Annotated in this window: 48 protein-coding genes and 1 tRNA gene (2 of these 49 running past the window's edge); 29 read left to right on the top strand and 20 right to left on the bottom strand. The window is 66.5% G+C overall.

The features are described 5' to 3' along the window. Together gcvPA and DJ029_RS12485 are read right to left on the bottom strand one after the other, a co-directional pair. Positions 1-1,076 carry the 5' portion of an aminomethyl-transferring glycine dehydrogenase subunit GcvPA gene (gcvPA, locus tag DJ029_RS12490; RefSeq protein ID WP_198671142.1) on the bottom strand. It extends 331 nt beyond the left edge of the window, so 1,076 of the gene's 1,407 nt are visible here — the first part of the coding sequence; it begins with the start codon at positions 1,074-1,076; the stop codon falls past the left edge of the window. An 88-nt stretch (positions 1,077-1,164) separates the two neighbouring features. Then, complete coding sequence (locus DJ029_RS12485; RefSeq protein ID WP_232823074.1) at positions 1,165-2,277, bottom strand: ATP-NAD kinase family protein; 1,113 nt, start codon at positions 2,275-2,277, stop codon at positions 1,165-1,167. A gap of 72 nt (positions 2,278-2,349) precedes the next feature. Between DJ029_RS12485 and DJ029_RS12480 the strand changes: the two genes are divergently transcribed. The 8 genes from DJ029_RS12480 to DJ029_RS12445 all read left to right on the top strand — a co-directional run bounded on the left by DJ029_RS12480 (position 2,350) and on the right by DJ029_RS12445 (position 12,191). Then, on the top strand, positions 2,350-3,822 hold the full coding sequence (locus DJ029_RS12480) for an aldo/keto reductase (protein WP_112322798.1): 1,473 nt from the start codon (positions 2,350-2,352) through the stop codon (positions 3,820-3,822). 219 nt (positions 3,823-4,041) lie between these two features. Continuing rightward, complete coding sequence (locus DJ029_RS12475; protein WP_157966361.1) at positions 4,042-4,851, top strand: transporter substrate-binding domain-containing protein; 810 nt, start codon at positions 4,042-4,044, stop codon at positions 4,849-4,851. Between the two features lie 58 nt (positions 4,852-4,909). After that, positions 4,910-5,587 (top strand): amino acid ABC transporter permease, encoded by a 678-nt coding sequence (locus tag DJ029_RS12470; protein WP_112322796.1) that lies wholly within the window; start codon positions 4,910-4,912, stop codon positions 5,585-5,587. Positions 5,588-5,595: 8 nt separating this feature from the next. Beyond that, positions 5,596-6,300 (top strand): amino acid ABC transporter permease, encoded by a 705-nt coding sequence (locus tag DJ029_RS12465; protein ID WP_112322982.1) that lies wholly within the window; start codon positions 5,596-5,598, stop codon positions 6,298-6,300. Continuing rightward, positions 6,251-6,988 carry an amino acid ABC transporter ATP-binding protein gene (locus tag DJ029_RS12460; RefSeq protein WP_112322795.1) on the top strand — a complete coding sequence of 246 codons (738 nt, stop codon included), beginning with the start codon at positions 6,251-6,253 and terminating at the stop codon, positions 6,986-6,988. The genes DJ029_RS12465 and DJ029_RS12460 overlap by 50 nt, the downstream gene beginning before the upstream one ends. Positions 6,989-7,012: 24 nt before the next feature. Continuing rightward, positions 7,013-7,705, top strand: a complete 693-nt coding sequence (locus tag DJ029_RS12455; RefSeq protein ID WP_112322794.1) for a glutathione S-transferase family protein — start codon at positions 7,013-7,015, stop codon at positions 7,703-7,705. A 110-nt stretch (positions 7,706-7,815) separates the two neighbouring features. Beyond that, positions 7,816-9,015: an efflux RND transporter periplasmic adaptor subunit gene (locus tag DJ029_RS12450; RefSeq protein ID WP_157966360.1), complete on the top strand. Its 1,200-nt coding sequence runs from the start codon at positions 7,816-7,818 to the stop codon at positions 9,013-9,015. Positions 9,016-9,020: 5 nt separating this feature from the next. Then, the gene (locus DJ029_RS12445; protein WP_112322792.1) at positions 9,021-12,191 is read left to right on the top strand and encodes an efflux RND transporter permease subunit; all 3,171 of its coding nucleotides are present in this window, start codon (positions 9,021-9,023) and stop codon (positions 12,189-12,191) included. 67 nt (positions 12,192-12,258) lie between these two features. On the opposite strand, the gene DJ029_RS12440 is transcribed toward DJ029_RS12445, so the two are convergent. The 4 genes from DJ029_RS12440 to DJ029_RS12425 all read right to left on the bottom strand — a co-directional run bounded on the left by DJ029_RS12440 (position 12,259) and on the right by DJ029_RS12425 (position 17,894). Beyond that, on the bottom strand, positions 12,259-13,140 hold the full coding sequence (locus tag DJ029_RS12440; RefSeq protein ID WP_112322791.1) for a LysM peptidoglycan-binding domain-containing protein: 882 nt from the start codon (positions 13,138-13,140) through the stop codon (positions 12,259-12,261). 4 nt (positions 13,141-13,144) lie between these two features. Further along, entirely contained in the window at positions 13,145-13,807 is a 663-nt protein-coding gene (locus DJ029_RS12435) for a rhodanese-like domain-containing protein (RefSeq protein ID WP_232823065.1), read from the bottom strand. Between the two features lie 159 nt (positions 13,808-13,966). Next, positions 13,967-16,315: a YbcC family protein gene (locus DJ029_RS12430; RefSeq protein ID WP_112322789.1), complete on the bottom strand. Its 2,349-nt coding sequence runs from the start codon at positions 16,313-16,315 to the stop codon at positions 13,967-13,969. 16 nt (positions 16,316-16,331) lie between these two features. Further along, positions 16,332-17,894 (bottom strand): proton-conducting transporter transmembrane domain-containing protein, encoded by a 1,563-nt coding sequence (locus DJ029_RS12425; protein WP_112322788.1) that lies wholly within the window; start codon positions 17,892-17,894, stop codon positions 16,332-16,334. Between the two features lie 112 nt (positions 17,895-18,006). On the opposite strand from DJ029_RS12425, the gene DJ029_RS12420 reads away from it, so the two are divergent. Next, positions 18,007-18,927 carry a LysR family transcriptional regulator gene (locus DJ029_RS12420; RefSeq protein ID WP_112322787.1) on the top strand — a complete coding sequence of 307 codons (921 nt, stop codon included), beginning with the start codon at positions 18,007-18,009 and terminating at the stop codon, positions 18,925-18,927. Positions 18,928-18,996: 69 nt separating this feature from the next. Here the strand turns inward: DJ029_RS12420 and DJ029_RS12415 are convergent, their stop codons facing one another. Next, positions 18,997-19,806 carry an enoyl-CoA hydratase gene (locus tag DJ029_RS12415; RefSeq protein WP_112322786.1) on the bottom strand — a complete coding sequence of 270 codons (810 nt, stop codon included), beginning with the start codon at positions 19,804-19,806 and terminating at the stop codon, positions 18,997-18,999. 426 nt (positions 19,807-20,232) lie between these two features. Here DJ029_RS12415 and DJ029_RS12410 point away from each other — a divergent pair, with 426 nt between their 5' ends. From DJ029_RS12410 to DJ029_RS12390, 5 genes are all read left to right on the top strand, one after another. Then, a complete protein-coding gene (locus DJ029_RS12410; RefSeq protein ID WP_157966359.1) occupies positions 20,233-21,486 on the top strand; it encodes an MFS transporter in 1,254 nt (417 codons plus the stop codon). 355 nt (positions 21,487-21,841) lie between these two features. Beyond that, positions 21,842-23,080 (top strand): NAD(P)/FAD-dependent oxidoreductase, encoded by a 1,239-nt coding sequence (locus DJ029_RS12405; protein ID WP_112322784.1) that lies wholly within the window; start codon positions 21,842-21,844, stop codon positions 23,078-23,080. Positions 23,081-23,214: 134 nt separating this feature from the next. Beyond that, positions 23,215-23,796 (top strand): VOC family protein, encoded by a 582-nt coding sequence (locus DJ029_RS12400; protein WP_112322783.1) that lies wholly within the window; start codon positions 23,215-23,217, stop codon positions 23,794-23,796. A 220-nt stretch (positions 23,797-24,016) separates the two neighbouring features. Next, positions 24,017-24,093: transfer RNA gene (locus tag DJ029_RS12395), tRNA-Arg, on the top strand. 603 nt (positions 24,094-24,696) lie between these two features. After that, positions 24,697-26,244: an autotransporter outer membrane beta-barrel domain-containing protein gene (locus DJ029_RS12390; RefSeq protein ID WP_112322782.1), complete on the top strand. Its 1,548-nt coding sequence runs from the start codon at positions 24,697-24,699 to the stop codon at positions 26,242-26,244. 147 nt (positions 26,245-26,391) lie between these two features. Here DJ029_RS12390 and DJ029_RS12385 read toward each other — a convergent pair whose 3' ends face one another. Continuing rightward, complete coding sequence (locus DJ029_RS12385) at positions 26,392-27,318, bottom strand: alpha/beta fold hydrolase (RefSeq protein WP_112322781.1); 927 nt, start codon at positions 27,316-27,318, stop codon at positions 26,392-26,394. Between the two features lie 307 nt (positions 27,319-27,625). Beyond that, the gene (locus DJ029_RS12380) at positions 27,626-28,222 is read right to left on the bottom strand and encodes a LysE family translocator (protein WP_157966358.1); all 597 of its coding nucleotides are present in this window, start codon (positions 28,220-28,222) and stop codon (positions 27,626-27,628) included. A gap of 91 nt (positions 28,223-28,313) precedes the next feature. On the opposite strand from DJ029_RS12380, the gene DJ029_RS12375 reads away from it, so the two are divergent. Beyond that, positions 28,314-29,195, top strand: coding sequence for a LysR family transcriptional regulator (locus tag DJ029_RS12375; protein ID WP_112322779.1), 882 nt, complete (start codon positions 28,314-28,316; stop codon positions 29,193-29,195). A 94-nt stretch (positions 29,196-29,289) separates the two neighbouring features. Here DJ029_RS12375 and DJ029_RS12370 read toward each other — a convergent pair whose 3' ends face one another. Next, on the bottom strand, positions 29,290-30,090 hold the full coding sequence (locus DJ029_RS12370) for an alpha/beta fold hydrolase (RefSeq protein WP_112322778.1): 801 nt from the start codon (positions 30,088-30,090) through the stop codon (positions 29,290-29,292). 1 nt (position 30,091) lies between these two features. Next, positions 30,092-30,802 carry an alpha/beta fold hydrolase gene (locus DJ029_RS12365; protein ID WP_112322777.1) on the bottom strand — a complete coding sequence of 237 codons (711 nt, stop codon included), beginning with the start codon at positions 30,800-30,802 and terminating at the stop codon, positions 30,092-30,094. 89 nt (positions 30,803-30,891) lie between these two features. On the opposite strand from DJ029_RS12365, the gene DJ029_RS12360 reads away from it, so the two are divergent. The 8 genes from DJ029_RS12360 (at position 30,892) to DJ029_RS12325 (ending at position 39,381) form a co-directional block, all read left to right on the top strand. Further along, positions 30,892-31,791 (top strand): alpha/beta hydrolase, encoded by a 900-nt coding sequence (locus DJ029_RS12360; protein WP_112322776.1) that lies wholly within the window; start codon positions 30,892-30,894, stop codon positions 31,789-31,791. A 116-nt stretch (positions 31,792-31,907) separates the two neighbouring features. Next, positions 31,908-33,401 (top strand): carotenoid oxygenase family protein, encoded by a 1,494-nt coding sequence (locus DJ029_RS12355; protein WP_112322775.1) that lies wholly within the window; start codon positions 31,908-31,910, stop codon positions 33,399-33,401. A 63-nt stretch (positions 33,402-33,464) separates the two neighbouring features. Further along, on the top strand, positions 33,465-34,904 hold the full coding sequence (locus tag DJ029_RS12350; RefSeq protein WP_232823064.1) for an aldehyde dehydrogenase family protein: 1,440 nt from the start codon (positions 33,465-33,467) through the stop codon (positions 34,902-34,904). Positions 34,905-34,928: 24 nt separating this feature from the next. After that, positions 34,929-35,696 (top strand): SDR family NAD(P)-dependent oxidoreductase, encoded by a 768-nt coding sequence (locus DJ029_RS12345; RefSeq protein WP_112322774.1) that lies wholly within the window; start codon positions 34,929-34,931, stop codon positions 35,694-35,696. Between the two features lie 64 nt (positions 35,697-35,760). Next, positions 35,761-36,723 carry a Bug family tripartite tricarboxylate transporter substrate binding protein gene (locus tag DJ029_RS12340; protein WP_112322773.1) on the top strand — a complete coding sequence of 321 codons (963 nt, stop codon included), beginning with the start codon at positions 35,761-35,763 and terminating at the stop codon, positions 36,721-36,723. 66 nt (positions 36,724-36,789) lie between these two features. Further along, positions 36,790-37,239, top strand: coding sequence for a tripartite tricarboxylate transporter TctB family protein (locus tag DJ029_RS12335; RefSeq protein ID WP_112322772.1), 450 nt, complete (start codon positions 36,790-36,792; stop codon positions 37,237-37,239). A gap of 7 nt (positions 37,240-37,246) precedes the next feature. Beyond that, positions 37,247-38,761, top strand: a complete 1,515-nt coding sequence (locus DJ029_RS12330) for a tripartite tricarboxylate transporter permease (RefSeq protein ID WP_112322771.1) — start codon at positions 37,247-37,249, stop codon at positions 38,759-38,761. A 14-nt stretch (positions 38,762-38,775) separates the two neighbouring features. Next, entirely contained in the window at positions 38,776-39,381 is a 606-nt protein-coding gene (locus tag DJ029_RS12325; RefSeq protein ID WP_112322770.1) for a PadR family transcriptional regulator, read from the top strand. Between the two features lie 116 nt (positions 39,382-39,497). On the opposite strand, the gene DJ029_RS12320 is transcribed toward DJ029_RS12325, so the two are convergent. From DJ029_RS12320 to DJ029_RS12295, 6 genes are all read right to left on the bottom strand, one after another. Then, positions 39,498-39,908: an ester cyclase gene (locus DJ029_RS12320; protein ID WP_112322769.1), complete on the bottom strand. Its 411-nt coding sequence runs from the start codon at positions 39,906-39,908 to the stop codon at positions 39,498-39,500. A 184-nt stretch (positions 39,909-40,092) separates the two neighbouring features. After that, entirely contained in the window at positions 40,093-40,713 is a 621-nt protein-coding gene (locus DJ029_RS12315) for a hypothetical protein (protein WP_157966357.1), read from the bottom strand. Between the two features lie 307 nt (positions 40,714-41,020). Further along, entirely contained in the window at positions 41,021-41,590 is a 570-nt protein-coding gene (locus tag DJ029_RS12310; protein ID WP_112322767.1) for a PqiC family protein, read from the bottom strand. 3 nt (positions 41,591-41,593) lie between these two features. Next, positions 41,594-44,257, bottom strand: coding sequence for a PqiB family protein (locus tag DJ029_RS12305; RefSeq protein WP_112322766.1), 2,664 nt, complete (start codon positions 44,255-44,257; stop codon positions 41,594-41,596). Further along, positions 44,254-44,910, bottom strand: a complete 657-nt coding sequence (locus DJ029_RS12300) for a paraquat-inducible protein A (protein WP_198671141.1) — start codon at positions 44,908-44,910, stop codon at positions 44,254-44,256. The genes DJ029_RS12305 and DJ029_RS12300 overlap by 4 nt, the downstream gene beginning before the upstream one ends. Beyond that, positions 44,877-45,521: a paraquat-inducible protein A gene (locus tag DJ029_RS12295; protein ID WP_112322765.1), complete on the bottom strand. Its 645-nt coding sequence runs from the start codon at positions 45,519-45,521 to the stop codon at positions 44,877-44,879. The genes DJ029_RS12300 and DJ029_RS12295 overlap by 34 nt, the downstream gene beginning before the upstream one ends. Positions 45,522-45,673: 152 nt before the next feature. Between DJ029_RS12295 and DJ029_RS12290 the strand changes: the two genes are divergently transcribed. Next, complete coding sequence (locus DJ029_RS12290; protein WP_112322764.1) at positions 45,674-46,558, top strand: TIM barrel protein; 885 nt, start codon at positions 45,674-45,676, stop codon at positions 46,556-46,558. Continuing rightward, the gene (locus tag DJ029_RS12285) at positions 46,555-46,764 is read left to right on the top strand and encodes a DUF3329 domain-containing protein (protein ID WP_112322763.1); all 210 of its coding nucleotides are present in this window, start codon (positions 46,555-46,557) and stop codon (positions 46,762-46,764) included. The genes DJ029_RS12290 and DJ029_RS12285 overlap by 4 nt, the downstream gene beginning before the upstream one ends. A gap of 13 nt (positions 46,765-46,777) precedes the next feature. Here the strand turns inward: DJ029_RS12285 and DJ029_RS12280 are convergent, their stop codons facing one another. Further along, positions 46,778-48,232 (bottom strand): Tad domain-containing protein, encoded by a 1,455-nt coding sequence (locus tag DJ029_RS12280; RefSeq protein ID WP_112322762.1) that lies wholly within the window; start codon positions 48,230-48,232, stop codon positions 46,778-46,780. A gap of 266 nt (positions 48,233-48,498) precedes the next feature. Continuing rightward, positions 48,499-51,966, bottom strand: a complete 3,468-nt coding sequence (putA, locus tag DJ029_RS12275) for a bifunctional proline dehydrogenase/L-glutamate gamma-semialdehyde dehydrogenase PutA (RefSeq protein WP_112322761.1) — start codon at positions 51,964-51,966, stop codon at positions 48,499-48,501. Between the two features lie 129 nt (positions 51,967-52,095). Between putA and DJ029_RS12270 the strand changes: the two genes are divergently transcribed. Continuing rightward, the gene (locus tag DJ029_RS12270) at positions 52,096-52,569 is read left to right on the top strand and encodes an Lrp/AsnC family transcriptional regulator (protein WP_370445238.1); all 474 of its coding nucleotides are present in this window, start codon (positions 52,096-52,098) and stop codon (positions 52,567-52,569) included. Between the two features lie 150 nt (positions 52,570-52,719). Here DJ029_RS12270 and DJ029_RS12265 read toward each other — a convergent pair whose 3' ends face one another. Beyond that, entirely contained in the window at positions 52,720-54,159 is a 1,440-nt protein-coding gene (locus DJ029_RS12265; RefSeq protein WP_198671140.1) for a Do family serine endopeptidase, read from the bottom strand. A 215-nt stretch (positions 54,160-54,374) separates the two neighbouring features. On the opposite strand from DJ029_RS12265, the gene DJ029_RS12260 reads away from it, so the two are divergent. The 3 genes from DJ029_RS12260 to pyrC all read left to right on the top strand — a co-directional run. Beyond that, a complete protein-coding gene (locus tag DJ029_RS12260) occupies positions 54,375-55,055 on the top strand; it encodes a response regulator transcription factor (RefSeq protein ID WP_112322760.1) in 681 nt (226 codons plus the stop codon). After that, positions 55,052-56,440 (top strand): ATP-binding protein, encoded by a 1,389-nt coding sequence (locus tag DJ029_RS12255; RefSeq protein ID WP_112322759.1) that lies wholly within the window; start codon positions 55,052-55,054, stop codon positions 56,438-56,440. Before DJ029_RS12260 ends, DJ029_RS12255 begins: the two co-directional genes overlap by 4 nt. 97 nt (positions 56,441-56,537) lie before the next feature. Next, a protein-coding gene (gene pyrC / locus DJ029_RS12250; RefSeq protein WP_112322758.1) for a dihydroorotase crosses the window boundary here: on the top strand, positions 56,538-57,346 show its 5' portion. Its footprint extends 235 nt past the window's final position; only the first 809 of its 1,044 coding nucleotides appear in the window; its start codon is at positions 56,538-56,540; its stop codon lies beyond the right edge, outside the window.

Below are 57,346 nucleotides of genomic sequence, written 5' to 3'. Positions count from 1 at the left end.
ATGTAGACGGCCCCGGCAATCGCCCAGAGGTAGGTTGAGTTCCCGGTCCAGTCCTTGCCGTGCTCGCGCGAGCCGTAGGAGTTCTGGTGCGGACAGGCGAGGCCGAAGCCAAGCGGCCCATCCTGAACCGTTTCGGCAACAGAGACGAGGAACCCGTTGTATTCATGAACATATCGCGCTTCATCGCGGGAGGCGATGAAGCCGCCCACACCGCCGCCGCAATGCATGTGCACGCCCAGCGGTTGCACCGGGCCGGTGACGATATCAGCCCCGTAATCCCCCGGCGCGGTCATCACCCCCAGTGACACTGGGTCGACGCCGACGATGGTTTCCGCCCCCGCCGCGCGGGCCAGACGGGCGATTTCGGCCGACTCGGTTTCGATGGTGCCCAGATAGGCGGGGTTCTCGAAATAGACGGCCGCCACATCGTCCCCCAGCTTCGCCGCCAGGTCCCCAAGGTCGAGCCGCCCGCTGGTCGGATCGGTGGCGACGCTCACCACCTCGATATGGCTGTCCATCTCGGAGGGCTGGCAATAGGTGCGCAAGACTGACAGCCGCTCTGGGTCCGACAGCGCGGAGACGAGCACCTTGTTGCGCCCCGTCATCCGCGCGGCCATGCGTACCGCGTGGCCATTGGCGCATCCCCAGGAATAGACCGGCAATTGCACCACATCGAGGTTCAGCAGCGCCCCCAGTTGCGATGAGAACTCGAACCACGCCTGGTTGCGCCCGTGATCGGACTGGTAGCTACCCCACACGTTGGTGGCGAATTCGGTCCGCCCGACGATCTCATCCACGACCGCCGGGACATGGTGCTGCCAGACACCCGCGCCAAGGAACGACAGGTTCGCCTCGCAATCGGAATTTCGCTTCAATTTGGTCACCAGATCGCGCCTCAGAGCCACCTCACTGTCGAGGGCGGGGGGCAGGTCGAGCGGCGTCTTGCGGAAATGATCCTTCGGGATCTGCTCGAACACCTCGGCGACGGACGCGGCGCCGATCTCGTCCAGCATGGCCTGGACGGCACCGGGCGCGGAGTTGGCCATCCAGGGATGGGCGCGGGTTTGGCTGGTCATGGCTTGCTCCCTGCTTTTCGATTCATTGTCGATTCTGCGGACCGCATATCCTGATCTGCACAAAAGTTCGCATATCGCACATTGGGAATCAACTCGCCCCGACGCGCATCATTGTCAGGCGTCCTGCGCCGGTCCTGACGCGGATATACCCCGAGAGCGCCGTATCGAGGTCTGGCACACCCGTATCCACCCAAAGGCGGGGCTGGGCGAGGCTGGCGAGCTTCTCTTCCGTGGCGAGGACGATCAGCCCTTCGCGGCCGGCGCGCGCGATCAGCGCGGGGCTGATCTGCTGGTTGCCGCGCCCGAGTAGGAAGCCCTGTTGGCCCGTAACGCCGAGCACGATGCGAACGGGGCGGTCGCTTGCCAATGCCTCCAGTTCTGATGCGCGGGCGTCACGGGCAACCACCGCGCCATCAAGTAGTGCGTCCGTGCCCAAGGTCGTCGGCGCGTGCCCTGCTGCGCGCATCACCGCGCCCGCGCTGGTGCCGGGGCCGATGATGTAAAGCGTTCCGGGGGTCATGTTGTGCGCCACCTCTTGCGCGGCGGCTGTCAGGGCCTCTGCGGAATCCATCCTTGGTCCGCCCTTGGACGCCTGCATCAGTCGGCGGGCGACAGGCACCCGCGCCAGCCCGTAGAGCCGCGGTGCCAGCACACCGGCGCGGAGGGCGTCCTCGTCAATGTCCATGACCTCGGCGGCGTCATTCCAGGCGATCCGGTCCGGCGCCGAGACCAGATCCGCCAGCAGCGCGCCCGCCGCGCCGGGGGACACCGCGAAGACACCTGAATGCATCTTGACCCCGCAGGGGATGCCGAGCATCGCGGCCCCCTCGGGCAGCGCAGCGGCCACGTCACGGGCGGTGCCGTCGCCGCCGGCGAAGACGATCAGCGACGCATCCCGCATTGCCTCTACGGCCAGCTGGGTGTCGCGTCCCGTACCGCTTGCCGCGGGCATGTGCGCGATATCCAGGGTAAGGGGCGATCCTTCCGCCCAGTCCGCGCCAAGGGGGCCGGGGGCGACGGAAAGGTCCGCCCCCGGGCAACGGGCGGCAAGGCGTTCCAGTGCCAGCCGCGTGCGCGCCCCGGCCTGCGGGTTTGCGCCCCGACGCAGCGCCTCCGCCACCGTATCCGGTCCATCGGTGCCCTTCAGCCCGACGGCGCCGCCAAGTCCGGCGACGGGATTCACGATCAGTCCGATACGCATGGTGTCCAACGGTTGCCCCTTGAATGCTGCCCCCAACAATGCGCACAAATGTTCGAAAATGGGAGAGACCAAATGACTCGCCAGCCGGAAAGCGCCACCCTAGGGCGCGATGTGCCGATCCGACGCCTGATCACCGGCTTGTGGCAGATGGCGGATCAGGAGCGCGACGGCAAGCCCTTCGACCTTGATGCGGCGGCCGAGGCGTTGCTGGCCTATGCCCGAACGGGTTTCGACACCTTTGACATGGCCGATCACTACGGCAGCGCCGAGATCGTGGCCGGCATGGTCCGCAAGGCCATGCGCGAGGCGGGCGAAACGCCGCCGACGATCCTGACGAAATGGTGCCCCGAGCCGGGATCGATGGGCGCAAGCGTCGTGCGCAAGGGGATCGAGACGGCGTTGGAGCGGCTGGACCTCGACTGCATCGACGTGATGCAGTTCCACTGGTGGCGCTACGAGTCGCCGGAATACCTCGATGCGCTTGAGCAGATGATGCGCCTGCGCGAGGAGGGGCTGATCCGCGAAATCGGGCTGACCAACTTCGATGCACAACACCTGCGTATGTTGCTGAAGAACGGGATCGAGGTGGCCTCGAACCAGGTCTGCTTCTCGCTGCTGGATCGCCGTGCGGCGGCGGATCTTTCGGACGTTGCGCTGGCGCATGACGTGGCGATCTTGGCTTTCGGCACTCTTGGCGGGGGCTTTCTTTCGGATCGCTGGATCGGGGCGGAGGAGCCGCGCGACATCCCCGATTGGAGCCGCATGAAATACAAGCGCTTCATCGATGCAGGTGGTGGCTGGGGGCCATTTCAGGACATGATGCAGGCGGTTTCCGCGATCGCTGCAAAGCATGGCGTCTCGGCGTCGAACGTCGCTTCGGCCTGGGTGCTGGATCATCCGGCGGTGCGCGCCACGATCATCGGCGCGCGACTGGGCGAGACGGAGCATCGCGCCGACAACCTGCGCGCGCTGTCCCTCACACTCGATGCCGAGGATCGGGCCGCGCTTGGTGCGGCGACTGCCGGAATGACGCCCATCCCCGGCGATTGCGGTGACGAGTACCGAAAGCCGCCATTCCTCACCGCCTCGGGGGATCTGAGCCATCACCTCGATGCGCTGCCGCCGGTCTTCGACGTGGCAGAGGTTCCGTCACGGCCGGGGCGGATGCGCGCGGAAAGCGGTTCCGTTTGGGAAGCGAAGGCGGGATTCGCGCGCGCCATCCGGTCCGGCGCGCGCATCCTCGTCAGCGGAACGACCGCCACGACGCCCGGCGGCGCTCCCGTGTGTCCCGGTGACGTGGAAGGGCAGGCGGTCTACGCTTTCGACAAGATCCTTGCCGCGATCCTGTCGCTTGGCGGAACGCCCGAGGATGTGATCCGCACCCGCATCTACCTGCGCCGCACAGAGGATTGGGAGGCTGTCTCGGGAGTGCACGCGCGATATTTCGGGGCAACGCGTCCGGCCAACACGCTGGTCGGCGGGGTCGATCTGATCGGGCCCTATGATGTCGAGATCGAGGTGGAGGCCGAAATCTCCGGCGGCTGATCCCGCGGCCCGCGATGCGCGATGCCTGCAAATCGCGCGTCGCCGCGCGGCTGTTCCCTTAAGTTTGCGAATTCCCGAGGCTGGGGATTGACAGGCGTTGCAATCTGCCCGACGCTTTTCTTGCGCACAAAAGTTCGTTTTGCGCACAAGTCGGGCGCAAGATCCGACCTATCGATTGGACCAACGCACATCGACCTGTACGACATGGGAGTACCAACAATGCTTAAGAGACATTTTCTGGCCGGCATCGCGGCGGTGGCACTTGGGGCGATGTCCCTGACGGCTGCGCAAGCCAAAAGCCTGGATGACATCCTGTCGGACGGCGTGATCCGGATCGGCATCAACCCCAACTTCCCCAACATGAGCACACGCAACGATGCGGGGGAATGGGAAGGTTTCGACATCGATGTCGGCAAAGCGCTGGCCGCCGCCATCGGCGTGGAGGTCGAGTGGGTACCCACGGAGACGCCTCAGCGCGTGCCGTTCCTCGTGTCCGACCGCATCGACATTTCGCTCGGGGCGCTGACCCGCAATACCGAGCGCGCGAAGCTGATCGATTACACCGTGCCGCTTCACACCGAGGTTCTGGCCGTGCTCGCCACCGACAAGATCGAGGGTGATAGCTGGCAGGATTTCAACGTGGACGGGGTGACGCTGGCCAACATGCGCGGCAACTGGACGGTCGACTGGATCGGAGAGAACATGCCGGAAGTGGAGGTCGAACTGGTCGACACCCTGGCGGATACCGTGCGCCTCGTCGCGCAGGGGCGCGCAGACGCGATCGTGGAGAATATCGACTTCTTCATGGCATTTACGGAAAACTACCCAGACGTGAACTGGCGTGTGGTCGAGAACCCGATTTTCGTCGCCTATTGCGCGATCGGCGTGGCGCAGGGCAACGACAACCTGACCGAGGTGCTGAACATCGCGCTCTACAACCTGCACTCCTCGGGGATGATCAACGAGACTTGGGAACGTCATTACGGTGCGCCGATGCTGCGCACGGTCGAACCCGATCCGTACTTCTGATGATCCTGGCTCGGTCCGGGGGGAATACGCTCCGGGCTGAGCCAAAAAGGTCATAGGCATGAATTACAGGTTTCAGTTCGGGGTCGTCTGGGACAACCTCGACGAATTGTTCGCAGGGGCGTTGCTGACATTCCAGCTGGGTGTCTTCGCCTTTGCGGGGGGTGCACTGATCGGCCTGGTTTGCGCCAGCCTGAAGACCTACGGGCCATGGCCGGTGCGCCTGCTGGTCAACGCCTATGTCGTGTTCATCACCAACACGCCGGCCCTGATCCAGATCTATTTCCTCTACTTCGGCCTGCCGGAAGTCGGTGTGCGCTGGTCGAACGAAGCCTGCCTGCTGATCGGGCTGACGCTGAATGCGGGGGCCTATCTGACGCTCATCCTGCGCGCCGGTTTCCTGTCCGTCCGCGTGACCGAGATCGAGGCGGGCCAGACACTCGGCATGTCGCTTGTCCAGCAGATCCGCTACATCATCGTGCCCCATATCGCGAAATCCATCTATCCCGCGCTAGCCAACTTCTTCATCGTTGTCCTTGTCATGGGCACCTCGGTCGGTGCGCTCATCGGGGTGGACGAGTTGACCGGGCAGGCGATCAACCTGTCAAGCGTCAACTACCGCTGGCTCGAGTATTTCACCGTCGTCGCGGGGATGTACGTCGTGCTGACCTTCATCGCCAGCATCGGCCTGGCGCTGCTGGGCCGCTGGGCGTTCCGAGTGAAGGCGAAGATCTTCTGATGGAGCGGATGATCGAACAGATCCCGCGCTTCTTCAGTGCCCAGAACCTGACGCTCTTGCTGGAGGCCGCCGGGTTGACACTGGCGATGACGCTCGTCGGCTGCCTGATCGGCTTCGGCCTTGCCTTTGTGCTGGTGTTCCTGCGCCAGACGCCCGGCCTCTGGGCGCTGCCGCTGCGCTGGATCTGCATTGCCTACGTCGAAGTCTTCCGCCGTATTCCCTTCATCGTGGTGATCTACCTCGTTCTGTTCTTCATCCAGGCGGTCACGCCGGACGCGTCGCTGTTCACCATCGCGGTGATCGCGATCTGCCTTTACGCCGTTGCCTATACCGCCGACATCATCCGCGGCGGCATCGAATCCGTACCACGCACCCAAGTCGAAGCGGCCGAGGCGATGAACCTGTCGCGCCTGCAAACCCAACTGAAGATCGTGCTACCCCAGGCGTGGCCGGTGATCGTCCCGCCAGCCATCGCCTTCGCGGTATCTTTCATCAAGGATACCGCACTGGTCAGCCAGGTCGGCGTGTTCGAACTGACCTTCCGTGGCAAGGAACTCAACAACCAGGGGTATTCGGGGATCCTTGTCTTCGGAACCATCGCCCTGTGCTATTTCCTGCTATCCTTTCCGCTCAGCCTTCTTGGCCAATATCTGGAGAAACGTCTTGGCACACCTCGCGGTCAACGACGTGCGCGCAAAATATGGCGCACTTGAAGTCCTGAAGGGCATCAGCTTTTCGATCGAGAAGGGCGAGATCGCGGCGCTCGTCGGTCCGTCGGGCTCGGGCAAGTCGACGGTGCTGCGCGCACTGATGGGACTGACGCCCGTGACAGGGGGGCATGTCGCCCTCGCCGGGGACCAGCTGGACTATTCCAACGCGAAATCGGTGCGCGCGGCGCGGGATCGCATGGCCATCGTGTTCCAGCAATACAACCTGTTCCAGAACATGACGGTGATGCAGAACCTGACCCTCGCCCCGCTGAAGATCAAGCGCTGGCCTCGCGCCGAGGTGGAGTCCGAGGCCCGCCGCCTGCTTGGGCTGGTGGGGCTCGGGGACAAGGCCGACGCCTATTCCGACCAGCTCTCCGGCGGGCAGCAGCAACGCGTGGCGCTGGCGCGCGCGCTGGCGCTGAAACCGCAGATCTTGCTGCTGGACGAGGTGACATCCGCGCTTGATCCCGAACTGGTGAACGAAGTGCTCGACGCGGTGGGGAAACTGGCCGCCGAGGGGATGACGATGATCATCGTCAGCCATGAAATGGCCTTCGTGCGGGAAGTCGCGGACAAGGTCATCTTCATGGATGGCGGCCAGATCGTGGAATCCGGCGAGCCCGCCGCGCTGTTCGATTCACCGCGAACGGACCGGGCGCGGGATTTCTTCAGCAAGATCCTGCGCCACTAGCGGGTGGGGGACGAGAGGGGCGACATGCTCACGTTCTTTTTCAATGCAGCGCCAAACCCGCTGAAAGTCGGTCTTTTCCTTGAGGAGGCAGGGCTGAAGTACCGCGCCGTGCCCATCGATACGAAGAAGGGCGACCAGCACAGCCCCGGTTTCCGTGCGATCAATCCCAATGGAAAGGTGCCCGCGATCGATGACGGCGGCGTAATCGTGTTCGACAGCAATGCGATCCTTCTGTACCTCGCAGAGAAGACGGGAAAGTTCCTGAACGGTGACAGCCTCTCCGAGCGGGCGGAGTTGTTGTCCTGGCTTATGTTCATTGCCAGCGGGGTCGGCCCCTATTCCGGGCAGGCAGTGCATTTCCGCAATTTCGCGCCAGAGCGGCTGGCCTATCCCATCAAACGCTACGACTACGAGGCGCGGCGTCACTGGCGGATCGTGGACGACCGGCTTGCGAAGCGGCGGTTCATGCTGGGCGACACCTATACCATCGTTGACATGGCCATCTGGGGGTGGGCGCCGCGCATCCCCTTCATGTTGGGCGACGAGAATGCGATGACGCAATTTCCAAACCTCGATCGCCTGATGGCCGAGCTTGACGCCCGACCGGCCGCACAAGCCGCGCTGGCGTTGAAGGACCGGTACGCCTTCAAGACGGAGTTCGATGAAGAGGCGATGCGCCACATGTATCCCCAGATATTCGCACCTGAACCGGACTGACTGGCTCTATCATGTGTCCGGGCTAGGCGCGGGGGCGGCAAATTGACTGTTGGTCAGGCATGAAACTGCGCTATCTCTCCCCGGATGAACTTGTCACCCAGGGGGGCCCGATGCGGCGATTGTTTATCATTGGGATCGCGCTGAGCCTTCTGGCCGGCGCGACTCAGGCGCTGGCGCAGGGCCGACCGGCGGGGGTCGTGACCGACATCGTCGCGACCGAGCAGATGTCGGAGACCGTTTCTGTCTTCGGGCAGGTTGTCTCGGGGCGTCAGAGCGCTGTCGCCGCGCGGGTGTCCGGTGTCGCGGCCGAGGTTCCCTTGCAGGTCGGCGACCGGGTGGCGAAGGGGGATGTGCTCGCCAGTCTCGATACCGAGCTTTTGCGCATCCAGCTTGCCCAGGCCGAGGCGGAGGTGCAGATCGCCAAGGCCGGCCTGGCCGTCGCCCAGGCCCAGTTGGAGCGTGCGGAATCCTCCTTCCGGCGGGCCGAGACGTTGCAAGCGAACGCCACCATCTCGGACGTGCAGCTCGAGGATCGCGCCAGCGCCTATGCCGAGGCGATCGGCGGCAACCAGCAGGGCATGGCGCGGGTTCAGGCGGCGGAAGCAGCCCTTGCGCGGGCGCGCTACGAGCTGACCAACGCCATCGTGCGCGCGCCCTTCGACGGCGTAGTGCTGGAGCTGAAGACGGAGGTGGGCCAGTTCGTTTCCGCCGGAAGCCAGGTGGCGATGCTGGTCGATCCCGGCGCGACGGAGGTCGAGGCGAACGTGCCCGCGCGGTTCATCAGCGCGCTGAGCCCGGACCTGGCCGTCGAGGCGCAAAGCGATGCGGGCGGGGCGCTCGGCCTGCGGCTTCGCGCGATCCTGCCGACGGAGTTTTCCGCGACACGGACGCGCCCGGTGCGCTTTGAAATCACCGGCCCCGAGGCCATGGTGGCCGTCGGCCAGTCGGTCACGCTGAACGTGCCGGTCAGCGCGCCGCGCGATGTGCTGGTGGTGCCCAAGGACGCCCTAGTGCAGTCCAGCGGCGGCTGGAGCGTGTTCGTCCATGAGGACGGCAAGGCGAATGCGCGCACAGTCGAACTGGGCGCGGCGATCGGGGGCTCCTTCGAAGTTCTGTCGGGCCTCGCCCCCGGCGATGAGGTCGTGGTGCGGGGTAACGAACGCCTGCGCCCGGGCCAGGAGATCGCGCCGACGCTGCGCGGCGCCGAGGGGGCCGAGCCCGGTCGCGCCGGGGATGCGCAGGGCAGCATCGCGCCTGAAAACGCGAACGGCGAAGGCGACGGACAGCGCCAGCTGGCCGGCAGGGGCTGAGCGCCATGGATCCGATCAGATTTTCCATCGACCGCCCCGTCGCGGTCGTGGCCATCGTCATCATGGCCGTCCTGTTCGGCGTGATCGCCCTGACCCGGATTCCGGTACAGCTGGCCCCGGATGTGCGCAAACCCATCGTCGTGATCGACACCTCCTGGCCCGGCGCCGCCCCCGCCGAGGTGGAGCGCGAGATCATCAACCCGCAGGAGGATGCGTTCCGCGGCCTCGCCGGGCTGGAGGTCATGACCAGCCGCGCCAGTTCCGGCCGCGCCTCGGTCACGCTGGAATTCGCCGTCGGCTCAGACATGGGGGATGTGCTGCTACTGGTCTCCAACCGGCTGGACCGGGTCGGAGGCTACCCCGAGGAAGCCGGGGAGCCGACGCTGAACACCTCAGGGTCAGACGACAGCCCCATCGCCTGGGTCACCGTGCGCGCCGGGCCGGACACCACGCGGCCGCTGCCGCAGTTCGGCGACTTCATCGAGGACGTGGTCAAGGAACGGCTGGAGCGGATCGACGGCGTGTCCAGCGTCAACGTCTTCGGCGGCGTATCGCGCGAGTTGCAGATCATCATCAAGCCCGAGGAACTGGCCCGCTTCGGCCTGACCATCGGCAACGTCATATCGGCGCTGCGCTCCGAGAACATCAGCGTCTCGGCCGGGGACGTGGAGGAAGGCAAGCGCCGCTACATCGTGCGCGCAGACGGCAAGTTGGATACCGTGGCCGCGGTGGAGAGCGTCGTGCTGCGCAGCGCGGGGCAGGGCACGACCGGGGCGCTTGGCCGTGTGCGGGTAGGCGATGTGGCCGATGTCGCCTTCGCCTACAAGGAAGGCACCGCGCGGTTGCGTTTCCGCGGTGAGCCGGCGCTGGCTTTCAACATCGTGCGCGAACAGGGCGCCAACGTCATCTCCACCATGGAGGAGATCAAGACCGTCCTTGCCGAACTCAGCGCCGGGCCGGTGGCCGATGCAGGGCTTCAGATCGAACAGATATATGATGAGACGGACTACATCGAAGGGGCGATAGACCTCGTGACGCAGAACATCTGGATCGGCGGCCTGCTGGCGGCGCTGATCCTGATGCTGTTCCTGCGCAGCCCGCGCGCGACGCTGGTGATCAGCCTTGCGATCCCGGTGTCCATCGTCGCGACCTTCGTGGCCATGGCGGCCACGGGGCGGACGCTGAACGTGATCTCGCTTGCGGGTATCGCCTTCGCGATCGGGATGATCGTGGATGCGGCCATCGTGGTGCTGGAAAACATCTATCGCCTGCGCGAGCAGGGACTGAACCGGCGGCAGGCGGCTTATATCGGGGCGCGGCAGGTCTGGGGCGCGATCCTCGTGTCGGCGCTGACCACGGTGCTGGTCTTCGTGCCGATCCTGATGATGCAGCTTGAGGCGGGGCAGCTGTTCCGCGATATCGCGGTGGCGATCTCGGTCTCCGTGCTGCTCTCATTGCTGGTGGCTGTCACGGTGATCCCGGCCCTTGGCAGCCGGCTTCTGCCCCATGGCAAGACGCGCCGGGTGCCGCTGCCGGTCATCGATCAATTGGCGTCGGCCTTCCGCTGGGTGGTGATGCTCTACGTCAAGGCGACGGTGCGCTTCCGCGCGCTGGGGCTGGTGATGGTCGCGGTGATCGCGACAACTGCCGCCACCGCCGCGATCACCTTCCTGCCGAAGCTGGAATACCTGCCTGAGGGGAACCGCAACCTGGTCTTCGGGCTGATCATCCCGCCCCCCGGCTACAACCTGGAAACCACGGAAACCATCGCCGAGCGCATCGAATCCGTCGCCCGCCCCATGTGGGAGGCCCGCCCCGAGGCGCAGACTGCGGACGGCCAGCCCGCGCTCGACTCCTTCTTCTTCGTCGCGACGCCCGGCAACAGTTTCGTCGGGGCCGCCGCCGTCGATGGCGAGAGGGTCGGCGACGTCATCCCGATCCTGTCGCGCCCGATCTTCGCGGAACCGGGCACCTTCGGATTCATGACGCAGCCCTCGCTGTTCGGCCGCGGCGTCGGGGGCGGGCGCACGATCGAGCTAAACGTCTCGGGCAACGAGCTGGAGGATATCCTGGCCACCGCCGGGCAGGCGGCGGGGATCATCTCGCAATTGCTGCCGCGCGCGGAAGGGCACCAGTTCCGCCCGATCCCGGGGCTGGAACTTGGCGCGCCCGAAGTGCGGCTGATCCCGGACCGGCTGCGCCTGGCGGATGCGGGCCTGTCCACGCAGGCGCTGGCCACCACGGTGGACGCCTACAACGACGGTATCCGCGTGGCGGAGATCAACGTCGGCAACCGGCGGATCGACTTGACGCTGAAGGGGGACGACACCGCGCTCAGAGGGATGCGCACGCAGGATGTGGGCTCTTTCCCCGTGGTCACGCCTTCGGGGCAGATCGTGCCCGTCTCCGAACTGGCGGAAGTGCGCGTCACCGCAGGGCCGACGGAAATCCGCCACCTGGAGCGGTTGCGCACGGTCACGCTGGAGGTCCGCCCCTCGGACGGCTTGCCGCTGGAGGCGGCGGTGGAACTGCTGGAGACCGAGGTGATCGCGGCGCTGGAGGAACGCGGCCTGCCGCCGGGCGTGCGCCTGTCCGTGTCCGGCACCGCGGACCAGTTGTCCCAGACCTGGAACGCGATCCAGATCAACCTTGCCGTGGCGCTGGTGATCGTCTTCCTCGTCATGGCGATCCTGTTCGAATCCTTCGTGCTGCCGCTGGTGGTGCTGATTTCGGTCCCGGTGGCGGCGGCGGGGGGCGTCGGAGGGCTGGCGGTGCTGAACATGTTCGGCACGCAACCCCTTGATATGCTGACGCTCCTTGGGTTCGTCATCCTTGTCGGGATCGTCGTGAACAACGCCATCCTGATCGTGCACCAGTCCCAGTACCTGCTGCGCGAGGAAGGCTATTCCCCGATCGACGCGATCGAGGAGGCGACGCGGAACCGGATCCGGCCGATCTTCATGTCGACGCTGACGTCGGTGTTCGGGATGCTGCCGCTGGTCCTGTTTCCCGGCGCCGGGTCGGAGCTTTATCGCGGGCTTGGCGCGGTGGTTGTCGGGGGGCTTTCGCTGTCCGCCTTCCTGACGCTGCTGACGGTGCCGCCGCTGCTGCGCCTTGCGATGTCCTCGGAAGAGCGGGAAAATACCGGGCCCCGGGTTCCGGCTGCCGCCGAATAGGCGCGGGCGAAAGGGTCTTGTGACAGCGCCCCCGCCGGTCTGGCGGGGGCGTTGTTCTTTTCCGGGATCAGCTTGAAGGCAAGTCCAGGACGGCGCCGACGGGCAGCGTGTCCGGGTTGTTCAGCTTCGAGCGGTTGAGCGCGAAGATTTCCCGGTAGCGCAGGGAATCCCCGTACACGGCGCGGGCGATAAGCCCGAGCGTGTCGCCACGCTCAATACGGATCACCCGCGACTCGCCGCTGCCCTCGATCCGGTCGAGGACGGCTTGCACCTCCGGGTCAACCGAAGGCGATTCGGGCTCTGGCTCGGGCTCTTCTGCCTCCGCCACTTCCTGCGTCACTTCCTCGATCTGCTCGGGGTCGGTGCTGGGTTCGGCCTTCAGCCGGCTCAGCCGATCCTCCCGCACGTCGCTGCCCTCGGACGCCACCACGGCGAGGTAGTCGACTTTCTGCGCCTGCTTGCTGGCGGTTTCCTGCGCCAGTGCCTCAAGCGAGGTGGCGATAAGCGTATCGCCATCCAGAAGCCCGTCGGAGTTCAGAAGCTGCGACGGCACGGGGCCCTCGTAGGTCAGGTCGAACACCTCTTCGAGCAGCAGGGACATCGTGTCTGTATCGACCCCTGCTTCCTGGGCGGCCCGCGCGTATCGCGTCAGCGAGTCGCGGAACGCCTCCGTGACGGCCGGATCGGGCAGGGCGGTGCCGTCCGCCGTGCGAAGGTCATCCTCCGCAAGGTCGAGAAGGCTCGACATGACACGCTTGGCATAGAATTCCAGCCGCCGCCGGGTGGCCTGATCAATCAGCCCCGCCTGGGCGAAGCGTATGTTCACAGGTGCCGGAGTCGCAGACACGCCGGCTTGACCGCCCTGCGATGGGGTGGCCCCGATCGCCATCGGCGCAAGGCCGATGACGAGGGACAGGACCACAGGGCCACTGATATATCTGATGCTCATGTCGTTAACCTCCGGGTGCACCGGGGATTTCGACCGTCAGTCCCAGAAGCAGCCAGTTCTGCATGCCTCCGCGGTAATACTTGAGCTTTGACGGCGGGTACCCGGCTTCCAGCAGCTTGCGGATCGCCCGGGGCGACTGGTCGCACCATGGGCCGTTGCAGAACAGCGCCAGTTCCTTGGCTTCGCTGAAGTCCCACTTCCCCTCGGCGTTCGGCTTGCCGCCGAGCAGTTGCAGGATACCGTCGAGGAACGGGTTCTGCTCGTCGCCCTCGAACAGGGTAAAGGGCAGGTTCACGGATCCGGGGATGGTGCCCGCGTCGTACCAGTTGCGCAGGCGGGCATCGACCAGGTAGCCGCGACCGGTGGCGACCTTGTCCTCGAGGAAGGACATGATCTCAAGTTCGCCGTAGGTGTCCACGCCCGGTCCGGCGGACATCGGGTGGATACAGAACGGCGGGCAGGGACGCGAGGTTTTCGCGAAGGACGGATCGATCACCGCCTCGTTGTCCTGGTTCCGCTCGATCACGATGAAGCGCTGGCCGTTGTCGAATTCGAAGAACGGCAAGTCCTGGGTGATGTTGACATCCTGCGCCGAAGCGCCGGAGGCGATGATGCCTATCCCGCACGCCAAAGCGCAGGATAGGCTGGCTCTCAGAAATTTACGCAATTTGAAATCCTTCCGTTGTTTCCTGATCCGGACCTGGGAATCCGATTCATTGAATGTGTTACCGCTTCATTTTGACAGAGAAAGGGCAACCTGGCCGGAAAGACCAAATTTCTTCAAGTTGTTTGAAGGGAAGGATTATTTTTTCAGGCGGTGGTGACATTAAGGCAAATTTTGGCCCCGCTCGGGCACCGGCTGCCCGTGGCTGAGGGGTTGAAGGTGCAACCAGCCGTTGTCGAACAGCTGTTTTACTTGCGAATGTTTCGCCAGCACCGCCTCGATCGCCTCTTGCGGGGCCTCGATCATGACCGAAAGGCGCAGCGGCTGGTGCACCAGCGTTTCGCCGTCATGCACAGCCTGCCACGGCAGGCCGGGGCGCAGGCGGCCGCCGTTGCCCTGCACCACGCCGATGCCACCCACCACGTTGTGGATCAGCTTGTTGCCGCCGCCGAAGACCTCAGGCGCGACGGAGGAGCCGTAGTATTGCAGGCTGATCCAACTGGCGACGACGACGGGTGCGGTCAGGATCATCTCCAGCGTGGCGAAATCCTTGTCTTCCCGCCAATCGTAGCTGTGCAGGAAGACCCGCCCGCCAAGGTCTGTCCCCGCTGTCAGCGCGCGCGGGGCGGCGATGAAGGCCGCGCACCCCGCGAGGCCCCATTCCGGGCGCACCTCCGCCCAGTTCCCTGCACGGCACTCCACGCCCGCCGCGCGCGCCCCGGGCAAGCGCAGCGCCCGCTCGCCCCGCGCCAGCGCCCCGGCCCGGGCCAGCCAGTTGCGGACCTCTGCCAGGTCCATGGCGTGGCTGTCCCCGGCATCGTCGCCGTAAAGCGTCACCGCGTCGGTGGTCGTGTCGTGTAGGCCCGCGACGAACAACGTGTCCGCCGGGATCTCGATCCCGCGCGCTGCCAGAGCCTTGCGGGTCTGGGCGTCGTTCAGAAGATCCGCGAGGATGCGGGCCGAAACCTCGCCCGTGTGACCGCCGCAGGCCCCGCAATGATAGGCGCTTTCGTGCGGATTGTTGGTCACCTGCGCGCCGTGGCCGAGCAGCAGCACGAGCCGCGCGAACCCCTTGGTCAGGCCCATCGCCGTCAGCACTGCCGCCGCGGTGTTGGCCCGCGCCCCGGCGCTGAGTTTATCGACCAGCTTCGGGCGTGGCGGCTTCGACTTCGTGCCGCCCCTGTGCCCGAGCGCATCCTTGACCAATTTTACCCCATAGAAGATGCCCGCCGCCTCGACAAAGGCAAAGGAGGAGACGGCCGCCTGCCGGAAACGCCCCCAGGCGCGCGTGGCCCGCGCGGCGATCCGCGCGTCCTGCTCGGCGGGTTCCGGTGCGTGGCTGCACACGGTCAGGCCGGGGGTCAGAAGCACCGGCAGATGCGCGTCCTCTACATCCGTGCCATGGGCCTGATGCACCAGCGGCAGGCCGAAGAACCCGGCGAAGCCGATGGTTTCGATCCCGGGATCCTGGCTTTCAAAGGCGCGGCGGAACACTTCCGAGCGCACGTCGATGCAGAAGGCGGCCTGCACGGCAGGCCGCTTCGCCGAAGACGTGGCCGCGCCGCGCAGGGCGCCCAGCAGGTGCCGGCGCTGCGCGCGCTCGGCGGCGTCCTGCAGGATGGCGTCGATCACCTGGTCCGGGTCCGGCGTCACCGGCGCTTCATGGGCCGCCACGGTCGCGGCCCAGGCATCGGCGATGGCGGGGGCGTGGTCCAGCAGCGCCTCTTCCCAGAGCAGGCGGATCGCCAGCAACCCGGCCAGTGAGGTGTCGGTCTTTCCGGAAAGCTCCGCCTGCCACAGAAGCCAGCGGGCGTGTTGCGCCCAGCCGCCAAGATCGATCAGCAGGCGATGAATGACGGTTTCGGCCGACGCCTCGGTAAGGCCAAGCCGCCCGGCCGCGCGCAGGATCGCACGCTCAGGGGTGTCGGGTGCCGCCTCCACGTGGCTGCAAAAGCCGCGCAGCCCGGCGATTTCAGGGGTCAGGTCCCGGCTCGCCCAGGCGCGCCAGGCGGTATAGGCGGATCGCCCCGGCGCGGGCGACCACAGGGCCTGCCCCCGGTCGTAGTGACCCGCCGCCCAGAGGCCGACGGTCTTTTCTATCAGCGCGGGCCAGTCGGTGCCGCTGTCCTGCCGCGCAAGGTCCGCGACCGTGGGCAAGGCCCGGGGCGCCGGGCTTTCGCAGAACGCCTTGGCTTTCAGCAGCGCCAGGTCTCTCGGCTTCAGGGGCGAGGGCGACGCGATCAGCGCACCCGCGAGGTCCGCGTCGGTGATCTCTCCGGCGGTGATCGCTGCGGTGTAGTCCGCGCGATCCCGCGTCAGCGCAATGCCCGCGACCCGCGCCATGCGGGCCGAGGCGGTGGCGAGGTCTTCGCCCGCCTGGCCAAGGAACGGGTTCACCGCGACCGTCGCCTCAAGCGGAAAGGCAGGGGGAATGGCGCGCGCGGCTGTCTCGGCGGCGTGCATCAGCAAGGACACCCGGCTCGGGGCGATTTCCGACTGTGGGATGAACATGGTCTTCCTGCTCCGATCAGTTGGTTTTCGCGGCCCGGAACCCGCCGATCAGGCGGTCAAGCAGCGCGTTGAGGTAAAGCCCGTTGGCAAGGTGAACCCTGAGCCCCGCGGCGGCGGGATGATGCGCCCAGAGCGGAAACAGCGCCTGTGCGACGGCGACGAACCCGAAGGAGCAGATCGCCAGCACGATCAGCGCCCATTCCAGCGGCCCCGCCGCCGGTGTCGCGGGCAGCCCCGGCCCCCAGAGCGCGCCTGCGCCCAGCTGGAACGAGAAATAGGCCACCGCCACGGCGAGCGATGCCCGCCCCGTGCGCCGGGTCAGCGCCGCGGGGGCCGCATCCGCCAGCCCCTGCGCGACCAGGTAGGCCACGCCGAAGATCAGGATTGCACCGAGCGCCAGTGCTTGGGGGGATTTCGGCCCGGCGGCAAAGGCGAACACCGCCGCCACCGCACCATAGAGCACCAGCGCCAGGGCGAAGGACCGGGCCACCGCCCCAAGCCCCGGCACCGCGACCGGACCGGGCCGGCGGATCGACGCGACCGCCGCCACCGCCCCGCCCGAGGACAGGAACGCATGCGCCTTGTAAAGCGAGTGGGCCACGATATGCAGCAGCGCCAGCGCCCAGAGCCCCAGCCCGCATTGCAGCAGCATGAAGCCCATCTGCGCGACGGTGGACCAGGCCAGCGCCGTCTTGATCGCGCTTTGCGTCAGCATCACCACCGCGCCGAACAGCGCCGTCAGCCCGCCCAGCATGACCAGCGCGGCCATCGCCCCCGGGCTTTGCTGCACAAGGTCCGAAAAGCGGATCAGAAGCACCCCGCCGGCATTGATGATCCCGGCGTGCAACAGGGCGGAGACGGGCGTCGGCGCCTCCATCACCTCGGTCAGCCAGCCGTGCAGCGGGAAGGCGGCGGCCTTGATCGTGGCGGCAAGCACCATCAGCGCCACGGCGATCTGCCCGCTCGGCGGCAGGCCCGCGCCTGCCAGTTCGCTCAACTCGTCCACGCCGGCGGTTCCGAAAGCAACCCAAAGCAGCGCCGCCGCCATGGCCAGCGCAAGGTCGCCGCCATGCCAGACCAGCGCGAACTTGGTCGCCGCGCGCCGCGCCGCGGCCCGGTCGCCGTAGAACAGCAGCAACCGGCGCAGGCCCGCGCCGACCGCGATGAAGGCCAGCAGCAGGACGACAAGGCTGCCCGCCTGCACCAGCACCAGAACCGCCGCCAGCGTCGCCAGCATCAAGCCGTGATAGGCGCCCTCGCGCGCCTCTCCGTCGAGGTAGGTCCGCGAGTAGCGCATCACGATCCAGCCGATGAAGGACACGAGCAACGTCATCGTCGCGCTGACCGCATCAAGGCGCAGCGCCAGCAGAAACCCGCCGTCGAGCAGCGCCGCCTCGGCCGGGCCATTCAGCGCCACCTGTATCGCCCCACCGAGCGCGAGCAGAAGCGCGCCGAACGCCGCCCCTTCGCTGAGGCGCGGCAAGAGGCCGGGCCGCCGTCCGGGGTGGCGGATCGCCAGTACGGCGATTGCGAGCAAAACCAGCGGGGCGAGAAAGGACAAGGGCAGGGTGGGGGACATGCTAGGCTCCGGTTCACTCTGTGGTTCAGTCTGGGTTGCGGGGGTACCTAGGGGTTTACATCCTTCAGGAAAATTACATATTTGCGTCCGAAACGTTCTGTTTGATGGAAGTATGGTGACGCTCAACCTTCACCACCTGCGGCTTTTCCATGCGGTCGCGCGCGATGGCACCCTGACCGGCGCGGCGCGGGGGCTGAACCTGTCGCAATCCGCCGTCTCCACCCAGATCAAGGCGCTCGAGGCGTCGCTCGGCCAGCCGCTGTTCGAGCGGCGGGGCCGCAACCTGGTCCTGACGGAGGCGGGGCGGATCGCGCTGGACCATGCAGAGGCGATCTTTCGCACCTCGGAGGACCTGGCCGCGACCTTGCGCGAAACCCGCGGCACGCGGCGTGCCTTGCGGGTCGGGGCGCTTGCCACGCTGTCGCGCAACTTCCAGATCGCCTTCCTGCGCCCGCTTCTGGGGCGCGAGGAGGTGGAGGTGGTGCTGCGCTCAGGCGCGCAGGCGGATCTTCTGCGTGGGCTGGACGCGCTGTCGCTGGACGTCGTGCTGACGAACCTGGTTCCGGCCCGTGATGCCGCCAGCCCTTACCTGGTGCAGCGCCTCTCCGAGCAGTCCGTCAGCCTGATCGGCACCCCCGCGCGGGCCGGGCCGGCCAGCCTGGCCGAGCATCTGAGCCGCGCGCCGCTGATCCTGCCGACCCCGGAATCCGCGCTGCGGGCGGGGTTCGATGCGCTGATCGAACGCCTCGGCATCGTGCCAACCATAGCGGCGGAGGCGGACGACATGGCGATGATGCGCTTGCTCGCGCGCGAGGATGCGGGACTGGCGGTCATCCCGCCCATCGTGGTTAAGGACGAGCTTGCATCGGGCACGCTGGTCGAGGTGGCGCGCCTTGACGACATCCGCGAAGTGTTCTGCGCGGTGACCTTGCAGCGCCGCTATCCGAACCCGCTGCTCGGGACGTTGTTCAAGGCGCATGGCGCGTCCCGTGACGCTGCGGCGGCGGGGTCACCCGCCGGCGCGCAGCTATGAAACCAGTATTTCGCAGGGCAGCCCGGATGCGGGCATGTCGCTGGTCCCGATCCCCTGTCGGGCGTCAGCTCAGGTACCGGTGAAGCGCGGTGCGCGTTTCTCGGCAAAGGCGGCCTGGCCTTCCTGGTAATCGTCGCTTTCACAGCAAGCCTCGACCAGGCGCGCGGCGGCGGCGAAAGTCTCGGGGTCGCGGGATGTGCCGCAGGCCTTCAGTGCTTCCTTGATCGCGCGGATGGTCAGCGGCGCGTTCGCGGCGATCCGTGCGGCGGTGTCGTCGCAGTGCGCGTCCAACGCCCCGGGCAAGACGACCTGGTTGACCAGCCCGGTGCGCAGCGCTTCTTCCGCGTCCATCTGGCGGGCGGTGAACAAAAGGTCCGCCGTCACCGAGGGGCCGAGCAGGCGATAGAGCGCGGCGACGCTTTCGGGCACGTAGCCGAGGCCCAGTTTCGCTGGCGTCACCGCAAAGCGGGCATCCGTTGCCGCGACCCGCAGGTCGCAGCGCACCGCGATGCCAAGCCCGCCGCCCACGCAATGGCCCCGGATCCGCGCAAGCGTCGGGATGGGAAGGGCGGACAAGCCGTCCTCGGCACGGGCGACCTCGGCGTCGTACCGCTCCACCGCCGCCGCGCCCGAGCGCACCGCGCCGAATTCCGAGATATCCGCGCCCGAAACGAAGGCCCGCTCGCCCGCGCCGGAAAGCAGCACGACGCGGATGTCGCCGGGCGTGGCAAGGGCCGCGCAGATGTCGCCAAGGGCCGACCACATGCCAAGCCGCATGGCGTTGAGCCGACCGGGGTTGTTGAAGGTGATCCGCGCCACGGGCCCGGCCACGTCAAGGACCAGGCGGCCATCGTCGAAGGTTTGTGATTCAGGTGTCATTGCGCGCCACCGCCGTCGGGTCCGTTCCCGCCCGCCCGGCGGTTGCAGGCTGCCGAAGTGCCTGATTGATGGGAAAGGGGAAGGGTCATGCTCAATTCCAGGGCGTCTGCGGATAAGGGCGTCGCGCCCCCTATATCGCCGAACTGTCGCGCTTGGCGAGTGCCCTGCGCCATAGCCGCCGTTACGCGCCGCCGATGTGACCAGCGCGTAGGCGGGCGACCATCGATCTGCGCCCGGAACGCAAAAGGCCCGGGGGACCAGCGCCAAGCGGGCTTGAAAACAAGGCGCCGTGCGGCCCGGCACGGGGGGCGCGGCGATGCCGGGCAAGGCTGCAACGGACCGTAAGAACCTGATTATCCATAAAACCATCCTTGCCTATCCCGCCCACCCATGCTGGATATGGCGCAAAGACGGAGGTCCCCGAGCATGACAGCCACCCTATCGGCGGGCGATGAGCCTGCCCCGGCAACGCGGTCCCGTTGGCTGGTTCTGGCCGGGCTGTGGCTGGTCTATTTCAGCTTCGGGCTGACCGTTGCCTCCATGGCGCCGCTGGTGGGCCCGATCAGCGCCGAACTCCAGATGTCGAACGGGCGCATGGGGGCCATCTTCGGGGCGTGGCCGCTTACCTATATCATCGCGGCGATCCCCTGCGGCATGCTGCTCGACCGGCTTGGCGCGCGGCGGATGCTGTTCCTCGCGGCGCTGATAATGGCCGCCTCATCGGTCGCGCGGGGCTTTGCACAGTCGCCGACGCACCTGCTGCTGGCGGTGGCGCTGTTCGGGATCGGCGGGCCGATGATCTCGGTCGGGGCGCCGACGCTGGTGGCGCGGCTGTTCCAGGGCAAGGACCGGGGCACGGCGATGGGTATCTACATCACCGGCCCCTACCTTGGCGGGCTGATCGCGCTGGCGCTGACAAACAGTGTCTCGCTGCCGCTGGCCGGCGGGGACTGGCGCGGCGTGATGTTCCTCAACGGCGGGTTCGTGGCGCTGAGCGGCCTTGTCTGGCTGGTCATCGCGTCCGGCCTTGCCCCGCGCCGACAGCAGGGCGACGCCCCGGCGAAGAAGTTCAACCTGTCCGCCTTCGGCGAGATCCTGCGCCTGCGCGAGGTGCGGCTCATTCTTCTGATGAGCGTCTGCATCTTCTTTATCAATCACGCCCTGAACAACTGGCTGCCCGAGATCCTGCGCGCCAAGGGCTTCACGCCGGTCGATGCGGGCTACTGGGCGGCGATCCCGTCTTCGGTCGGCATCCTGAGCGGGCTGCTGATCCCCCGCCTTGCAACGCCCGAGCGGCGGCTGCCGGTGATGATCTTGCTCTTCGCGGCGGCGATGCTGGCGACTGTGCTGCTGCAATTCCAGGCCGGAGCCCTGCTGGCGCCGGGGCTGGTGCTGCAAGGGCTTGCGCGGGGGGCGATGATGACTGTCGCGGTTCTCGTCCTGATGGAGACGCCGAACCTGCCGCAGAAAAGCCTTGGCCTGGCGGGGGGGCTGTTCTTCACCACGGCCGAGATCGGCGGCGTCCTCGGTCCAGTCGTCTTCGGCGTCCTGTCGGACCTCAGCGGCGGTTTCACGCTGTCCCTGTGCGCGCTGACAGTGGTGTGCGCCGGCCTGTTCGGCCTGCTCTGGCGCTATGCCCGCGCGCGGGCCGAGGCGGCCGGCGGGCAGGGGCCGCAATGAGCAAATACGACACGCTTTCGGGGCATCTGCTTTTGCGCGCTTTACCGGCGCGGCGTCGGTTTGGTACTGTTGCGCAACGCCGATCAGGCGCGCCCTGACCCGCATGGGGCGGGCACGCCGGACCGCAATCAGATCAGTTCGCCTTTATCGCTAGAGCGGCGGACTGAGGGCCGGCACCCTGCGTTTCGCAACGGCGCAGGGTGTCGTGCTCCGATCCATTATACTCGACCCCGGACATCGCCACATCGCCCGCCAGCGCCGAGTATTGCACCGGGACTCCCTGACCCGCGCTATTCGGCTGGAGTTGCGCAGCCCCTTGGCGCAAGATCCGTCCAAAAAACGGGGAGGGAGTCGCATGGGCGATCAGGTGGTCATCATAGGCGCGGGCATTGTCGGGGTCGCAACGGGGATCTGGCTGCGCCGCTTCGACGTGCCAGTGACGATCCTCGATCGTGGATTGCCCGGGCAGGGCACCTCTTTCGGCAACGCGGGCGTGCTTGCGGCCTGCGCGATGGTGCCGGTGACGACGCCGGGGCTGCTGCGAAAGGCGCCGGGCATGGTGGTCAACCCGGACTTCCCGCTGTTCCTGCGCTGGGGCTACCTGCCCAGGCTTCTGCCGTGGCTGATGAAATACATGTCCCACGCCAATGACGCGGAAACGCGCCGGATCGCCGCCGCGCTGACGCCCATCGTCTCCGACAGCGTCGCGCAGCATCACGCCCTTGCCGACGGCACCCGCGCCGCCCCTTGGGTGCAGGACAGCGACTACAGCTTCGCCTATACCAGCCGCGCCGCCTTCGAGGCGGAGCACTACACATGGGCCCTGCGAGAGGAGGCGGGCTTCGTGCCGACCTTGCGCGACGGCGCCGAGATGCGCGCCTACGAACCGGCCCTCGGCCCCGAAATCCGGTTCCTCGCCACGATGTCCGACCACGGCTACATCCGCGATCCCGGCGGCTATGTCGCGGCGCTGGCGCAGGAATTCCTCAGCCTCGGCGGTGTCATTCGCCAGACCGAGGTGCAGGACGTGGAGTTCAGCGACACCCGTGTCAGCGCCGTCCTGACCGGCGACGGGCGGATTGCCTGCGACAGGCTGGTCATCGCGACCGGGGTCTGGTCCACGCCGCTGATGAAGAAGCTCGGCATTAGGGTGCCGCTGGAATCCGAGCGCGGCTATCACATCGTCTTCGAGCGGGCGAGCGGCGGGCCGCACAGCCCGGTCATGGTCGCGCACGGCAAATTCGCGGCCACGCCGATGGACGCGGGGTTGCGCTGCGCCGGAGTGCTGGAATTCGGCGGCCTGGACGCCGGGCCCAGCCGGGCCCCCTTCGAGTTGTTGCGCCGACACGTGCTGCAGACCTTCCCCGACCTTCAGTTCCAGGAAGAGGTGGAATGGATGGGCCACCGCCCGTCGCCCTCCGACAGCCTGCCGCTGATAGGGGAGATCGGCCAGACCGGCGCCTTCGCCGCCTTCGGGCACCAGCACATCGGATTGACCGCGGGGCCGAAGACCGGGCGCCTCGTGGCCGGGCTGGTTGCGGGGCGACCCGCGAACCTCGACCTGAGGGCCTATGCCCCGGGGCGTTTCGCATGACGTCCCGCGGTGGGAGCGATTGTTCGCGAGTTGTTCGGAACATGCGGTTTGTCACCGGTTTGTTTCCATATCGTGACTACCACAAGGCCATCGAAGCGCTATTCTAACCACAGGGCCGGGAAAGGATTGAAACCATGCGCAAGATACAGACCCAAGGACTGCACCACGTCACCCTGATGGGGGCCGACAGACAGACCACCATCGACTTCTGGGAGGGGCTGCTCGGCATGCCCTTCATCTTCGATCAGCCCAACCTCGACCGGGCGTCGGAAAGCCATCTCTACTTCGATCCCGGCGACGGGCGGCTGATCACCGTTTTCTGCGACGAGGATCGCAATGCCGATCCGACGCGAACCTCCACCGACGTGGGCTGCGTGCATCATATCGCCTTCAACGTCAGCCAGGCCACGTCCAAGCAGGTCGCCGAACGGCTGGACGAGCGCGGGATCAAGCACAGCGGCCACAAGGACCGCGGCTTCATGGACAGCTTCTATTTCAACGACCCGCTGGGCCTGACGATCGAGCTTGCCTCCTACCGGTTCGAGCCGCCATGGGGCTATACCCACGCCGACGTCCTGCTTGAGGCGCACAAGCTGCGCGTCGCACGCGAGGACTACAATATCCAGGAAACGCACCTCGCCGACGCGATCGAGATCCTCGCCACGCGCAACCGCGGCAGTTTGTCCGACGACCGCGGGCCGAAGAACCCTTACTAAGGGCCACCACACGCGACTCGCACGGGTCGCGTGGCGTCTTGCGGCGCTTTGGCCGGGCGGGGCCCACACTGCCCGGCCACAAATCCCCCCTTTTACCGTGCGCCCCGCGCTGCTTGGGCAGAACCGGCTTACCGCCGACGCGCGGCAGTTTTGCCTGATCCCGGCTTCACGGGGGCGTGACAGCCCACGAGTCATCGGCTAAACGCGGGTCGGGGAAAGCGGCCCCTTAGCTCAACTGGATAGAGCAGCTGACTTCTAATCAGCAGGTTTGGGGTTCGAGTCCTCAAGGGGTCGCCAATACCGGGATTTCCGCAATTATTTCGTGAGCGGGTGGACCCATACTTGCGCCTTGGGTCCACATTGCAGTTTGAAGCCCGTCCATAGGCCCATGCGCTATACGCCGGTGTTCAGCGCCTGCGGTCTATGAACAATATCTACCGGGGATCAATAATCACAGCGGCAGATCGGGACGTTCACGTTTGCTACGAACGCGGACGGAGGAGGTCGATTTGCTGGATGGCTCATCATTTCTCAATCTTGCGATCTTCCGCTGCCTTGAGGTCCAATCCGGACGGCCCGGGTCAGGAGAGTCGATGCTGCATTTCTACGAAGGGAGCCGCCGGAGCCACTTGGCGGTCCTCTATGGAAGGGCGCGCGCTATTGGCGCTTGCTGGGCCCACTAAAACCGGCTCGCTGATGACTTGCTCTAATGAATACCGTCTGCACGTATCCCTTGGTCTGCCGCCACCGGGTTTGGTCAGCGTCAAGTCGCGTCAGAACCTGAAAGCTGCCGTTTGTAGTGAAGCCAATGCAATAGCTTAGTCAGGTAAAAAAAGACTTAACACCCAGATATAACTCGTTGTTCCTAAGAGAGTAATTTGGAAGAAAGGCGAAAGATTTATGTTTCGGAAGCTTGCTTCTGTGTTCGAGTCCATTCTTAGCGCGGCACAAATCACGCGGCGCATGTCGTTCGTCGTGGCGACACTGCCACCACTTCTATTTGCGGGCAGCATCGTCGCTTCGGGCGCGGTGCAGGCTCAGGGGATTGGGGGCACTTCCAGTGGCTCACTCGAAGATCAGCGCGCATGGCCTATTGAGTGCTACAGCGAATGGGTGAGGGTCGATGACTATAAAAAGGCGCGTGATACAATCCCAATCCGCAATGATTGTGGGTCCGAAGCGGCGGGATTTGATCTCGTGGCCGAGTATGGCCGCTTGAGTTTTGAAAACTACCGGATCGCAAATATTACGACGGGCGACGGTCGGCGTATCCCGTTCGAGGATCCGGATACCGGGAACTTTTGGGAAAGCGTGTGCCCGGAGTTTGACAAACAGGCCAGGCCCGATCCCAATTTCGTACGCCCCGGTTCTCAGAGTCTTACCTGTGAAATCTTTGCGCAGTTCCGCGCGGATGGCGCGGATGGCGAGGAAAGATACTATGTGCTCACAGGAAAAATCCGCACCACTTTCATTTCGCAATACGCGGTTCAGTATTCCGCGTACGGCAGTGTGATCGAGATTGACGCTACCGTGAGTGGTCCGCCTGACCTGACAGCCCTCAACGTCAGGCGCTTCATGCGGCAGCGTGCCGATACCCTGCTGTCGAGCCAGCCGGACCTGACCGGGCTGTTGCGGGGCGACAGGCAATCCCATTCCCGGCTCGACTACGCCAACGGTGTCGGCTCCCTCGATCTGAGTGTTGCCGCGGGCGGGTCCTTCTGGGCCGATCTGACGGCGGCCTGGTCCACGCGGGACGGGTCCGACCTGTCCTATTCCTTCGGGGCGTTGGGGGCGCACATGGCGCTTGGCGATCGGACGCTGCTGGGCCTGATGCTCCAGCTCGACCATGCGCGCCTCGACGATCTCTATGCAGATATCGAAGGGCAGGGGTGGCTGGCTGGTCCCTACATCGTCTACCGCCCCCCTCAGACCTCGCTGTTTTTCGAGGGGCGCCTTCTTTACGGGGGAAGCGAAAACGATGTCCGCATGGACGGGACCGGTGACGCGTCTTTCGAGACAGAGCGTTGGTTGGCAAAGGTCAAGGTCTCGGGGGAGGTTCAGAAAGGCCGCACGACCTGGATGCCCTACCTCGAAGCCGCTTATACCGAGGATTACCAGGATGGTTTCGTTTCTACGCTCGGGAACAACGTCCCGGCCCAGACCATCTCAACGGCAGAGATGACGCTTGGCCTGACCTTCGAGCATGACCTGGATGAACGCAACGCGATTACCGGGGAGGTGGACTGGATCGGCAGCCGCGAGCGTGTTGTTTCCCGGGAGGAGCTGCTGAACCAAGACATCTTGGCGCATCGGGGCCGCCTGAGCGCCGGTTGGATCCACCGCAACCCGGCCGGGTACAGTATCGAGCTGTCCGGCTACCTGGATGGCATCGGGCGCAGCGATTACGAGGCGAAAGGCGCTTCGGTTCAGTTCGGCTACAGATTTTGAGTCATCCGAAGGCCCCTCGATAGCACCCGTCGCGAGGGGCCTTGGCGCACGCAAGCGATCCGGATCGCGGGCGGCGCGGCCGTGGCCCGTCCGGCGGCGGGGTCAGTCACCAGCCATGGAAACCGCCCCGCACGCCTTCGGCGGGGGTCACTCTGACTGAAGGAACGCCCTTGCCGCGTTCGCCGTCACTTGCGGAATCTCTTCCATCGGGGCGTGACCCGCGCCGTCGAAAAGCAGCACCTCGGAGTCGGGGATGTCGCGATCGAACCTCTCGGCGTACTTGGGCAGGATCCAGCGATCCTCGGTCCCCCACATGATCAGCGTCGGCGCTTCGATTTCACCGATCCTCGGCAGCAGGTCATCGCGAGAGGGTTGCGACAGTCGCACCCGCGTCGCTTCCCGATTTCCTTCCCTCAGCATGAGGTCGTGGTAAAGCGTGACCTGCTCCGCCCCCAGCTTTCCCGGGTCCCCGTAGACGGTTTCAAGGCTGGCGCTGACGGAGGACCTTGGCGTCACGCGGGTCAGCACATGGCCGAGGACGGGCGTCGCGTAGGCCTTGAAGATCGCGGGCATGGGTTCCTCGCTGGGATAGCCGCGGCTGTTCAGCAGGATGAGCTTCTCGACCTTTTCGGGGTGAAGGATGGCGTAGTTCCACGCCACTGCGCCGCCCATGGAGTTGCCCGCGATGGCGAAGCTTTCCAGCCCGAGTCGGGCCATCAGCGTATCGACGATCCCGGCCATGCTGATCCAGTCATAGCGCCCCGCCGCATCGGGCCCGGTCAGCCCATGCCCCGGAAGGTCGAGGGAGATGACGCGGAAGTCCCCTTCAAGCGCTTTCACCCATCCCTCCCAGGTATGCAGCGAGGCGTTCGATCCGTGGATCAGCACGAGCGGATCGCCCTGGCCCTGGTCCCGGTAGTGGACGCGCAGCCCGTCAATCTCCATGAATTGGGAGGCGTCGTTGGTGTATTTCGCTTCAAGCGTGGTGGCTGGCAGGCTTGGCGTGTAAAGCACCGCGCCAGCGCCGATGACGGCAAGGGAAGCGGTAAGGAGGAGCAGGTTTCTGAGTCTCATTCTGATCGTCTTCTGTTGATCGCAGGTGGTCGGACTGCCCGCGCAGGGGCGCTGTTGGGTCTGTCTTTTGCGTGGCTTCGCGTTTCGCCGGAAATCTAGCGGAGTTCGCGCGGGCAGGACAAAGCCAGCTATTGGATTTCATAATTCAGCTGAGTTGCATAATGGCGCGCCGACGGTGGACCCGGATCATGGGCGGGCAGGGCGCGGTTCGCGCCCCCCCCCCCGCCCTGCATCGCGGACGGCTTTACCGCCGGGCCGTCCGCTGACAGGCACTATGCCGGAAGCTATCGAACGGACCGTCCGGCGATCACTGCAGCAGTTGCTGGGCAGGCAATAGGACCGCCAACGTCACGAGGATTGCGCCAAGCACCCTGTTTATCCGGACCAGCCCTTCGGGGGAGCGCAGGAACCGCTCCACCTGGCTGCCGAAAACCGCCCAACTTCCGATGCCGAAAAAGCAGATGACGCCATAGAGCCCGACAAAGAAGTAAAGCACCGAGCGGCTTTGATCGAGCTGGAACAACCCCACCGCCGCGATGCAGGCGCCCCAGGCCTTCGGGTTCAGCCATTGCAGCGCGGCCCCCTGCCAGAACCTCGGAACCGGGCGCTCCGCCGCGCTCACCCCTCCGCCGGAGGTCAGAAGCTTGTAACCGAAGTAGAGGATCAGCAACGCCCCGAGGACGGTCGCCACGTCGATGATACGGCCAAAGCGCACAGACACCGCCGACAGCCCCAGGCCGATCATCAACAGCAGGGCCGTAAAGCCGATGGTCGCGCCGGTGACGAAGCCCAAGGCCTTTCGTGTGCCATGGTTCAGCCCGGTCGACAGGGTGATCACATTCACCGGACCGGGTGAAATGGACATGGTCAGCGCGAATAGCGCCATTGTCGCGGTTTGATCCATTCGGCTCTCCGTTGCTCTGGCCGGGGTAGCGAAACCTTGATGCGTGAAACAAGCGGGGCTATCTGATCTCATAATTCAACTGAGCTGCATAATGATCGAACATCTCAAGTCCATGGCCGTCTTTGCCGAGGTCGTCCGCGCCGGGCAGTTCCGGGCGGCGGCGGATCGGCTGAACATGACCCCGTCGGCGATCAGCTATCACATCCGTGTTCTCGAGGAGGCGGTCGGTGTGCCGCTGCTCTATCGCTCCACCCGGCGGTTCACGCTGACGACGGACGGCGCGGCCCTGTTCGACGCCTCCGAAAAGATGCTGGCGGCGGCCCGCGCCGGGTTTGCCGGGGTGCAGGGCGCGGCGGGCGCACTGTCCGGGCGGCTGAAGGTCACGCTGACGACGGCGCTTTCCCATTCCCGCGTGTCCGAGCTGATCGCGGCCTTCGCGGCGGAATGTCCGAAGGTCGACCTGCACCTGCACTATGACAACCGCGTCAGCGACCTGGTCGCCGAGACGATCGATGTCGCCGTGCGGATCGGTCGGCTCGATGACTCGAGCCTGATGTGCAAACACATCTGGGACATGCCGCGCACCCTTGTCGCGAGCCCCGCTTTCGTGACGCGGCACGGGCCCATCGAAACGCCGCAGGACCTGGGCCGCGTTCCCTGGATCAAGTTCGCCGGGATGGAGGCGCGGCGCGTGCTGCACGGGCCGGAGGGGGACGGGCTGACGGTGGAGCAGGCGGGCCATCTGACCGTGAACAGCATCGAGGCAATGGTCGACATGACCCGCCTTGGCGTTGGCATGTCCTCGCCGCCGACCCATTTCGTCGAAGGCCAGCTCAAGAGCGGGGCGTTGGTCGAATGCCTGCCCGCCTACCGCATGGCGACATTGCCGGTCTTTGCGATCTGGCACCGCACGACGGTGCCGAACCCGATCGCGCAAGCCTTTGTCGAGGTGCTGTCCCGAAAGGCCGCGTGACCTCACAGGGGCGTCAGTGCCCCGCCGGGTCATGGATCCCGCGCCTTGCGCGGCGCGGGATGACTTCGTTGCTGCCAGGCTGCGCCGAGCCCAGTCAGGCCGCGGAGTCGGCGGCGCTTTGCTGCGCGGCGAGGAAGTCCAGCACCAGCTTGCTGTATTCCTCGGGCTGCTCGGCGAAGGCGTAGTGGCCGGCTTTCTCGATCACGTGAAGTTCGCTGCTTGCGACCATGTCGTGCATCAGCTTCATGCCCTCGGCGGTGCAGGCGGGGTCTTCGCGACCGGCGATCATCAGCGTGGGCTTGGTCAGCTCGTTCAGCGCCGGGCGCCCGTCGTAGCTGCCGATGGCGCGGATCGAGGTGGCGAAGGTTTCCGTCTTCATGGACAGCACCACCTCGAACACCTTGTCCACCAGCGGCCCGGAGGCCCCCTTGGCCATCATGCTGGTGATCATCGGCGTCGCGTAGTCGCGCACGCTGATCCCGTTCTCGATCGGGGCGAGGCGGTCCTTCATGTATTGCTTCTGATCCTCGGGCGTGCGCGCGGCGAAACCGCGGGACCCGGCGGACAGAATCAGCCCGTGGATCAACGGCTCGCGGTTGGCGGCATAGGGGCCGATCAGCGCGCCCATGGAATGGCCGAGCAGCACGTTGAGCCCGGTGGCTTCCTTCTGCACCAGCGCGATCGCGGCTTCGGCAAAACGCTCGATGGTGGCCGGTTCGACAGCGGCCGAGGAGCCGTAGCCCGGGCAATCCCAGACGACGACGCGGTAGCCGGCGTCGGCGATCCGCGTGGCGAAATCCTCGAAGTAGCGGCCGTCGCCATAGGCGCCGTGCAGCGGGAAGAGGGTCGTGTCACCGGCGCCGAAGACGCGGTATTGGGGCAGGGCGGTCGTCATGTCAGTGTCCTTTCTCGTCGGTCAGGCTAGTGTCGATCCATTCGGACAGCGCCTTGGCCAGGGCTTCGGGTTGTTCGGCAGGCAGCATGTGTCCCGCCGTGGCGATGATCGTCTGCTCCGCGCCGAGGCGCTGAGCCATCTGCGTTTGCCGTTCGGTCGGGATCACCACGTCATGATCGCCGCTGATCACCAGCACCGGGCGGCCCGCCGCCTTAAGCAGTTCGGAGCGGTCGGGTCGGGCGGCGCAGGCGCGCATGTGGGCGGCGAAACGCTCGGGGCCGTAGTTTTCCAGGCCCGCGGCGCGTTCGGCCAGCAGGTCCGCGCGCCCGGCATTGTCCGGGTGGTAGGCCCTGGCGGAGGCGGCGGCGGCCAGTTCGGCGTATTCGCCCTGTTCGGCCCGTGCCGCCTTTTCCCGGCGGGTAGCGGCCACGGTTTCAGTATCCGCCCAGTCGTTGGAGTTCACCAGCACCACGCCGGCGATCCGTTCGGGCGCGGCGGCCAGCATGGCCAGCGCGACGTATCCGCCGAAGGAATGGCCGAGAACGACGAAACGCTCGGGGGCCCCGGCGAGCAGGGCATGCGCGATGCCGTCTATGTCGTCGATGGCGGGGCAGTCCGTGGTGATGACGCTGTGTCCGGCGGGCATGTGCCGGCGCAGGCCATCGAAGGTTGCGGCGGTGTTGTTGATGCCGGGGACGGCCAGAATTTCCATTGAGAGCCTCCAAGCGGTGATCTGATTGACGGTCCAGCGCCTACATTTTTCCGTTGCATATGTCAAAATATATATATTAAGGCGGAATCATGGAGATCGATCGTCAGGACATATCCTTCCCTTCCGAAGGGGATACGCTGCGCGGCTGGCTGTATGGCCCGCGCACGCCCTCGGGGCCTTGTCCCGCGATCGTCATGGCGCATGGATTTGGCGCGGTGAAGGAAATGTACCTCGACCGCTTTGCCGAGGTTTTTGCGGCGGCGGGCTTCGTTGTGCTGGTGTTCGACTATCGCCGCCTTGGCGCCAGCGACGGTGTGCCCCGGCAGGAAATCGACCCGATGGCGCAGGTCGAGGATTACCGCAACGCGATCACCTGGATCGCCGCGCGGGACGAGGTTGATCCGGCGCGTATCGGGGTGTGGGGAACCAGCTACAGCGGCGGGCATGTGCTCGTGCTCGCGGCCACGGATCCACGTGTGAAATGCGTTGTTTCCCAGGTTCCGACGATCAGCGGCAACGCGGTGACGCGGCGGCGGTTTACGCCGCAGGCCCTTGATGCATTGGTCGAAACGCAAGCGAAGGATCGCTTGGCGCGGATGCAGGGGGCTCTGCCGCAGACGCGCTTGCTGGTGTCGGATATTGCCGATGGGCGGGCGGTCTATACCGCGCCCGACGCGGTTGAGTGGTACGAAAGCGCGGCTGCGCGGGGCGGGGCTTGGCGCAACGAGGTGACCCTGCGCTCGCTGGAGTATTCCCGGGCTTACGAGCCTGGCGCATGGGTGTCCTTCATCGCTCCCACGCCGTTGCTGATGATCGTGGCGGACCGGGATTCCGTCACCCCCACGGACCTGGCCCTCGGGGCATACGAGCAGGCGCGTGAGCCCAAGTCCCTGGCGATGATTCCCGGCGGGCATTTCGCCGCCTACACCGCGGCTTTCGATGCTGCCTCAGCCGCTGCACGCGATTGGTTCGTCCGTTTTCTGCGTTGAAAACAGTATAAAATTTCGCCGCGTAATCTCATGCATATGTAATAATTGACATAAGTAATAACTTTGTCATACCTTCCCCCCAGATCACAACGTGTTGCTCAATGGGAGGAGCTCAGATGCTCGACATCCACGCCAAGCTGAACGTCACCGTTCCGGAAGATACCGACAATCCGTATCTCAGAGGGCTGTTCCGCCCGGTGGACACCGAGTACACCGCCGACACCGACAGCATGACCGTGATCGGCGAGATCCCGAGCGACCTGAACGGCATGTACGTGCGCAACAGCCACAACCAGATGCATGCGCCCATGGGCACCTACCACCCGTTCGACGGGGACGGCATGGTCCACGCCATCCGCTTCGAGAACGGCAAGGCCACCTATCGCAACCGCGTCATCAAGACCGTCGGCTACCTGGCCGAGCAGGCCCTGGGCGGCAAGTCGCTCTGGCCCGGCATGCTTGAGCCGCACAAGGCCGAGTATCGCGGCTGGGGCGCGATGGGTACGATGAAAGACAACGCCGGGGTCGACGTGATGGCCCATGCGGGCAAGCTGGTCGCCTCCATGTCGCAGTGCGGCGAACCCTATCACCTGGACATGGACACGCTGGAAACCAAGGGCGTGCATTCCTGGGGCAAGCTGCTCCAGCCCTTCGGCATCTGTTCGCACTTCAAGGTCGACAACTACACCGGCGAGATGATGTTCTTCAACTTCGGCGAGACCTATCCCTACATGCACTACGGCGTGGTCGGCCGCGACGGGCAACTGGCGCATTTCGAGCCGATCGAACTGCCCGGGCCGCGCTGGCCGCATGACATGGGGATCACCAAGAATTACACGATCCTGCACGATCTGCCCTATCACTTCGATCCCGAGCTGCTGAACAAGGGCGTGCGCAAGCTGACCTTCTTCAAGGACCAGCCCGCCCGCTTCGGCATCGTGCCGCGCTATGGCGACAACTCCACCATCCGCTGGTTCGAGGCGAAGCCGTGCTTCATCCTGCACCTGTCCAACTGCTACGAGCAGGGCGACGAGGTCATCATGGACGGCTGCATCCAGCGCCGCCCGGGCAAGCCGCAGGTCGGCGAGCAGGGCGAGGACGCGCACGAGCGCATCCGCAAGCACCTCGACAAGCACAACACCGGCACGCACATGTACCGCTGGCGCTTCAACCTCAAGACCGGCCAGACCACCGAGGAAACGCTGGACGACGAGGTCTCGGAATTCCCGGTCGTCGCGAACGACATCGTCGGCAAGCCCTACAAGTACAGCTTCAACACGCTGTTCAAGCCGGGTGATTGGCACATGGCGGGGGTCAAGAAATACGACCTGGCGAGCGGTGCCGACCAGCGCTACGAGTACGGCGAAAATCGTTTCGGCAGCGAGCCGGTGATCGCCCTGCGGCCCGGCGCGACCGAGGAAGACGACGGCTACCTGCTGACCTTCCTGACCGACATGAACGAAAACAAGTCGGAATGTCTTGTGCTGGATGCGCGCGATGTGGGCGCGGGCCCGATTGCCCGGATCATCCTGCCGACCCGCATCACCAACGGCACCCATGCCACCTGGGTCGAGGCGGACCGCCTCGAGGGCGAGCGTCAGCCCGCCTGAGCCCCGGCACGGGGTGCGCTGCATCCCGTGCGCCTTACCGCCTCATGTGAAGGGAATCCGTCCGTGACCGTGCAAACACCTGTCACTACAATCGAGGTGCGCAACCCGCGTACCGGCGCTGTCGACTACCGGTTCCAGCCGACCACGCCGGCAGAACTGGAACAGATCGCCATCGCCGCCCGCGCGGCGCAGGTGGACTGGCTGGCGCTGGAGCTGGAGGCCCGCATCGCGATCCTGGCGCGCTGGGTCGAAAAGGTGGACGCCGCCGCGCCGCAGATCATCGCGGCAGTGACCGCGGATACCGGGCGGCACGCGGAATCCCTGCGCGAGATCGGCAATATCGGCAAATGGATCACCCGCTGGTCCGACGTGGCGCGCACGGCGCTGGCCGTCGAGCCGATCGCCACGGGCAACCCGGACATCCAGTCCATCGCCGATTACTCCCCCTATCCGGTGCTGGGCGTCATCAGCCCCTGGAACTTCCCGCTTTCGCTGTCCCTGATGGACGCGATCCCGGCCTTGCTGGCGGGCTGCGCGGTCATAATCAAGCCTTCCGAGGTCACGCCGCGCTTCGTCGAGCCGCTGGCGGCGACCATTGCCGAGGTGCCGGAACTGGCGCAGGTGCTGCACTACGTGCGCGGCGCCGGGGAACTCGGGGCGGCACTGGTCGACCAGGCGGACATGATCTGCTTCACCGGCTCCACCGCCACGGGCCGCAAGGTCGCCTCGCGCGCGGCGGCGCGATTCATTCCCTGCTTCACCGAACTCGGCGGCAAGGACCCGGCAGTGATCCTGGAGGGCGCGGATATCGAGCGCGCCACCAGCGCGATCGTCACCGGCGCGACGCTGGCGACCGGGCAACAGTGCTACTCGATCGAGCGGATCTACGTGCATCGCAGCCTGCATGACGCCTTCGTCGCGCGGCTGACGGAAAAGGCAAGCGCGCTGAAGCTGGCCTTGCCCGGGCCCCGCGACGGGCAGATCGGGCCGCTGACCTTCGCCCCCCAGGCCGAGATCCTGGCGCGGCACCTGGCCGATGCGCGCCAGAAGGGCGCGAAGATCCATTGCGGCGGCGAGATCGAGACCCACGACGGCGGCCTGTGGTGCGCGCCCACGGTCCTGTCGGGCGTGGATCACACGATGGCGATCATGACCGAGGAAAGCTTCGGCCCGCTGATGCCCATCATGGCCTTCGACACCGTGGACGAGGCGGTACGCCTTGCCAATGACAGCCCCTACGGGCTGAGCGGCGCGGTCTTCGGCCCCGAAGCGGAGGCCGTGGCCGTCGCGCAGCGGCTGGACCTCGGCGGCATCTCGATCAACGACGCGGGACTGGCGCCGTTCTTCATCGGGGATGCCTGCGTTGCGGAAAAGACAGCGTTCAAGGCCTCTGGCCTGGGCGGCTCGCGCCTCGGGCGGGACTCGATCAAGCGGTTCCTGCGCAAGAAGGCGCTGTTGGTGAACCGGTCCACGCAGAAGTCCCCCTGGTGGTTCGATGCGTGACCTCGGAACAAATCGGAAAAGACAATGAACACTCCCTTCGACATGACGGGCCAGACGGCCTGGATCACCGGAAGCGGTTCGGGCATCGGCACGGCGATTGCGCTGCTGTTCGCCTCGGCCGGGGCAAATGTGGTTCTGCACGGGCTGAACCAGCGCGACGTGACCGAAGCGCTGAAGGCGCGCATTGAGGCAGAGGGGGGCAGGGCGCTCGCCCTTGACGGCGATCTGACCGACGCGGCCTGCGTGTCCGCCATGTGCGCCGAGATCGACACCGCGTTCGGCGGCCTGTCCACGCTGGTGAACTGCGCCGGCGGCTCGCCCCGCAAGTCGAGCATTGCCGACATGGACGAGGACGCCTGGGACCAGGTGATCGCGCTGAACCTGAAGTCCGTCTTCCTCGCCAGCCGCGCGGCCATTCCGATGCTGCGCAAGGCCGACAACCCGTCGATCGTCAACGTCAGCTCCTGCGTGACCCGCTCGGGCGGGGTTCCGGGCGGTGCGGCCTATGCCGCTGCTAAGGGCGGGGTCGATGTGCTGACCCGCGCGCTGGCCAAGGAACTGGCCCCCGACGGCATCCGCGTGAACGCGGTCGCGCCCGGCCTGGTCGACAGCCCCTTCCACGCCGTCGACGCCAAGGAGAAATATGCGCATCTCATCTCGCGCATTCCGCTGGCGCGCATCGGTGAGCCCGACGACCTGGCAGGACCGGCACTGTTCCTGGCTTCGCAAGGCGCGTCCTACATCACCGGCGAAATCATCGAGGTCAGCGGCGGAACGCGCCTTGTCAGTTAAAATAAAAAGGAAGAATACGGGCGCGTTCCTGTGCGCGCGTGAGTGTCATGAAAAGGAGGAAAGCATGACTTTTCACTACAAGACTACCCTGGCCGCAATCGCCCTTGCCGTTGGTGCCGGGCCACTCGCGGCCGAAGACTTCCCATCCAAGCCGATTGAGTTGATCGTGCCCTACGGCGCGGGCGGTCTGACCGACGCCTTCGCGCGGGCCATCGCGCGCGCTGCCGAAGCCGAACTTCCCAACGAGGAAAAGATCGTCGTGGTCAACAAGCCCGGCGGCGGCGCCACCATCGGCCTGACCGCCGCGGTCAACGCAGAGCCGGATGGCCACACCGTCGTCTTCCTGACCGCGTCGCCGCTGGTGATCCAGCCCCTCTACGGCAAGACCCAGTACACGACCGACGATTTCCAGGCGATCAGCCGGTTCTACGATATCCCGTCTTCGATCAACGTGCGCGCGGATTCCGAGATCCAGACCTACGAGCAGTGGCTCGAATGGGTCAAGGCGAACCCCGGTGACTTCACCTACGGCACCTCCGGCGGAACCGGCAGCGGCGGTCACATCTCGGCCGAGGAACTGGCGGGCGAACTGGGCGTCGAACTGCGCCACATCCCCTTTGAGGGCTCCGCCCAGCTGACGACGTCGATCATGGGCGGCCAGATCGAGGGGACCAACCAGCTTCCCGACCTGCATCGCGGCGGCGAGATCCGCCCGATCGTCTTCGTGACGCCGACCAAACCCGCCGACGCGGTCTATGACAACATCCCGACGACCCGGGACCTGGGCCTTGACGCCGAGGTGATCTTCTTCTCCGGCATCGTCGGGGACAAGGACATCCCGGCAGAGCGTGTCGCGATCCTCGACGATGCGTTCCGCGCGGCCATGGAGTCGCCGGAAGTGCAGGACCTGTTCACCAAGTACCAGCTGACCCCGGACTATGCCGGGCCGGAGGAATTTGGTCAGATCATCGACAACGCGGTTGCACGGAACGAAGCGACCATGAAGCGGCTCGGCCTGATCGAGTAGTCGCCACGGCCGGTCACGGGGACACCCCCCCCGTGATCGGCCCACACCCATAGGGAGAATCCCTGAATGTCCATCAGAACAATGAACCTGATCGTCTATGCGGCCCTCGCGGTCCTGTCGATCCTGGTGATCCGCGCGGTCTCGGATATCCCGGTGACCATGCCGGGCGATGTCGGCAGCGGGTTCCTTCCCGGATTCCTGGCCTGGCTGATCCTTGGCTTCAGCGGCCTCGGCGCGGTCCGGGCTATTCTGGCCGGGGACGGCGGGCGGTTCGGGGCCGAGTACCTGGGCCGCGTGCTGATCACCATCGGCGTGATCGCGGGCTTCCTGCTCAGCTGGCAGTACCTCGGCTTCTTCTTCCTGCAGTGCTTCTTGTTCCTGTTCGGGCTGTTCACCTACTACCGCTGGCCCCGGGGACCGTCGGTCCGGCTGCTGGTCACCAATGCCGGTGTCGCCGCCGGGATCACGCTGCTGTGCTACGTGACGTTCACCTATTTCGTCTTCGTTGACCTTTGAGGTTCCCATGATGGATTTCTTCTCCAATCTCGACCTCCTCATGCTCGGCTCGGCTGCGCTGTCGATCATGCTGGGGCTGTTCGTGGGAATGCTCTTCGGGGCGCTTCCCGGTCTTGGGCTGATCATCGGGGTGACGCTGCTGTTGCCGCTGTCCTACGCGATGAGCCCGGTGAACTCGATCCTGATGCTGCTGGCCTGTTACCAGGGGGCGGAATACGGGGGGTCCATATCCGCCATCGTGCTGGGCATACCCGGTACGGCCATGGCCGCGCCGATCGCGCTGGACGGGCGGCAGATGGCCAAGACCGAGTCCCCGGGCAAGGCGCTGGCCTATTCGCTTTACGGCTCGACCTTCGGCGGCATCTTCGGCGGCCTTGTCCTGATCTTCTTCGCGGTGCCCGTGGCGCGTTTCGCGCTGAAACTCGCCGATCCGGAATTCTTCCTGCTGGGCGTCGTCGGGCTGCTGGCGGTGGCGACCTTCGGCGCGAAGGATTTCGTGAAGGCGGTCATCTCGGTCGCGCTCGGCCTTCTGGCGGGGACCGTGGGGCTTGACCTGTTCACCGGCACCTCTCGCCTGACGGCGGGCTATTTCGAGCTTTACGAGGGGCTGAACCTGGTCGCCGTGGCCGTGGGTCTGTTCGCCTTTTCCGAGGTGTTCATGATGCTGTCCGCGCGGATCAACAAGGCCTATTCCTTCGAGGCGCATCACCTGAAGATCAGCCTGACCCTGCGCGAAGCGCTGGGGGCGCTGAAGGCGATGATCTCGGGCTCGCTGATCGGCTCGCTCATGGGCGTGCTGCCGGGCGTCGGGTCCACCGTGTCTTGCTGGCTGGCCTATTCCGGCGCGAAGGCCACGTCGCGCACACCGGAGAAGTTCGGCAAGGGCAGCGGCGAGGGCATCGCCGCGCCGGACGCGGCCAACAACGCCACCGTGGGCGGGGCGCTGCTGCCGTTCCTGGCGCTCGGCATTCCGGGCTCCGCCTCCATCGCGATCATCGCGGGGGCCTTCATCATCGCCGGTATCCAGCCCGGTCCGCAGATGATGCGCAACAACCCCGAGCTGATCGAGATGATCTTCATCGGCTTCATGGCGACCACGGTCGGCATGTTCTTCATGGGCAAGGCGCTGACCAAGCTGTTCGTGCGCGCCCTGGTCACGCCGAACTCGTTCCTGGTGCCGGCGATCCTCGTCTCCTCGATGATCGGGATCTACTCCTCAAAGGGGCATTTCTTCGACCTGTGGGTGGCGCTCGGCCTCGGCGTTGCGGCCTGGATCATGCGGCGGCTGGATTACTCTATCGCGGCCTTCGTGCTGGCGATGGTGCTGACGCCGATCATCGAAACCAGTTTCCGGCGGGCACTGGTGCTGTCGCAGGGCGACTACTCGATCTTCTACAGCCGGATCTATTCGCAGGTGATCATGGCTGTCATCGTCGGCATCCTGGCGGTCGCGCTGGTGAAGAGCCTGCGGCGGTTGCGCAATTCGCGGCAAGCCGCCACAAAGGGGCAGGCGACCTCATGACGGATGACGGTTAAATGACCGACGGAAAAAAGCGGCTCAAGCTCAATACCTTGTGTTACCAGTGCCTCGGGGTTCTGCTGCGCGAGCCGCAATCGGGTTACGATATCGTCAAGCAGCTTCAGGTGATCCGGCCGGTGAATACCAGCCAGGTCTACCCGACGCTGATGCGGCTGGAGAAGCAGGGCCTTGTCCAGTCCGAGGAGTTGCAGCAGACCGGGCGACCGAACAAGCGCATCTACACCGTGACCGGGGCGGGGCGCGAGGCGCTGACCGACTGGATCGGCACCGAGCCCGAGCCCCCGGTGCTGCGGGACGACTTCCTGACGATGGTCTACTCGGCCTGGACAAAGGAACCGGCCGAGGTCGTCGCAATGTTCGAGCGCAGGCTCAGGTATCTGCATACCGCCATGGAGCGGCTTGAAAACCTGCTCGCCCGACACCGGGCCCGTTTCCCCGAGGCAGTCAAGAACCCGCGTGACTGGCGGTTCTACCGCAGTATTCTGCTCGCCCGCCGCATCGCCAGCTTGCAGGAGGATGTGATCTGGAGCCGTGGCGTCATCCACATGCTGGAGGACGCGACAGCGCAATCCGCCTCCGCGCGCGCGCCAGAGGGCGAGTAGCCGCCGGGCCGGGGCGGGTGGTTCCTCCGTCTCCAGGGCGCAGAGCTTCCCCACCTGGATGCTTCAGAACGACCTCTCGAAACGGGCCGACGAGGCCGCGAGAAGCAAGGGCCAGGTCAGGCCCAGCCGAGTTGTTTCAGCGAGTGCCCGTCGTTCCAGATCTTTGTCATGTGGCGGATCTTGTCGCCGTCGAATTCCATCGCGTAGACGTAGTCGGCCGCGACCTTCTTGCCGGTCGCGGGCACCGGGCCGTCCTCGGTGTGGGTGCCGTGGAAGACGGCATATCCGGTGACGACGCCGCGGTCCTCATCGGCCGAGAAGGCCTTCAACTCGTAATGTCCATCAGGAAGGGGCGTCAGAAGGCCCTTCATCCACTCGGCGTAGCCTTCCAGCGTAGTGACATCGGCCAGGGCGTCGGCCTGGGCCGAGAACGTCGCGGCCTCATGGCAATAGTCCTTGCATCCGTCCCAGCCCTTGCCGGTTTCGCAGGCCTCGAAGAATTCCCGTGCGGTTGATTGGATCGACATGGTTTTCCCCCCAGAAAACGTACTCGTTCATTCGGTCATTGGATAGAGAACTGCCCCGAGTATACAGCAAGACGGGCGGAATCGGAAAACATCACCTGCGCCGGGCCCCGGCGGGGTCACTCAAACGCATTTGACTTCCACGAATTCTGGGTGAATGCGTCTTCTCTGAAGCAGGGATCAACCCTCAGGTCGGCGCGTTGGCCGGCCGCTCCCTGAACCGGGCGCCCGCCATCACCGTGTGCCCATGCGCCTTCAGGCCGCGCTGGTAGGCCAGGCGGATCGCGGCGGCGTTCGGGGCCTCGACAATCGGATCGCTCGCCCCGGCGGCATAGCCCATCAGCGCCGTTTCCTGTGCTGCCACCGTCCCGACGATCGACCTCGTCTTTTCGTCGTAGAGGGTGTCGAGATCCTTCAACGCACCCGGTGTCACGGCCGATTTTTCACGGTTCGCGGTGATGTCGATCGCCCCCGTTAGGCCCAGCCTGTCCGCCACGATCCCCAGCCCTTCGGACAAGCGCTCGTAGCGCACCACCAGGTCGGCGGCTGGATAGCCGTGCAGGCCGTAGATCGGAAAGCTCGAGCGGAACTGCCCGGAGGCGACCCAGTCCCGGAAGGCCGTGACAAGGTTCATGCGCTCAAGCGCGTCGCGGTGCTTCCAGGCGAAAAGCGAGGCCGCCCTGCTAAGCGGGTCGCGTTCGATCGTGATCACCGTGTAGTCCTGGAACGCGCTGCGGGACAGCGCGATCGCCGTGGAAAGCGGCGCGTGGTTCAACAGCCTGACGCGCTTCCCGCGGAAGGGAAACATCGTTTTCTTCCGACTGAACCCATGCGCGCGGTACTGGGCTTTCCCGGCGGCCATCGGCACTACGAGGCGCCCGCATCGAGGTGATCGTAGAGCGCCAGTTCGATACTGGTGCCTGCCACCTTCATCGGATTCAGGAAAACGAATTTTCGGGCGTGGGATATGATCATGTGCGGTCCGGCTTCTCGTGGTCTGTGGGAAGGGCGCTACGTTGCCTGTCTGACCTGTCGGCCATGGCAGGGGCCCGTGTCAACCCAAGGGTGGGCGGCGTCGCGCGCTGGCAACTTGGCGCGCGGCGGGGGCGGGCGCCTCAGCGCAGCCCGTCGCGGGCGATCAATCCGGCGAGCTGGCTGACCGCCTGCCCGCGGGCGGCGGCGATGGCGGCGGGGGCGGTCCCGGTCATTGGAACGGAGAGCGAGAACAGCCGCGTGCGCGCCCGCCCGGTACGCTCGGAGGGGCTGACGAAATACTGACCGCTGATGCGGAACTGCCCGTCGGCCCCGGCCAGCATGTGCTCGACGCGGACCTCGACGCGGGCATCGGCGAACTCCTCGAACGGCCATGGCTCCGGGGCGATCTGCGCGCCGGTGATCCGCAGCAGGCTGCGCGACAGCTCAAGCGTTACCGCACGCGCCGGGTCGTCCGCCCACAGCCGGTCGGCCGAGGTGCTGAGCACGCCCGGCGCTTGTTCGAGCGCGATCTCCTCCCCGGCGGCATAGGTGGGCAGGGACACTTCGCGCAGCTCCACGCTGGAATAGCCGATGCTCACGCGCTGCTCGGGCGGCGCGGTGTCGGGCACCGCGAAGCGCAGCGGTTCGCCGCCACAGGCCGCAAGGCCAGTCAGCAGCAGCAGGGAAAGCAATCGGGCGAATGGGGTCATGGCTCAGCGTCCTAGGATGATGGAGTTGGGGCGCCGCTCGATGGTTCTGGCCAGCGACTGGATGGCGTCCGCGGCGCGGGCAAGCTCGCGCAGGGCGGCGCGCGCCTCGCGGTTCAGTTCGGAGTTGTCGTCCAGCGAGGACAGCGTCGAATTCGCCTGGTTCAGCACCGCGCTGACACGGTCCACGATGGCGGGCAGGTCCAGACTGGCCTGCGCGATCGCCCCCGCCGCCTGCTCGGCCGAGGCCAGCGTGCGGTTCACGTTTTCCACCGTGCCGCCCTGGCGCAGGTCCGAAAGCACCGCCTCCACTTCGGCCAAGGCGTCGTTCAGCGTGGCGGGCAGGGCCTGCGCCCCCTCGGTCGCGACGACGGCATTGGCCGACGTCACCAGCGTGTCGAGGTTGCGCACCAGCTCCTGAAGCGGCAGGTCACGGGCGCTTTCGGCCACGGCATCGATCTTGTCCACGAGGTCCGGCACCCCGGCGACGGAGGCGCTGACATCGCCGGCGGCGGTCGCGGCGGCGTCAACCGCCTGAAGCAGCCGCGTCGCGCCCTGTCCGGCGTTGAACTCGGCCAGCGCGGCGTCAAGCTCGACCAGCGCCTCGGACAGCGCGCCGGGCAGGGCCTGCATGCTGTCGCTGCCCAGAAGCTGCGTGCCCGCGTCGGCCAGTTCGGTGGCTTCCGCGATCAGCCCTTCCATCGGCAGGTTGCGGATCTCGGCGGCGAGCAGGTCCAGCTCCTCGATCAGGCCGGGCATGCCCTCGAAGGCGGTGTCCACCTCGCCCGCGGCGACCGTCGCGGCGTCCACGGCGGCCAGCAGGCGCGCGGTGCCACCTTCGGCGTTGTAGCTGGCGACGGCGGTGTCGATTTCCTCCAGCGCGCCGGCCAGCGCCTCTGGCACCGCGGCAAGGCTGTCGTTGGAAATGAGTACCGTCGCCTCGCGCACGAGCGCCGAGGCGTCTTCAACGAAGCTTTCCAGCGCCAGCGACTCGACCTTCGCGCCGAGGCTTTCCAGCCGCGTGATCAGGGGCGGCAGCCCGGCCATGGCCGTGTTCGCCGTGGCCGCCGCCGCGCCCGCCGCGTCCACCGCCTCCAGCAGCCGCGTCACCGCGTCCTGGTTTTCCAGTTGGGCCGTCAGCGCCGCCAGGTCCGCCGAGGCGGCCTGAAGGTCCGTCAGCACCGCGCCGATCTGGCCGGGCACGGCCTGCACCTCGTCTGAACCGACAAGCCCGCGCGCATCACCGATCAGCCGGGCCACCTCGCCGGGGATGCGGCGCAGTTCGCCGTCCGAAATCAGGATGGAGGCGTTGTCGAGGAAGCCGATGGCCGATGTCATCAGCTCTTCGATGGGCAGGTCGTTGATGCGCTGGAACACGCCTTCCGCAGTTGCCGCCGCGTCCGAGATTTCGCCCGGTGCGCTCGGCATGCGCGGGAAGGGCACGGCGGCCAGGCCCATCTCGGCCTCTCCAGGTTCGCCGACGTCAATCAGCTCGATCTTCAGCCCGCCCGTCAGGATGCTGGCCGTGGTCAGGCGCGCGCGCAAACCATCGGACACGCGATCCGACAGGAAGGCGAGCGCGTCGTCCACCCCCGCCGCGCCCTGAAGCCCAAGGCGCGAGGGCAGGATCGACAGCGTCGTCAGTAGCCGGACGCGATTGTCCCCGAAACGTTCCTCGTCGATCAGGCCCGTCAGGTTGACCACCTCACCGATGCGCACGCCGCCCAGTTCCACGGGCGCGCCGGTGCTCAGCCCCGCGACGTTGTCCTCGAAGACGACGGTGATATCCAGCTTCTGCCCGTCCGAGACGTTGAAGACCGAACTGCGCGCCGAAGCCTCGCTTTCAAACACCTCGAACACTGTCCCGGGGGTGACGCTTTCGCCGCCCGAGACGACCGTTTCAAAGGTGACGCCGCCCGAGATCAGCGACGCGATGGAGCTGAAATCCAGCTCCGCGCCATTGGCCCCGAGCGAGAAGGTGAAGCCGGAGGTGTCCCAGAAGCGCGTTGCCGTGGTAATCAGCTTGTCGTGCGGGGCATAGATGACGGCGGGCGCGATCGCGGTGGTGCCGTCCTCCGACAGGCGCGCCTTGCCGAGGCGGCCCACCTCGATCCCGCGGAACACGATCGGGCTGGCCGCGCTCAGCGCCGTTCCCGCGCTGGAGCGCAGCTCGATCAGCAGCCCGGTCTGGCCCACCTGTTGCAGCGGCGCCTGTTCCTGGCCGTCGAACCGGTAGACGAGCCCGCCGGGCTCTCCGTCCCAGAAGCCTTCGATGTAGACGCCGGACAGCACCGTATCCAGGCCGCTGACGCCACGCGCGCTGACCTCGGGCTGGACGACCCAGAACGCGGCGTCCGCATCCACATACTCTGCAACGGCTTTCGACAGCCGGACCGAGACCCGCACCTTTTCCAGCGCCTCGGAAAAGCCGACCTCCTCCACCACGCCGACGGTGACGTCACGGTAGCGCAGCTCGGTTTCGTCGGCATGAATGCCCGAGGCATTTTCGAAAAGGATCTCGATCAGCGGGCCCTGGTTGGAATAGGACTGCCACGCCACGCCAAGGGCGATCGCCAGGGCCGCCAGGGGGACCAGCCAGACGATGGACGCCCGCTCCCACAGGGATTTGCGGGACGTCTGGATCGGCACCTCTGGCGGGGTATCGCTCATGTGGTCTGTTCCTTGCTCTGATTTCGGTCCTCGGCCTGTGCGTCCCAGAACATGCGGCTGTCAAAGGCTTGCGCGGACAGCATGGTGAAGATGACCGACAGCGCGAAGGTCAGGCTGGCCGGCCCCGGCGTGATGGTGGCGACGCCGCTCAACTGCACCAGCGAGGACAGCACCGCGACGACGAAGACGTCGATCATCGACCAGCGCCCGATGTACTCCACGATCTCGTACACGCCAAGCCGCTGGTGGGGCGAGGCTTTCAGCCCCCGCTGAAGGCTGATCGCAAGGTAGGCGATGGCCATGAACTTCGACAGCGGGATTACGACGGAGGCGACGATGATCACCAGCGCGATCCCGTAGGAACCATGGTGCGCCAGTTCGACCGCGCCGCCGACGATGGTATCCTCCTGCGAACTCACCAGCGTGCGGGTCCGCAACATCGGGTACAGGTTCGCCGGGACATAAGCCATCAGGCCCGCAAGCCACCACGCCCAGACCCGCTGCAGGCTTCTGGTATCGCGTGAGGTCATGCGATTGCCGCAGCGCCCGCAGACCTGCGTTCCAAGCGGCCAGACGCGGGCGCAGCGTCGGCACCCGACCAGCCCCGCCTCTCGCGCGGTCATGACGTGGGCGTCGTTTCCAGCGATTTCCATACCGACCACCTACACATGAAATTGTCCTGCACCACAACCACCACCACCAGGATGGCGAACATCCAGAACGCCGGGCCGAAGGTGATGTTGGCAAGGTCCCCGACCTTGATCAGCGATACCGCGCAGCCGAGGGCGAAGATCTCGGCCATCGACCAGGGTTTCAGCGCCTCGGCCAGGCGGAACGCGCGCGCTGCGCCGGGAAACGGCCTGCGATCCGCGACGATCGGGCCGAGGACGTAGACGATCAGCATCGCGCGTGCGATGGGGATGAACAGGATCAGCGCCGCCGTGGCCAGCGACAGCAGGATCAGCTGCGGCCCGCTGAACGCCAGCATCGCATCCAGGATCGAGGCGTTATTCGACAGACCCGCCACGGAGATGCGCAGGAACGGGAAGACAGCCGCGCCCACGGACAGGATCAGCATCGTCAGCGCCAGCGCGATGATGTTCAGCCCCGCTTTGCGCCGCGGCGCGATCAACACCGTATGGCACCGCGCGCAGGTGGCGCGCTGGCCCGGTTCGGGCGGCGCAACGGTATAGAGGGCATCGCACTGGGGGCAGGCGATGAGGGCGCTCAGGTCCGTTTGGCGGGGCGATGATGTCACGTCCATATCCTGTGCCGGCGTCCCGTGGGACACGAGTCTGTCGATATAGTGCGCCTGAGGGCAAGGCAATGAGCGCGGGGGGCGATGCGCCGAAGCCCTTCACATGACCCCGCCCCTGTGCAACGAGTGGGGGCGCAGCCAGCGGGGGACCAGTCCGGATGATCAGAACAGCGACCCATGTCGGCGCGTGGATCAATGACGACGATCCCACCCTCGGCGCGGAGACGGACATCACAACCGTGCTTTCCGACGTCCGCGAAATCGGGTTCGAGGGGATCGAGCTTGGCCATGACGCCGCCTTTGCCGACGCCGCGCGACAGGCGGGCGTTCCCGTCATCGGGGCACGGCACGGGCTGAACCTGCTGCAATCCCACATGCCCGAGGAACAGGCCCGCCTTGCCCCGGTGCTCGAACGGTTGCAGGCGGCCGGCGCGTCGCTGCTGAGCGTGCACGAGATGACCGAAAGCATCCACACGAACCCCCGCGCGCCGCTGTCCGAACGCCCCGAACTGCCCGGGCACCTGTGGGCATCCTTCGGTGCGGCGCTGGATGAAATCACCAGCTTTGCAGATGGTTACGGCATGAAGTTGATGTACCATCCGCAGCTTGGCACGATGGTCCAGACCCCGGCGGAGATTGCCGCGCTGATAGACGCCACGGGCCCCGCGACGGGGCTTTTGTTCGACAGCGCGCAGATCGCCTATGCCGGTGGCGAACCGTTGGAGCTGTTCCGGCGGCACGCCGCGCGCATCGGGCACATCCACCTTGGCAACGTGCGCCCGCGGGTGATGGACTTCGGCCGCGCGAACGACTGGCCCTATATTGCGGCGTTGCGCGCGGGCGTCTTCACGGTGCCGGGCGACCCCGACGGCGGGCTTGAGCTTGACGCGATCCTGCGCGCGGCGATGGCCGGGGGCTATGACGGCTGGGTCGTCACGACCGCGCCGCAGGACCCCGCGCTTTATACGCCGCTGAGTTACCAGACCATGGCGCTGCGCCACCTCGAGCGGATGCTCGGCCGCGGATCGGGGGGGGCGGCATGAAACCTTTCAGCGTCAGCCATCCCGCCTTCCGCCCGCTTTGGGTGCGGGTCCTGATGGTCGGGGTCTGCCTTGGCTGGGCGGTGGTGGAGTTCCTGTACTCCTCGCCGCTGTGGGCGGCGATTTTCGGCGTCGCGGGGCTGTACCTGCTCTGGGGTTTCTTCGTCGCCTACGACCCGGAGGAGTACAAGCGCCCGCCGAAGGAGTGACGGCGCGCCGGGGTCAGTCCACCAACCGGTAGTAGTTCAGCGGCAGCACTTCATCCGCTTCCCCTTCGCACAGGCCCATCTCGTTGTTGGACGCGAAATCCACGCGCGAAAGCGACTGGATCGAGGTTCCCCCGATCCCGTCCACCTGCGCGGCCAGCTTCACTGGCCCCTTGGAGACGAGCTGGCTGCCGTGGAATTCCATCTTCGCCGCGAAATGCATCCCCCCGGCGGTGACGATCTGCGCGCCGCCGCCCGGTGCGCAGTTGTCGGGCCGCCCGATCGAGACGCTGGCGCTGCCGCTAACCGATTTGGCCGAGGTGTCCGAGGTCGCAACGATGGCGTTCTGGATCACCGTCTCCTGGCTGAAGGTGACCTGGCAGTTGGTGACGATCACCACCTCCTCGATGATGCTCGGGCCGCCGCTCTCGTCGCCACCGCCGCCCTTGCCACCGCCATTGTCCTTCTTGGCAAAGGTGATGTCGGTGGGGCCCAAGGCGTTCTGACTTGCCTTCCCCCGCAGGTTCAGCGTGCCGTTGCCGCCGTTGCAGGTGACGCGATAGACGTTGCCCTCGACCAGGTTCGCGGGATCGAAGGCGGATTCCGTCACGTCGATCAGCTGCGCGGCGGGGTTCCCGGATACGTAGTCGGGCTGCCACTCGGAACTGATGTCCTGGAGCCCGGTGATGATCTCGTCCGTCTGCATCGCCAGGCCCGGTGCGAGGGTTCCCTCGCGCAGCGCCGCGTCTAGGCCCGTGTTCTTCGAGGTGTCTCCGCCGGGAACCTTCAGCAACGCAAGATCGGGCATCTGCACGATCACGCCTGGATCGAAGACGTCGTTCCGGTTCAGCTCGACCCCCTTGCCGCCGTGGACGCAGATGCCGTTCTTGAACTTGGAGTTACTCTGCAGATCCACCACGTCGCTGGTGATCACGCCGTCCTTGGCGCAATCGGGGCGATAGCGCTGCGCCACCGCCTGTGCCGCGACATCCCAGCTTTTCAGCGGCGTGAACGCGTCCAGCAGCAGCATCTGAAGGGCGTTGTCGTTGCGATCCGCGCGATAGGTCGTGACCTGCGCGAAATCCCCGGCGCCTGTCACGAAGCCGCCCTCCTTGGTCCATGTGCCGAACTTGACATCCGCGCCGTCCAGCACGGAGCCGTTGGTCTCGGTCCCCATGATGTTCGTTGAAAGCGAGATGGCCGCGGCCTGGCCGCGCTGCTCCGCGCTCAGCCCGCCCGGGGCGGTTCCGAAGTAGGATTCGTATTTCGAGGGTTCGGAACGCACCATGATCGCCCCGAGCGCAGCGCTGTCAGCCGTGGCCTGCAACGCCATCTTGATCCGCATGGCGTTGGCGTGGTCGATGACCAGGCCGCCGATCAGCAGGAAACAGATGCACCAGAAGATGTTCCACAGCGTGCCGAAGCCGGATTCGTCCTCGGCAAAGGAGGGGGAGGTGCGGGGTGATGCCATAACGCGTTCCTTTTCAAATCAGCCCTCCACACACCTGAAGCGGGCGTCGGCAAGGCGACGGTTCCGCGGCGGGTCGCATCAATAATGCGTCCTGATATGCGTGGCTGCCGGCGGCGACGGGGGAAATCCCGCGCGCCAAGTCCGGCGGACTTTCGATCTGAAGAGAGGCGGAAATATGGCCGAAAACGGAAAAGCCGGATGAAACCTTTAAATTCCCTTAGCTTTTCCGTTTTCGGAAGCGGGGCCGAATCTTGTTCGGCCCCTTGTCAGCCCTTGCCCGCAAGCAGTTGCGCATTGCCCCCCGCGGCGGTGGTGTCGATGCACATATGGCGCTCCACCTCCAGCCGGGCGGCCAGGTCCCCGCCTGTGACAAGTGGCACGATCGGGCCCGAGCGCCGGGCGAGGGCCTGAGCCATGGCGCGCGCGGTGTCCCCGCCGCCGTAATAGGCGACCGCAGCCATCGCGGGCAGGCTTTCCAGCGCGTCCGGGGCCAGAGTGCCGTCCATGCCCTCGGCCCCGGATAGGCCGGGTGCCACGGCAACGGCGGGGCAGCCCGCGGCACGCGCGGTCTTGACCTGTTCGCGTGCTGCCGCAGCACCGGGGCCGAGGCACAGAACCGGGCCGCGCGCTAGCACCGACAGCTGGTTCGATTCGCCGGTCGGCCCGGGCAGGTCCAGCGTGCGCTTGGGCGTGTTGGACACCTCGGGCAGGGCGCTCAGCGCGGCGGCCACCTGCGCGGGGTCCACGTCCTTGGCGCTTTCCTCCGTGCCGGTTGCGGCGGGCGGTTCGGTGAAGCGCGGCACGTAGGCGGGTCCGCCCGCCTTCGGCCCGGTGCCGGACATGCCCCAGCCGCCAAAGGGTTGCGAGCCGACGATCGCGCCGATCTGGTTGCGGTTCACGTAGATGTTGCCCACCTTCAGGCGCGCCGTGACCTGCTCCACCCGGTCGTCGATCCGGCTGTGGATTCCGAAAGTCAGCCCGTAGCCTGTGGCGTTGATCTGGTCCACGACCTTGTCCAGGTCCCGCGCCTTGAAGGTGGCGACATGCAGCACGGGGCCGAAGACCTCGCGCTCAAGATCCGCGATGCCGTTCACCTTGAGGATGGTGGGGGCCACGAAATGCCCGTTTTTCGGCCGGGCCAGGGCGCGCACCAGCCGCCCCTCGGAGGCTGCAGTGTCGATGTAGCCTTGGATGTCGGCGCGCGCCTGCTCGGAAATGACCGGGCCCACGTCCGTCTTCAGATCCCAGGGATCGCCCATGACCAGCGTGCGCATCGCGCCTTCCAGCATCTTCATGAAGGGCTTGGCCACGTCCTCCTGCACGTAGAGGCAGCGCAGCGCCGAGCACCGCTGCCCGGCGGACTGGAAGGCCGAGGCGATGACGTCGCGCACCGCCTGCTCGGGCAGGGCGGAGCTGTCAACGATCATCGCGTTCAGCCCGCCCGTTTCCGCGATCAGCGGCGTGCCGGGGCGCATGTTCTCGGCCATGGCGCGGTTGATCGCCTGCGCCGTCGCGGTGGAGCCGGTGAAGGCCACGCCGCAGATCCGCGGGTCCGAGGTCAGGGCGCGCCCCACGACGCTGCCGGGGCCGGGCACCAGTTGCAGCGCCGTGGCGGGCACGCCCGCCTCGTGCAGCAGGCGCGTGGCCAGGTTGGCGATCAGCACGGTGGATTCCGCCGGTTTCGCCAGCACCGCGTTCCCCGCCGCCAGCGCGGCCGAGATCTGCCCGGTGAAGATCGCCAGCGGGAAGTTCCAGGGCGAGATGCAGGTGAAAATGCCCCGCGCGGGCTGGCCCTGCTCGGGGCCGCGCGCCGCGTAGTAGCGCAGGAAATCCACCGCCTCGCGCAGTTCCGCGACACCGTCCATGGCGGACTTGCCCGCTTCGAGCGCGCAAAGGGCCAGGAACTCGGCCTCATGCGCTTCGTACAGGTCGGCGGCCCGGCTCAGAGCGGCGGAACGATCCTCTGCGCTCGCATCCCAGGGCGCGGCGGCGGACAGGGCGGTTTCCACGTCGGCCGAGCTGGCGTCCTGCACGGTGCCGACCGTGTCCTCGGGGCGGGCGGGGTTCAGCACCGTGTGGCTGTCGCCCCCCACCACGTCGCCCGCGATCAGCGGCCCGGCGGACCAGGTGCCGCTGGCGAAATCTTCGCGCGCACCCAGCAGCGCGGCGACCTCGGCCCCGTCATGCAGGTCGCGCCCGCGGGAGTTCTTGCGCTCCGGCGCGAACAGGTCGGCGGGCAGGGTGACACTGCTGCCGGTCAGCTCCGTGAACGGATCCGCGGCGACATTGCTGGCGGGGATCGCCGTGTCGATCACCTGGTTGACGAAAGAGCTGTTGGCGCCGTTTTCCAGCAGGCGGCGCACAAGATAGGCCAGCAGGTCCCGGTGTTTGCCCACGGGCGCATAGATGCGGCAGCGCGTGCCTTCCTTGGTCAGCACCTGGCGGTGCAGCGCCTCGCCCATGCCGTGCAGGCGCTGGAACTCGTAAAGCGCGGGGTCGGCCCCCGCTTCAAGGATCGCGGCGACGGTATGGGCGTTATGGGTGGCGAACTGCGGGTAAAGGCGCGGCGCGTAGCCAAGCAGCTTGGTCGCGCAGCAGATGTAGGACACGTCCGTCGCGGCCTTCTCGGCGTAGACGGGGAAGCCCTCCAGCCCCTCGACCTGGGCGCGCTTGATCTCGGTATCCCAGTAGGCGCCCTTCACGAGGCGCACCATGAACTTGCGATCCAGTTTTTCCGCCAGCGCGTTCAGCCAGTCGATCACCGCCGGGGCGCGCTTGCCATAGGCCTGCACCACGACGCCGAAACCGTCCCAACCGGCCAGCGAGGGGTCCTGGACCACCGCCTCGATCACGTCCAGCGACAGCTCCAGCCGGTCCGCTTCCTCGGCATCGATGTTCAGCCCGATGTCCGCCGCGCTGGCTGCGCGCGCCAGGGCCACCACGCGGGGCACAAGCTCGGACATCACCGAGTCCCGGTGCGGCCACTCGTAACGCGGGTGCAGCGCCGACAGCTTGATCGAGATGCCGGGGTTGGTGCGGATGTCATTGCCCTTCGCCGCCGCCCCGATCGCCGTGATCGCTTGGCTGTAGGCGGTGTAATAGGTCTCCGCATCGGCCCAGGTCATGGCCGCTTCGCCCAGCATGTCGTAGGAATAGGTGTAGCCCTGCGCCTCCATCTTCTCGGCGCGCTCCATCGCGTTGCCGATGTCGGTGCCCAGCACGAACTGGCGGCCCAGCTCTTTCATCGCCTGCCCGACGGCGGTGCGGATCACCGGTTCGCCCAGGCGCTTGACCGCCCGGCGTAGGGTAGAGGCCATGCCCGGCGCGCGCGGCTCGCTCAGCACCTTGCCCGTCAGCATCAGCGCCCAGGTCGAGGCGTTGACCAGCGAGGACGCGGAATGCCCGAGGTGCGTGTTCCAGGCCGAGGGCGCGATCTTGTCCTCGATCAGCGCGTCGATGGTTTCCGCGTCGGGCACGCGCAGCAGCGCCTCGGCCAGGCACATCAGCGCGATGCCCTCATCCGTGGACAGGCCGTATTCCGCCAGGAAGACTTCCATCAGGCCGGGGTTGTCCTCGGCCCGGATCGCCTCGACCAGCGCTGCGCCACGCTTGGTGGCGCGTGCGGACAGACCGGCGGCGCCGGGGGCATCGGCCTTAAGGCGCGCCAGAAGGTCGGTATCCGGCGCAGTGTGGAGAGAGGGCATTTCGGCACGGATCGCGGCAAGGTCGGTCATGGACTAAAGGCTCCGGAAGTCAGATGATGGATGATGTTACCCGTTTCGCGATGAGCCGTCTTCCTGTAGGGCAGGGATTTGAAGGATTTCTTCCTGTATTTTGGGCTGAGAAAGGGCGATATGGTGGCAATGACGGGTAGTGAAAGTCAGTTGGACAGCTACGACCGCAAGATCCTGCGAAATTTGGCTGAAGACGGGCGCTTGCCGATAACCGAGCTTGCGGCGCGGGTCGGCCTGTCCAAGAGCCCCGCGCAGGTCCGTGTCAAAAGGCTGGTGGCCGAGGGGTATATCACCGGCTTTCATGCCGCGCTCGACCCCGAAAAACTGGGGCTGACCCATGTCGCCTTCGCCGAGGTGAAGCTCGAATCCACGACCGAGGCGGCTCTGGCCGCGTTCAACCGCGCTGTGCGCAAGGTGCCCGAGATCGAGCAGTGCCACATGATCGCCGGGGCGTTCGACTACCTGCTGAAGGTGCGCACCCGCGATATCGCCAGCTACCGCCGGGTGCTGGGTGAGGTGGTTTCCACTCTGCCGCATGTGGCGAGCACGTCGACCCATGTGTCGATGGAGGCGGTGAAGGACAGCGCGCCGGGGCGCGGGTAGGGCGGGGCGCAAAGGTAAGCCCCGGCGCGCGGGGGCGCGGCCGGGGCAGGACGGGCGGCAGGTACATCGCCACCCGTTTGACGCGGGATCGACCTTGGGGGGAGCCGGGTCCGCGCCAGACGCTTTCTGGCCCTGGGGGGGCCTGCGGCGTCAGGTGCTGGCGAGCTCCAGGGTTACGAAGCGTCGTGCACCATCTCTTTCCACCAGGACCAGCACTGTCGGGCGATCCTTTTCGCGGGCCTCCGCGAGGACCGGTTTGACGGCCTCGGGCGCGTCGATCAGGGTCTGGTTGACCGACAGGATCACATCGCCCGGGCGCAGGCCGCTTTCCTCTGCACTGGTGCCGGGGGCCACCTCGCGCACGGCGACGCGGTCATCGCCGGTGGCTTCCAGCGTCAGCCCAAGTTCCGGAACATCGGCCACCCCGGCGGGCAGAACCCGCGCAGGGCTGCCCGCGTCTGCGGTCTCCAGCAGTGCGGGGCGGATGCTCAGCACCTGGTCCGACCCGTCGCGCCATACGGTGATATCCGCATCGACGCCCGCCTCCCAGGCGGCAACGGCGCGGGTCAGGTCGCGGACCTCGTCCACCACAGAGTCGGCAAAGCCGAGGATCACGTCACCCGCGCGCAGGCCCGCCGCTTCCGCCGGGCTGTCGGGGACGACTTCCGCGACCAGCGCGCCGGAGGTGCCGGGCAGGCCCAGGCTTTGGGCGATCTCCTCGTCCAGCGTCTGGATCGAGACGCCGATCCAGCCCCGTTCCACCGTGCCGTTCTCAAGCAGGTCGGCCACGATTTCCTGCGCCTGTGCCGATGGGATCGAGAAGCCGAGCCCCACGTTCCCCCCGGTGGGAGAGATGATCGCGGTGTTCACGCCGATCACCTTGCCGTTCAGATCGAATAGCGGCCCGCCCGAGTTGCCCCGGTTGATCGCCACGTCGACCTGAAGGTAGTCGTCGTAGGGTCCGGAGTTGATGTCCCGCCCGCGGGCGGACACGATCCCGGCGGTCACCGTCCCGTCCAGCCCCAGGGGGTTGCCGATCGCAAGGGCCCAGTCGCCGACGCGCACCGCGTCGCTGTCGCCCCATTCGACCGTGGGCAGGCCCTCCGCCTCGATCCGCAGCACGGCGATATCGACGCGGGTGTCGCGCCCGACGAGGGTCGCTTCATGTTCGGTCCCGTCATCCAAGATCACGGTGACTTCCTCGGCCCCGTCGATGACGTGGTTGTTGGTCACGATCACACCGGCGGAATCGATGATGAAGCCCGACCCGATCCCCTGCCGGGGCGCGCGGGGCGCGGGACCGGGCTGACCGGGGCGGTCACCGAAGAAACGCTCGAAGAAATCCTCCATTCCCGGGGGGACCTGCATGCCCGGGGGCAGCCTCGGGTCCGGTTGGCCGGACGCCATCATCGCGGACTTGGTCGCGACGGTCACGACGGCGGGCTTGGCGGCCTCCACCAGGGGGGCGAAGGATTGCAGCATCGGGGCCGCCTGGACCTGGGCGGTCTGGGCGCTCAGGGTCGCGGCGGCAATCGGGGCGGCGACAAGCGCCGTTCCAAGCAGGGTTGCGCGCAAGGTCTTGGTCAGCATCGGAACATCCTCTCTACATGCATTTTCCGCCACCGACGCAAGCTGCGGGCGCAAGCTGCGGGGCGGTGGGTCATGGAGCAACATGGGGGGGCGACCTGTCAGCTTCCTGACAGCAAGATGAAGAAAGTTTCATGCTGGCCCGGCTTGCAAATCCGTCCCGTCCGGCGCACCTGTGGGGTTGATACAAAAGGCAATTTCGAAAGGGTGCGCGCCCGATGCGGCTGCTGATTGTCGAAGATGACGTGGAAACCGCGCGCTACCTCGCGTCCGGCCTGCGCGAGGAGGGGCACGGCTGCGACGTGTTCCACACCGGCACCGAGGGGCTGTCGGCGGCCCTTGGCACGGAATACGACCTGATCATCATCGACCGGATGCTGCCCGAGCTTGACGGCCTGTCCGTCGTGCGCACCCTGCGCGCCGAGGGGCACAAGACCCCGGTGCTGGTGCTGTCCGCGTTGGCGCAGGTGGATGACCGGGTGAAGGGGCTGCGCGCGGGGTCCGACGACTACCTGACCAAGCCCTTCGCCTTTTCCGAGCTGCTGGCGCGGATCGATGCGCTGACCCGGCGCGTCGGCGGGGGCGAGGCGGGCGAAACCCAGCTTGTCGTCGGGCCGTTGCAGCTTGACCTGCTGACGCGCACCGCCACCCGCTCGGGGCAGGAAATCCCGCTCTTGCCGCGCGAGTTCCGCATCCTGGAATACTTCATGCGCCGCGCGGGGCGGGTCGTGACGCGTACCATGCTGCTCGAAGGGGTGTGGGACTACAATTTCGACCCCCAGACCAACGTGATCGACGTGCACATCTCGCGCCTGCGCCAGAAGATCGACAAGGGCTTTGATGTCCCGCTTCTGCACACGGTGCGCGGCGCGGGCTACATCCTGAAGGACGGCGCATGAGGCGTGCCGGGATCGGGGCCGTCTGGCGCACCACTGCCGTGCGCCTCGCGGCGCTGTTCACGCTGCTCTTCAGCCTGCTCCTCGGGGCAGGGCTGACGGCGGTCTACATCGGCACCATCGGCGTGGTGGACCGCCAGACCGACGCCACCCTTGACGCGGAGGTGCGCGCCCTTTCCGAGCGGTTCGCCAGCGGCGGCCTGTCCCAGCTGGTGCGCGCGATAGAGGATCGCAGCGGGCGCGACGCGCTGGCGGACAACGTCTACCTGCTGGTCACGGGCAGCAGGCGGCGGATCGCCGGGAACCTCAGCGGCTGGCCCGTGGTGGAGCCGGGCGCCGCGTCGCCCGAGGGCTGGATCAGCTTCCCCGTCTCCAAGCGCGACGGGGCCGAGGTGAAGGACCGGCAGGTCCGCGCCCTGGTCTTCGACCTTCCGCAAGGCTACCGCCTGCTGGTGGGGCGCGACAGCGAGGATCAGCTGGAATTCCGCCGCCGCTTCTTTTCCGTCGTGATCTGGGTTGCGCTCGGCACCGTGGCGCTCGGCCTCGTCTCCGGCCTGTTCCTGGGCCGCCGGGTGCTGGCGCGGGTGGAACGCGTCGCCGAAGCGGGTGAGCGGATCGCCGCGGGCAACCTTGACCGACGCGTGCCCGTCTCCGGAAGGGGGGATGAATTCGACCGGCTCGCGGATGCGGTCAACGCCATGCTGGACCGGATCGAGGCGCTGATGCAGGGCACCCGCGTCGCCACCGACAGCATCAGCCATGACGTGCGCCGCCCGCTGACCCGCGTGCGTGCGGAACTGGAACTGGCGCTGCGCCGGGATCTGGACGGAGAGCAGGCGCAAGCCGCTATGGGCCGCGCGCTGGGGGAACTGGACCGCGCCGTCGGCATCCTGAACGCGCTGCTGAACATCGCCCGCGCCGAGGCCGGCGTCGCCGGCTCCGCCTGGGCCGACGTGGACCTCGCGCAGATCGCCGGCGACGCGGCCGAACTTTACCAGCCCATCGCCGAGGAACGCGGCGTCACCCTGACGCTCGACCTTGCCACCCCGGCACAAACGCGGGGCGAGGTGCAGCTTCTTGCACAGGCGGTGGCCAACCTGATCGACAACGCCCTGAAATATGCGCCCGCGGGGACCGGGGCGGTCACCATCGCCACCGGGCCAGGGCCCAGCCTGACGGTCAGCGATAACGGCCCCGGCATCCCCCCGGAGGCGCGCGACACCGTGACCGAGCGTTTCGTGCGCCTTGACGCGGCGCGCGGCGGCGAAGGTTCGGGCCTCGGCCTCAGCCTCGTGCGGGCGGTGCTGCGGATGCACGGCGGCACGCTGACGCTGGAGGATGCCCAGCCCGGTCTGCGCGCCACGATCACGCTGCCACCCCACCCCTGACTTGCGCGGGACGCCCCCCGCATGTCAGGAGGTGGCGACAACCGCGACACCCCGATCCCGCCGCCCCGGCGCATCGGACCAGCCCCGAGGACCCCGCATGACAGACCGCCTGACGATCCCGCTTCCCGACGACATGCACCTGCACCTGCGCGACGGCGCGATGCTGAAGGCGGTGACCCCGGCCACGGCGGCGCATTTCGGGCGCGCGATCATCATGCCGAACCTGGTGCCCCCCGTGGTCACCGGCGCTGAGGCCGCCGAGTACCGCGCGCGTATCCTCGACGCGCTGCCGGACGGCAACCCGTTCGAGCCGCTGATGACGCTCTACCTCACCGAAACCACCGACCCCGACGACGTCGCCGCCGCAGCGGAGTCCGGCCTGATCCATGCGCTGAAACTCTACCCGGCGGGGGCGACGACCAACTCCGCCTCCGGCGTCCGCGACTTCGCCAAGGTGCAAGGCGTGCTGGAGCGCATGGCCGAGATCGGCCTGCCGCTCTGCGTGCATGGCGAGGTGACGGATGCCGAGATCGACATCTTCGACCGCGAGGCGGTGTTCATCGACCGCGTGCTCGACCCCATTCGCCGCCGCACGCCGGGGCTGAAGGTGGTCATGGAGCACGTCACCACCAGCAACGGCATCGACTATATCGCCAGCGTGGAGCAGGGCCTCGCCGGGACGATCACGACCCATCACCTGATCATCAACCGCAACCACATCCTGGCCGGGGGCATCCGCCCGCATTACTACTGCCTGCCCGTCGCCAAGCGTGAAGAGCACCGCAAGGCGCTGCTGGCCGCCGCCACCTCGGGCGATCCGCGCTACTTCTCGGGGACCGACAGCGCGCCCCACGTGGACGCTGCCAAGGAAAGCGGGTGCGGCTGCGCGGGCTGTTTCACCGCCCC

Origin of the sequence: Oceanibium sediminis (genome assembly GCF_003265325.1) — a bacterium.
GTDB classification, from domain to species: Bacteria; Pseudomonadota; Alphaproteobacteria; order Rhodobacterales; family Rhodobacteraceae; genus Halovulum; species Halovulum sediminis.
The sequence above is the reverse complement of the archived record's forward strand: the minus strand, read 5'-3'. Positions and strand labels throughout refer to the sequence as shown.

Excerpts from the sequence above, each read along its gene's own strand:
- DJ029_RS12450 (WP_157966360.1), top strand. The coding sequence starts at position 7,816 with ATGCGGCGATTGTTTATCATTGGGATCGCGCTGAGCCTTCTGGCCGGC.
- DJ029_RS12345 (WP_112322774.1), top strand. The coding sequence starts at position 34,929 with ATGAACACTCCCTTCGACATGACGGGCCAGACGGCCTGGATCACCGGA.
- putA (WP_112322761.1), bottom strand. The coding sequence starts at position 51,966 with ATGACCGACCTTGCCGCGATCCGTGCCGAAATGCCCTCTCTCCACACT.
- DJ029_RS12265 (WP_198671140.1), bottom strand. The coding sequence starts at position 54,159 with ATGCTGACCAAGACCTTGCGCGCAACCCTGCTTGGAACGGCGCTTGTC.
- DJ029_RS12475 (WP_157966361.1), top strand. The coding sequence starts at position 4,042 with ATGCTTAAGAGACATTTTCTGGCCGGCATCGCGGCGGTGGCACTTGGG.
- DJ029_RS12480 (WP_112322798.1), top strand. The coding sequence starts at position 2,350 with ATGACTCGCCAGCCGGAAAGCGCCACCCTAGGGCGCGATGTGCCGATC.
- DJ029_RS12285 (WP_112322763.1), top strand. The coding sequence starts at position 46,555 with ATGAAACCTTTCAGCGTCAGCCATCCCGCCTTCCGCCCGCTTTGGGTG.
- DJ029_RS12380 (WP_157966358.1), bottom strand. The coding sequence starts at position 28,222 with ATGGATCAAACCGCGACAATGGCGCTATTCGCGCTGACCATGTCCATT.
- DJ029_RS12270 (WP_370445238.1), top strand. The coding sequence starts at position 52,096 with ATGACGGGTAGTGAAAGTCAGTTGGACAGCTACGACCGCAAGATCCTG.
- DJ029_RS12305 (WP_112322766.1), bottom strand. The coding sequence starts at position 44,257 with ATGAGCGATACCCCGCCAGAGGTGCCGATCCAGACGTCCCGCAAATCC.
- DJ029_RS12390 (WP_112322782.1), top strand. The coding sequence starts at position 24,697 with ATGTTTCGGAAGCTTGCTTCTGTGTTCGAGTCCATTCTTAGCGCGGCA.
- DJ029_RS12340 (WP_112322773.1), top strand. The coding sequence starts at position 35,761 with ATGACTTTTCACTACAAGACTACCCTGGCCGCAATCGCCCTTGCCGTT.
- DJ029_RS12410 (WP_157966359.1), top strand. The coding sequence starts at position 20,233 with ATGACAGCCACCCTATCGGCGGGCGATGAGCCTGCCCCGGCAACGCGG.
- DJ029_RS12335 (WP_112322772.1), top strand. The coding sequence starts at position 36,790 with ATGTCCATCAGAACAATGAACCTGATCGTCTATGCGGCCCTCGCGGTC.
- DJ029_RS12370 (WP_112322778.1), bottom strand. The coding sequence starts at position 30,090 with ATGACGACCGCCCTGCCCCAATACCGCGTCTTCGGCGCCGGTGACACG.
- DJ029_RS12255 (WP_112322759.1), top strand. The coding sequence starts at position 55,052 with ATGAGGCGTGCCGGGATCGGGGCCGTCTGGCGCACCACTGCCGTGCGC.
- DJ029_RS12445 (WP_112322792.1), top strand. The coding sequence starts at position 9,021 with ATGGATCCGATCAGATTTTCCATCGACCGCCCCGTCGCGGTCGTGGCC.
- DJ029_RS12320 (WP_112322769.1), bottom strand. The coding sequence starts at position 39,908 with ATGTCGATCCAATCAACCGCACGGGAATTCTTCGAGGCCTGCGAAACC.
- DJ029_RS12400 (WP_112322783.1), top strand. The coding sequence starts at position 23,215 with ATGCGCAAGATACAGACCCAAGGACTGCACCACGTCACCCTGATGGGG.
- DJ029_RS12405 (WP_112322784.1), top strand. The coding sequence starts at position 21,842 with ATGGGCGATCAGGTGGTCATCATAGGCGCGGGCATTGTCGGGGTCGCA.
- DJ029_RS12315 (WP_157966357.1), bottom strand. The coding sequence starts at position 40,713 with ATGTTTCCCTTCCGCGGGAAGCGCGTCAGGCTGTTGAACCACGCGCCG.
- DJ029_RS12485 (WP_232823074.1), bottom strand. The coding sequence starts at position 2,277 with ATGCGTATCGGACTGATCGTGAATCCCGTCGCCGGACTTGGCGGCGCC.
- DJ029_RS12420 (WP_112322787.1), top strand. The coding sequence starts at position 18,007 with ATGGTGACGCTCAACCTTCACCACCTGCGGCTTTTCCATGCGGTCGCG.
- DJ029_RS12325 (WP_112322770.1), top strand. The coding sequence starts at position 38,776 with ATGACCGACGGAAAAAAGCGGCTCAAGCTCAATACCTTGTGTTACCAG.
- DJ029_RS12385 (WP_112322781.1), bottom strand. The coding sequence starts at position 27,318 with ATGAGACTCAGAAACCTGCTCCTCCTTACCGCTTCCCTTGCCGTCATC.
- DJ029_RS12455 (WP_112322794.1), top strand. The coding sequence starts at position 7,013 with ATGCTCACGTTCTTTTTCAATGCAGCGCCAAACCCGCTGAAAGTCGGT.
- DJ029_RS12440 (WP_112322791.1), bottom strand. The coding sequence starts at position 13,140 with ATGAGCATCAGATATATCAGTGGCCCTGTGGTCCTGTCCCTCGTCATC.
- DJ029_RS12375 (WP_112322779.1), top strand. The coding sequence starts at position 28,314 with ATGATCGAACATCTCAAGTCCATGGCCGTCTTTGCCGAGGTCGTCCGC.
- DJ029_RS12430 (WP_112322789.1), bottom strand. The coding sequence starts at position 16,315 with ATGTTCATCCCACAGTCGGAAATCGCCCCGAGCCGGGTGTCCTTGCTG.
- DJ029_RS12425 (WP_112322788.1), bottom strand. The coding sequence starts at position 17,894 with ATGTCCCCCACCCTGCCCTTGTCCTTTCTCGCCCCGCTGGTTTTGCTC.
- DJ029_RS12465 (WP_112322982.1), top strand. The coding sequence starts at position 5,596 with ATGATCGAACAGATCCCGCGCTTCTTCAGTGCCCAGAACCTGACGCTC.
- DJ029_RS12295 (WP_112322765.1), bottom strand. The coding sequence starts at position 45,521 with ATGGACGTGACATCATCGCCCCGCCAAACGGACCTGAGCGCCCTCATC.
- DJ029_RS12470 (WP_112322796.1), top strand. The coding sequence starts at position 4,910 with ATGAATTACAGGTTTCAGTTCGGGGTCGTCTGGGACAACCTCGACGAA.
- DJ029_RS12300 (WP_198671141.1), bottom strand. The coding sequence starts at position 44,910 with ATGGAAATCGCTGGAAACGACGCCCACGTCATGACCGCGCGAGAGGCG.
- DJ029_RS12280 (WP_112322762.1), bottom strand. The coding sequence starts at position 48,232 with ATGGCATCACCCCGCACCTCCCCCTCCTTTGCCGAGGACGAATCCGGC.
- DJ029_RS12365 (WP_112322777.1), bottom strand. The coding sequence starts at position 30,802 with ATGGAAATTCTGGCCGTCCCCGGCATCAACAACACCGCCGCAACCTTC.
- DJ029_RS12290 (WP_112322764.1), top strand. The coding sequence starts at position 45,674 with ATGATCAGAACAGCGACCCATGTCGGCGCGTGGATCAATGACGACGAT.
- DJ029_RS12310 (WP_112322767.1), bottom strand. The coding sequence starts at position 41,590 with ATGACCCCATTCGCCCGATTGCTTTCCCTGCTGCTGCTGACTGGCCTT.
- DJ029_RS12415 (WP_112322786.1), bottom strand. The coding sequence starts at position 19,806 with ATGACACCTGAATCACAAACCTTCGACGATGGCCGCCTGGTCCTTGAC.
- DJ029_RS12260 (WP_112322760.1), top strand. The coding sequence starts at position 54,375 with ATGCGGCTGCTGATTGTCGAAGATGACGTGGAAACCGCGCGCTACCTC.
- DJ029_RS12330 (WP_112322771.1), top strand. The coding sequence starts at position 37,247 with ATGATGGATTTCTTCTCCAATCTCGACCTCCTCATGCTCGGCTCGGCT.
- DJ029_RS12355 (WP_112322775.1), top strand. The coding sequence starts at position 31,908 with ATGCTCGACATCCACGCCAAGCTGAACGTCACCGTTCCGGAAGATACC.
- DJ029_RS12360 (WP_112322776.1), top strand. The coding sequence starts at position 30,892 with ATGGAGATCGATCGTCAGGACATATCCTTCCCTTCCGAAGGGGATACG.